Genomic DNA, 57671 nt, shown 5'->3' with positions numbered 1-57671 from the left:
GGCCACCCCAGGCTTTGACCGGGATGCGCAGCGTGGTGCGCTGGCCCTGCTTGAGCTCGACGGATTGCGCGCCGCTGTTGACCAGCTCCAATTGCCCTTCGGCAGTCAGTTGTACATCCAGCTTCTGCGCTTTGCCCGACAGGTTGGACAGGTCCAGCGCCAGCGTGGTCTGGTCACCTCCGGCGAGAAAGCGCGGAGCCGACAGTTCGGCAATCAGCGGTGCGGCAATCACCGTCTTGCCCTCGGCCATGCCGTAGCGGTCATCGCTCCAGGCCTGGGCCATCAGGCGCAACTCGCCGTTGAAGTCGGGGATATTGACGCTGACTTCGCCCTCGCCTTGCTCATTCAGGGTCACCGGTGCGCTTTGCAGCGCAACGATAGTGACGCTGGTATCCGGACGCTTGCCGCCCTTGGCCAGCGCCGCGTCACCACCGAAGGCCAGGCTGGCCAGGCGGCCCTGTCCGGCTTCGATCAACTGGCCGTAGATGTCGAACTGGTCGACACCATAGGCCTTGCGACCGAACAGGCTGGAGTACGGGTCCGGTGTCGGGTATTCGGTGATATTGAGGATGCCCACGTCCACCGCGGCCACCAGCACGTGCACCTGCTTGGGCACGCTGCCGTCCGCATTCTTCGCGGCAATCTTTACCGTCAGCGGTTGTTTGGGACGCATTTTTTCCGGCGCGCTCAGGGTCACGCCGAGTTTGCGCTGGGTGCGGTCCAGCGGCAGGTGCAGCAGGCCCACCGCGCGTTTAGGGGTGATATTGGCTTTGCGCTCGCCGGGGCGAATCACCAGCGCGCTCACATACAGATCATGGCGTGACCATTTCGGGTCGAGCTTCACTGCGAAGCTTTTGCCTTCGGCCGGCACGTCGATTTCCTGCCACCACAGCGGCCCTTCGGCGGACTCCACCAGCAGGTAGCCTTTGCCGGCAGCCGGCGGCGTGACCGTGACGTTGGCGGTATCGCCGTCGCCATACGCAGGTTTGTCCAACGCCAGCTTGACCTGGTCGGGCCGTACGGCGCCGCCCTCGGTATTGTCCTGGGCCTGGTAACCGGCCCAGAAACGCAGGCTGCTGACCAGGCCGGTCTGCGGGTCTTCGACCTCCACGCGATATGGGCCCCACTCCACCTGGAAGCTGACCTTGGCGGTGTCGCCGGCCTTGATATTCAGGGTCTGTTCGTCGAGGTTGAGGAATTTTTCGTTGTAGTGATAGCTCCAGCCATCGCTGTCGGAGTAGTTCCAGTAGTAGTCACGACGCTCGCGCACCAGGCGCACCTTGAGGTTTTGCGCGGCGAGTTTCTGCCCGTCCTGATTGGCCACCAGCACTTCGAATTCCGCCGGGCCGTCGCCGTTGGTTTCCTTGCCGTCAAACAACCCGCGCAGGCCCGGCAGCTGTTCGGCCGGCCAGATCGGCTGCACCAGGCGCCGAGTGATCGGGCGCCCGCCCGACTCTTGCAGGCTGGCTTGCACGATCAATTGCAGCGGCGACTTGGCGTCGGCCCATTTGCTCTCAAGGGTGAGGTCTTCCTGGCCTTTGGCGTCGAGGACGCTTTCGTCCAACTCGAAATCCTGGCTCAGCTCCTCTTCGGTGACTGAACCGAACTGGTAGCCCGGCAGTGCCTTGACCGCTTCACGCAGCGGGCGCACATAGACCTGGCCGCTGACCCGGTTGCCCGAGGCCGGCGCGCCGTAGAGGTAGCGACCATTGACGTGAATGACCGGGTTATCCGCCGGGCTCAGGGCCGTGTCGCTGCCCTTGAGTTCCAGGGCCAGGCGCTCGGGCAGGAAGTCTTCGACAAGGAACTCATACAACTGCGGCTTGCCGTCACCCAGGTCGAATACCAATTGCCAGCGCCCGGTCGGCGCTTCGCCCGCCAGTTGCAGTTGATATTGATACAGGCCGGACGCATCGGCATCCCACACGAACTTGCGGCTCACCTGCTCATCCGGGCGACGCACTTCGACGCTCACCGGCTGCGGCTTGACCGCGTTGCCATCCTTGTCGCGCAGCAGGGCGTTGAGCAGCACGGTTTCGCCAGGGCGATACAAATCGCGCGGGCCGAACACAAAGAACTGCAACGGGTGGGACGGCTGGCCGCCGATGTCGAACTCGGCCAGATCCAGCGCGGCGCTGTCGAGGCGCAGCAGGCTGGTCTGTTCGCCTTGCTTGGCGAGCAGCACCTGGGCTTTTTTCGGCAGTGGCAACTCGGCGTGACCCCCCTTCTCGGTCTTGCCCTGGCCCAGCACCCGGCCATTGGCATCCAGCACTTCGAGGTCGACGCCGTCCAGGGCCTTGCCGCCTTCGAGCGCCTGGGTGAACACATCCAGGCGGTTGGCATAGCGGTGCACCGACAGGCCGATATCACTCAAGGTGAACAACGTGGCCGGCTGCGAATAGTTGTAGGTGCCCGAGGCGCGCATCACCGCCAGGTAAACGCCCGGCTGCTGCAATGGCTTGAGGCCGGCGATCGGCAACAACAGGGTTTCGCGGGTATTGCGCGCAGGGTTCAGGTCGAAACGCCCGCCGTAGACCAGGTCGGCCATAGGTAGCAGTTCGCGCGATTCATACCCTTGCAGGCTGGAGTTGCGGCCCCACTGCGCGAGAAACGACGGCAGCGATTCAGGCTTGATCCGGAAGAATTCGACGTCGATCTTGTCGACGTTCAGCGCGATCACCGGCAAGCCTTCGGCCAGGCGCGTCGGCAGCAAGGTGCCACGGCTGGCGAAGCCGACGGTGGCTTGCAGATCACGGGTTTCCAGGCGCGCGCTGTATTCGGCGGCAAGTGTGTTGTCGTTGACCGCCTTCACCCCGGCATCGACCGTGAGCACCAGTTTGCGTTGCGGCTCCAGGTGGCGCAGGCGCAGCTCCATCAGGTTATCGGAGAGTTCCCAGGCACCATCGACCTTGCCGGACTTGGCATCGACCAGATGCAGTTTGTCGGCGAATTTCTGTTCGGGATCCAGTGGAATCGAAAAGCTCACCGACAGGGTGCTGGCGCCATCCAGCTGCACCTCGGAGACGTCCACCACACTCAACTCACGCCCGGCATAGCGCTGCTTCAATGCCGCCACATCCACCGCCGCCTTGGCCGGCTTCGGTGCGGTAGTCGTCGCCGCTGCTGGAGCGGCCGGGGCTGCCGGTTTATCGGAAGAGTCGCAAGCGCTCAGCAGGGCCAGCGCACAGGCCAGGAACAGTCCTTTGTTAAGCATGGGGCACTCGTAGTGAGAGGGATCCGAGGGGTGAACTATATATCAGCGCCAGCCAAGCCGATGTGGCGCTGGTCACATTGACCGACGGAGGGCAGTTTGGTTCTTGAACGGCTCAAGCCCAGCCAAATCCCACAACCAACACCAACCCCCTGTAGGAGCCGGCTTGCCGGCGCCGACATTCGTTCTGCGGACAGTTACAATGCCGCTCCCCCGTAGGAGCCTCCATGAATTCCCTGCTCACCGACTGGCGCCACCGCCCCACTCACCGCCGCGTCTGGGCCCTGGCCGCGCCGATGATCCTGTCGAACATTTCGGTGCCGCTGGTGGCACTGGTCGACAGCATGGTGATCGGCCACCTGCCGCACGCCCACCAACTCGGCGCGGTGGCTGTCGGTGCCAGCCTCTACACCTTTCTGGCCTGGGCCATGGGTTTCCTGCGCATGGGTTCCACCGGATTCGCCGCCCAGGCCGCCGGGCGTAATGATGGAGCGGCGCTGCGGCAAATCCTGCTGCAGGGTTTGCTGCTGGCACTGGGGTTGGCGATGCTGCTGGGAACCGTCGGCATCCCCCTGAGCCATCTGGCGCTGGAGTGGATGCAACCGTCGCCCGAACTCAACCAACTGACTCGCGATTTCTTCCACACCCGCCTGTTTGGCCTGCCCGCCGCGCTGGCCAGTTACGCGCTGGTCGGCTGGTTCCTCGGCACGCAAAACGCCCGCGCGCCGCTGGCGATCCTGCTGACCACCAACCTGGTGAATATCGCCTTGAACCTGTGGTTCGTACTTGGCCTGGATTGGGGCGTGGTCGGCTCCGCGCGCGCCTCGGTCATTGCAGAATGGACCGGCGCCCTGCTCGGCCTGGTCCTGACGCAAAAAGCCCTGCGCGCCTACCCAGGGCACATCGCCTGGGCTGCGCTAAAGGTGTGGCAAAGCTGGCGGCCGCTGCTGGCGGTCAACCGCGATATTTTTATCCGCAGCCTGGCGCTGCAATCGGTGTTTTTCATGATCACTGTGCAAGGTGCACGCCTGGGTGACGCCACCGTGGCCGCCAACGCACTGCTGCTCAACGGCCTGCTGCTGACCGCGCATGCCCTCGACGGCCTGGCCCACGCAGTCGAAGCGCTGTGCGGCCACGCCATCGGCGCGCATGATCGCCAGGCCCTGCGCCGTTCATTGGTGGTCGCCTGCGGTTGGTCGCTGATCGCCAGCGTCGGCTTCGCCCTGCTGTTCACGTTCGCCGGGCACCTGTTTATCGCGATGCAGACCGACATCCCCAGCGTGCGCGAAACGGCTGACATCTACCTGCCATACCTGGCGGTGCTGCCATTGATTGCGGTGTGGAGTTACCTGCTGGACGGCCTTTTCATCGGCGCCACGCGTGCGCGCGAAATGCGCAATGGGATGCTGCTGACCGTGCTGATCCTGCTGCCGTTCGCGTGGCTGTTGCAGGGCTACGGCAACCACGGCCTGTGGATAAGTTTCCTGCTGTTCATGGCATTGCGCAGCCTCACTTTGTGGGCGATTGCCTGGCGCCTGAATCGGCAGAATCAGTGGCTTGGATGAAATCCACGACCCGGTCCAGCAACGGTGCCAGCCAGCGCAACGGTTTGGAGATGGCCGCCACCAGCGTCTGGTGGTTGGTCTTGCCGAAGTAGAACTCCTCCACCGGCACACCGGCCGCCCGTAACGCGTTGGCCAGCCCGCCGGTGTTGCGCGTGGGGTTGACCAGTGTGTCGGACGAAGAGGCGATCAACAGGCTCGGCGGCGCGCCGGCACTGACATGGTTGATCGGCTGGGAGTCCGGGGGTGAGCGGGGGAAGAAAAACACCGGCTTCACGTCAGGGTTTTCAATCGGCAAAAAGTCATACGGCCCGGCCAGACCGATCCAGCCCTTGAGCATCGACGGCGACAGGTTCACTTCGTTGAGCCAGCGCGCATCCAGCGCCAGCATCGCGGCGTTGTAGGCGCCGGAACTGTGGCCCATCACATACAGCTTGTGGGGATCGCCGCCGTATTCGGCACTGTGCTGATACGTCCAGGCGACCGCTTGGGCACCGTCCTGAAGAAACAGTGGGTAACGCACTTGTGGGTAAAGCCGATAATCGGCGATCACCACCACAATGCCGCGCGAGGCCAGGGCTTCGCCGACAAAACCGTAATCATCCTTGGAGCCACTGTTCCAGCTGCCGCCATAGAAAAACACCACCACGGGGGCGTTCGGCGAAGCATTGGCCGGGCGGTAGATATCGAGTTTCTGGCGGGGATCATCGCCGTAGGCGACGGAGGAAGTTTTGCTGAAGGTGCTGGAGGGCGTAAGTGCGTTGAGCACCTTGATGGGCGAGCAGGCTGCGAGGAAGGCAGCGAATGCCAGGGTGAAGGCTTGCAGCCATTTGCTCGACATCTTCCAGACCTCACATAGAAGGTACTACCTGATGAAGATCCAAATGTGGGAGCTGGCTTGCCTGCGATAGCGGAGTGTCAGACCCCACATTGCACATTGACACACCGCCATCGCGGGCAAGCCCGGCTCCTACATTTGAGCCGGGTCACTTCAGTTACGAAGACAGGTACGAAGACCGCGTCAGGCCCAGGCGCAGCGCGTCCAGGAACTGCGTACGCTCATTGGCGCTGATCTTCGCGCTGGCGCACTTGTCACGGTAGTGAGTCATCAACTCCTCCGGCGACAAGTGCACGTAGCGCAGCATGTCTTCGATGGTGTCATGGGTCTCGATACCGGCGCTGTACACCGAACCATCCTCGCGCTGGTAGATGTTCACCGAGTCGGTGTCACCGAACAGGTTGTGCATGTCGCCGAGGATTTCCTGGTAGGCCCCCACCAGGAAGATACCCAGCAGGTAGTCCTCGCCTTCGTTCAAGGCGTGCACCGGCAGGCTGGTCTCGATGCTCTGCTCGTCGACGTACTGCTTGATCTTGCCGTCGGAGTCGCAGGTCAAATCCTGCAGGACCGCGCGGCGCAGCGGCTCTTCGTCGAGACGGTGCAGCGGCAGGATCGGCAGTACCTGGCCGATGGCCCAAGTGTCCGGCAGGCTCTGGAACACCGAGAAGTTGCAGATGTACTTGTCGGCCAGCTTGTCGTTGAGTTCGTCCAGCACCTGGCGGTGCGAGCGCTGGCGGGCTTTCAACGAGTTGTGCAGGCGGCGGCAGACGGCGAAGTAGCACTGCTCGGCCAGGGCTTTTTCCGCCAGGGTCAGCTTGCCATCGGCGTACTGGGTGGCCACGTCGCTCATGTAGTGGGTGGCACGCCAGTAGGTCTCGGTGACCATCTCGATGTCGGTCGGGCCCAGCAGGTCCACCAGCCACTGCACGGTTTCCGGCAGGCTTTCCTTGTTTTCGATCTCCGGCACGTCGTCGTTGTGCTTCTCGACGTCAGTGACCTGCACCACCAGCATGGCGTGGTGGGCGGTCAGGGAGCGGCCGCTTTCGGAGAAGATGTGCGGGTGCGGCAGGCTCTGCGCATCGCAGAATTCCTTGAGCATGCCCACGACCACGCCGGCGTAGTCGTCCATGTCGTAGTTGATCGAGCTGGCGTTACGCGAGTGGGTACCGTCGTAGTCCACGCCCAGGCCGCCGCCGACGTCGATGTGGTCCACCGGCAGGCCGAGGTTGCGCAGCTCGCCGTAGTAACGAATGGCTTCCTTGAACCCGTGCTGGTAATCGGCCAGGTTGGCGATCTGCGAACCCATGTGGAAGTGCAGCAGGCGGATGCCCTGGTCCAGGCCGGCAGCGCGGAAGCGCTCGACCACGGACAGCAGCTGCGCCGCCGACAGGCCGAATTTGGATTTCTCGCCACCGGTGTCCGCCCACTTGCTCGACGCCAGGGACGACAAGCGCACGCGCAGGCCGACCTGCGGCTTGACCTTGAGGCTGGCAGCCTCTTCGATCACCAGCTCAACTTCGGATTCTTTCTCGATCACGATAAACACGTTGTGGCCGAGCTTCTGGCCCATCAGCGCCAGGCGGATGAACTCACGGTCCTTGTAACCGTTGCAGACGATGGTGCCGCCCTTCGGCGCCAGGGCCAGCACGGCCAGCAGCTCGGGCTTGGAGCCGGCTTCGAGGCCAATGGACACGTTCTGGGTTGCGATGATGTTCTCGATCACCGCCTCCTGCTGGTTCACCTTGATCGGGTACAACGCGGTGTATTGGCTCTGGTATTCCAGGCGCTCGATGTTGGCATCGAAGGCACCGGTCAGCTGGCGCACGCGGTCTTGCAGGATGTCGGGGAAACGCACCAGCAACGGCAAGGACAGGCCGCTTTTGCGCAGCTCGTCTACTTGCTCGTACAGGTCGACGGGCGTGCTGTTCGGGCCGTTCGGACGAACTTCGACGCGACCGGCATCATTGATCGCGAAATACCCGGCCCCCCAATGGCGGATCCCGTAAACACTGCGGCTGTCCGCAACTGTCCATTGGCTGCCATCGTCTTTGCGTGTGCGTCGTACGGACATCGAAGTCCCCTATAAATGAAGTCGAAGGCGCCGCCTCTCTCTGAGGCTGGCGCAGTCTAAAGAATGAAAATGACGATTTGCCTGTAAGGAAGGTAGACCCCACTCGCAGGACAGAGTTTAGACACCGGTCAGGAACAGGCTCTGTGAAACCCATGGAGACGACAGTTCGCGTTCAGCGAACCGGCGGTCGGGGTGGGTTTCACAGAGGCTGCTAGCCGCCGGATTTCTTCGCCTTGTAACCCAGCTTGATCAGCTCGGCCAACAGCAACTCGACGTGGTCGCCCTGGATCTCGATGACGCCGTCTTTGAGCGCGCCACCGGTGCCACAGCGCTTTTTCAGCGTCGTGGCCAGCTCCTTCAGGGCATCTTCGGCCAGGGGCACGCCGGTGATGGTCGTCACCGTCTTGCCGCCACGGCCCTTGCTCTCGCGTCGCACGCGGGCAATGCCATCGCCTTCAGGGATCAGGGTCTGTTTGCAGGTACACGAATCCACGGGCTGACGACAGTCCGGGCAGTGTCGACCTGCGTCGGTGGAAAATACCAGGCCACCAAGGGCGGCGAAGGATGCGGCTTTTTTGGCCACCGGCAATCCTCTTGGGAGGACAAAGACTGATCGATCAGACTGACCGACCGCGAAGCCCCACTCAGGCAGGGGCAGCGCTACCGTACCGCCCTGTTTCAACCCCACCTGTAGCAACCGGCTTGCCAGCGATGGCGTCCTAAAGATAGCCATCGCCGGCAAGCCGGCGCCTACAGTGATACCCGGGTGAAACAATCGTAGTACGGGTGAAAAGTCGCGCAGTGTAACGGCAAAAACGCGACTTGCTAAGGGCCAAATGGCGCCAATTTATGCAACTTTAGCGACGCGAGGCCAGATAGCGGCGCAAGCCCTCCTGGGCGTCCGGACAGTAGGGCTTTTGCTCGGCCTCCTGCAGGACCGTTTGAATCGGTAAAAAGCGTGCTTCCATGACTTCTTCGGGCTGCAGGCTGAGCGGCCCGTCCCACGTCGCCGAGTAGGATTTGCACCAGAGCCGGCTGTCGCCATCTTCGAAATAGAAGTGGTCATGTTCGACCAACTCTACCCCGCCGACGCCCAGCTCTTCTTCCAACTCACGGGCGGCCGACACCGCATACGACTCGCCTGCCGCGACCATGCCGCCGGCTGCCGTGTCCCAGAAGCCGGGATACAGGGCTTTGCTCAGGGTGCGCCGATGCACGCACAGCTCGCCCTTGGAATTGAACAGGAAGATAAATGTGCACCGGCCAATCAGGCCGCGCTGGCGCAGGTCGGACCGCACCAGGTGGCCGAGCAGGTTGTCCTGCTCGTCGACCCAGCAGATCAGTTCGGCATCGGAGGCCGCACGGTGCGCGGCCTCGTTTTGAGCAGCGTCCATCATCAACCCTGGTTGAGCAGTTGACGCAAGTCGATCACCGCCGCGTTGGCCCGGGAAATGTAGTTGGCCATGACCAGCGAGTGGTTGGCCAGCACGCCGAAGCCGCTGCCGTTGAGGATCATCGGGCTCCAGACAGGCTCTTGCGAGGCCTCCAGTTCACGAATGATCTGGCGCACGCTGACGGTGGCGTTTTTCTTGGCCAGTACGTCGGCAAAATCGACTTCGATAGCACGCAACAGGTGGGACAGGGCCCACGCCTGGCCACGCGCCTCGTAGAACACGTTGTCGATCTGCATCCACGGGGTTTCGACCACTTCTTCGTCGACCTGTGGCACTTCACCCGGCGCCAGCGCTTCGGTTTTCAGTGCAGTGTTCAACTTGACCCGGCCGACGCTGGCCGACAGGCGTTGCGACAGCGAGCCCAGGCGGGTAGCGACATCGCCCAGCCAGTTGTTCAGGTTGTCGGCTCGCGCATAGAACAGCGCGCCTTTCTGGTTAGGGTCCGACAGGCGCGCCTCGTAGCGGCTCAGGGAATTGATGCCTTCCTGGTATTCCGACTCACTGGATGGCAGCACCCAGCTCTTGTTGTCGAAGTTGAAGCGCGGCTCGGCCTTGGCCAAGTCAGCGTCTTCCGCCGATTGCGACTGGGAACGGGCGAAGTCTTTACGCAGGGCTCGGGTCAGGTCGCGTACCTGCACCAGCACGCCGTATTCCCAGCTGGGCATGTTGTCCATCCACAGGCCCGGCGGGAAGCGGTCGTTGGAAATGTAGCCACCCGGCTTGTTCAGCAGGGTGCCGACCACGGTCTTGAGGGTTTCGACGGTGGTGAAGCCCACCACCATCTGCTTGCCGTCTTTTTCAGCGGCAATCTGCGCATTTTGCTGGACCGGAAACAGCGCCGGCTCTTCGCTCCAGTACCAACCCAGGGCACCGGTGACCAACAGGTACAGGCCGAGCACGCTCAGCACGGCGCGGCTCATCAGCACCGTGCGAAAATAGCTGCGGTTGGCCGACTTGGGCTCAGGGGCGGGGCCTTTGGCACTGCCTGCACGGTTTTTCCAGTCCAGCATGGCGATATCCTTTCAATCACTTGAGTTCATGCACTTCAATGGTCCGGGTGCGTTCAAACACTCCGACCACAACCCTACCCCATCGTGCCCGCCGGTGCGGCGCTTTTAATCAAACGGGGGACGAGGAAGGTTCGACTATAAAGGATGCAGGTTTTTTACGCTGCGCGACCATCGGGTCAATAACTGAATACCCGGGACACGCAGTTAATTGACATATGACACTCATCCCATGGAAAAGAGGTGCTAGCATAGAGCCATCAGTCGACCTCAGCATGCACCCTAACTAGTAGTCAGGATATGACCGAGCCAGAAGACCCCAGCCGTGAGCGTCTCAAGCAGCATTTTGCCCAGCGGGTAATTCATCAGGCACGTCAAATTCTTGAGATCTGGCAGCGCCTGCAACGCAGCGAATGGTCGGGCGCCGACCTGTCCGAACTCAGCGAAGCCAACCTGCGCCTGCTGCGCTTTGCCGAGCGTTTCGAACAGCCGGAACACAGCCAGCTCGCCGTGCACATCGGCGAATCCCTCAAGGCGGTGGACGAAAACCGTGGCCGCCTGAGCAGCCACCTGATCACCGAACTCAACCGCCTGATGCAGCGCCTGTCACGCACCGGACTGCGCCAGGGCGACCAGCTCGAGCAAACGTTCCTGCCGCCGATGCGCAAGCCGATCTACGTGATGCTCGCCGATCACGACCGCGCCGAACGCCTGGCCAAGCAGCTGGAATTCTTCGGCATGAGCGCGCAGTCGCTGGACAGCGTGGCAGCCTTTCGCGCCGCCATGGCCGAGCGCCTGCCCTCGGCGATCGTGATGGACGTGGACTTCTGCGGCGCCGGCCTGGGCCTCAAGCTCGCCGCCGAAGCCCAGGAAGGCCTGGAGCAAAAGCTGCCGCTGCTGTTTTTCAGCCTGCATGAAACCGACACCCCGACCCGCCTGGCCGCCGTGCGCGCCGGGGGCCAGGAGTTCCTCACTGGAACACTGGAGGCGTCCAGCCTGCTGGAAAAAATCGAAGTGCTCACCTGCGTCGCCCAGTACGAACCGTATAAAGTGCTGATCATCGATGACTCGCGGGCCCAGGCACTGCACACCGAGCGGCTGCTCAACAGTGCCGGCATCGTCACGCGCACCCTGATCGAGCCGATCCAGGCCATGGCCGAGCTGGCGGACTTCCAGCCCGACCTGATCATCCTCGACATGTACATGCCCGCCTGCACCGGCACCGAACTGGCCAAGGTGATTCGCCATAACGACCGCTACGTCAGCGTGCCGATCATCTACCTGTCAGCCGAAGACGACCTCGACAAACAACTGGACGCCATGAGCGAAGGCGGCGACGACTTCCTCACCAAGCCGATCAAACCGCGCCACCTGATCACCACCGTGCGCAACCGCGCCGCCCGTGCGCGCAACCTCAAGGCGCGGATGGTGCGCGACAGCCTGACCGGCCTGTACAACCACACTCACATCCTGCAATTGCTCGAAGACTGCAGCTTCCGTGCGCGCCGCGAGAACAAGCCGCTGAGCTTTGCCATGCTGGACATCGACCACTTCAAGCGGGTCAATGACAGCCACGGGCATCCCATGGGCGACCGCGTGATCAAGAGCCTGGCGCTGTTTCTCAAACAGCGCCTGCGCAAGACCGACTATATCGGGCGCTATGGCGGTGAAGAGTTCGCCATCGTGATGCCCGACACCGACCTGGAGTCGGCCTGCAGGGTGCTGGATGAAATTCGCGGGCGCTTTGCCGAAATCCACTACCCGGCCCAGCCGCAGGATTTGTGGTGCACCTTCAGTGCCGGGCTGGTGGAGCTGTGCGACGGTTCCGACAGCCTGATGATGGCCGCCCAGGCCGACGAGGCGCTGTACCGCGCCAAGGACGCCGGGCGCAACCGCGTACAAGCGGCGCGAACGTCAAAGCAAAGTGCCATCTTTTCACCGGAATCGACTGATTCCGTCATAACTCTGTAACGCAAACGCAATAACTTCAGGCACTTACCTTTTGCTGTCGGTTGAAACCCCGCATGCGCCTGAAGCTGCTGACCAATCTCAATACCCTCCTCTTGGTGGCTGTGTGCCTGGCCCTCGGGGCCACGCTCTGGTGGTCGCAACGCGCGCTGGAGCGTCCCTATCTGTTGATGGAGCGCTACCTGGGCCTGTCGCAGACCTTTCAGAATCAGGCCGCGCGCAATATCGATGACTACCTGGCCAGCGGCGATGCCCTGCGCCTGAGCAGCGCCAGCCAGAGCCTGGAAAACCTCCTGCAGCACCTGGATGAACTGCCCGCCGACCTCGCGCAGAACCTGCGCCCCAGCCTGGTAGACCTGGATACCTTCAGCAAGACTGACCTGCTGGCTGCCGGCAAGCTGGCCGGCGACCCGCAAGCGCTGTTACTGCAAGCCGAACGCGAACTGGGCGCGAACCTGGAGCAACTGGGTCAATACGCCCTGAGCGTCAATTCGCCGCAAGCCGCGCGTTACCTGCCGCCGTTGCTGGCCGCGTCCCAGCACTTGGGCAAACTGTCCCTGGCCCGCGACAAGCTGGTGAGCAGCGGGCGCGCGGAACTGGCCGATGATGTGGAGCGTGAAGTCGGTAATATCCGCAGCCAGGCCGACCTGCTGGAGCCGTTGCCATTGCTCGGCGTCAAGGCCAGCGCCGATTCCAGCGCCGATGATTTTTCTGCCTTGATGGGCCTGGAGAACACCGAGAAGACCGAGACCCAGGACACCGGCGTCGACCTCAAGCGCGAACTCAACAGCCTGCTCACCCGCTACCCCGGCGAACTCAAGCGCACCCGCGAACAGATCCAGCAACGCACCGACCTGGCCGCAAGCACCCACCTGAAAATCGCCGCCGTACAGCAGGCCATTGCCGGCCTGGAGCCGGTGGTGCGCGCGCAACATGCCCAGATCCAGGGCGAAGTGCGCCTGATGCAAGGCGTGATGATCGGCCTGATCCTGCTGATTGCCCTGCTGATCGATACCCTGCAACGGCGCCTGGCACGGGTGCTGACCAACCTGGCGCCGGCCCTGTCGACCTGGGCCGAAGGTGACTTCAGCCAGCCGATTGCCTTGGGCAAGACCAACCGCGAGCTGCACGATATCGAAGCCTCCCTCAACCGCTTGCGCGCCTATCTGGTCGACCTGGTGGGCACCATTCGCGGGAATGCCGAAGAGGTCGCCGGCAGCAGCCGTGCCCTCGCCGAGTTGAGCAGCGGCCTGCACGACGGCGCTGAACGCCAGGCCGGGGACACCGCGCAGATCCGCGATTCGCTCGGCGAGCTGGAGGCAACCATCCAGCAAGTCGCCGGGGATGCCAGCCAGGCGGCCGGGGCCAGCCGCAGTGCGGGCCAGGCGGTGGAGCAAGGCCAGCGCGTGATCGGCCTGAGCCTGACCGGGCTGCATGCGCTGGTGGGTGAAGTGCAGCAGAACGCGCAGATGATCGAAAAACTCGCCGAAGAATCCGCCACCATCGGCGGCGTACTCACGGTGATCCGCTCGATTGCCGACCAGACCAACCTGCTGGCGCTCAACGCCGCCATCGAGGCCGCCCGTGCCGGCGAGGCCGGGCGCGGGTTTGCGGTGGTCGCCGACGAAGTGCGCTCCCTGGCCCAGCGCACCGCCGGCGCCACCGCTGAAATCCAGGGCCTGATCGCCGGCCTGCAAAGCGCCGCCCACCAATCGGTGCAAGGCATGCGCGCCCAGGTCGAACACGCCGAAGCCACCGCCCAGCAGGCCCAGGCGGCAGATGGTGCGCTGGATGAAATCGTCGGCGCAATCCAGACCATTGCCGACACCGCCGTGCGCATCGCCGATGTGACCGCGCAGCAGAGTGGCGCCGTCAGTGAGATTCGCGACAACAGCGAGCGGATCCACCAGTTGGGCGAGGACAATCTGCTGCGCATCGGCCAGGGCCGCAGCCAGGGCGAACACCTGCTGGTGCTGGGCGGGCAGCTCAACACGGCGGTCCAGGCGTTTCGCGTCTGACCGGACTCAACGTGGGTTGCGACCCAATGTGGGAGCTGGCTTGCCTGCGATGGCGGTGAACCAGGCGACATCTCCCTGTGCTGACACACCGCTATTGCAGGCAAGCCAGCTCCCACACTGACCGAACTCGCCCTCACAGTCACAAATTTCGCGCTATCCTCGGTAATCGTGCTGGCTACTGCATAGAACTGGACAGTCACAAAGGCTTTGCGGCATAGTCGCCGGGTTCTGCCGTACCCACATCAATAACAAGGAACAGCCGATGGCGACCTTACTGGTTCTTCACGGACCCAACCTGAACCTGCTCGGCACCCGCGAACCGGGCGTCTACGGGGCAGTCACCCTGGACCAGATCAACCTTGACCTGGAACGACGGGCGCGTGAAGCCGGCCACCATTTGCTCTACCTGCAAAGCAATGCCGAGTACGAATTGATTGATCGTATCCATGCCGCGCGCGGCGAAGGCGTGGACTTTATTCTGATCAATCCCGCCGCTTTTACGCATACAAGCGTTGCATTACGTGACGCGCTGCTGGCGGTGAGCATCCCATTCATCGAAGTGCACTTGTCGAACGTGCACAAACGCGAACCTTTCCGCCATCACTCCTACTTCTCCGACGTAGCGGTAGGAGTGATCTGCGGCCTTGGCGCCAGCGGTTACCGATTGGCCCTGGAGGCCGCCCTGGAACAGCTTGAACAACCGGCCAAGCGCCCCTGACCGACCCTTGGGAGTTGATGATTCATGGATATCCGTAAAGTTAAGAAACTGATCGAACTGCTGGAAGAATCCGGTATCGACGAGCTGGAAATCAAGGAAGGCGAAGAGTCCGTACGGATCAGCCGTCACAGCAAGACCCCGGCCCAGCAGTTCTACGCACCACAAATGCAAGCGCCGGCTCCGGCCGCTGCTGCTCCGGCCGCCGCACCTGCCGCCGCCGCTGCGCCAGCAGCACCTGCTGCGCCAGTGCTGAACGGCTTCGTGGTCAAGTCGCCAATGGTCGGTACCTTCTACCGCACCCCGGCACCGACCTCGCCAGCCTTCGTTGAAGTCGGCGCAACCGTGAAAGTGGGCGACACCATCTGCATCGTCGAAGCGATGAAAATGATGAACCACATCACCGCTGAAAAAGCCGGCGTCATCGAATCCATCCTGGTAGAAAACGGTCAGCCGGTTGAGTACGACCAGCCGCTGTTCACCATCGTTTGAACCGCGGAGCGCCTTCGATGTTGAAACCTGCGAAGAAACTGCAAAAAGTCCTGATCGCCAACCGCGGCGAGATCGCGCTGCGTATCCTGCGCGCCTGTAAGGAAGAGGGCATCAAGACCGTCGCTGTTTACTCGACGGCCGATACCGAATTGATGCACGTGAAACTGGCGGACGAAAGCATCTGCATCGGCCCGCCACTGGCCACGAACTCGTACCTGAAAGTCTCGAACATCATCGCCGCGGCAGAAGTGACCGGCGCTGACGGCATCCACCCGGGCTACGGCTTCCTCGCGGAAAACGCCGATTTCGCCGAACAGGTGGAAAAATCCGGGTTTGCCTTCATCGGCCCGAAAGCCGAAACCATTCGCCTGATGGGCGACAAGGTCTCGGCCAAGGACGCGATGATCGCTGCTGGCGTGCCAACCGTTCCAGGTTCCGACGGCCCACTGCCTGAAGACGAGGCCACCGCCCTGCGCATTGGTCGCGAAGTCGGTTACCCGGTGATCATCAAGGCCGCCGGTGGCGGTGGTGGTCGCGGCATGCGCGTGGTGCACAAGGAAGAAGACCTGATCGAAGCCGCCAAGCAGACCCGCTCCGAAGCGGGCGCCTGGTTCGGCAACCCGATGGTCTACCTGGAGAAGTACCTGACCAACCCACGTCACGTGGAAGTGCAGGTATTGTCCGACGGCCAGGGGCACGCCATCCACCTGGGCGACCGCGATTGCTCGCTGCAGCGCCGTCACCAGAAGGTACTGGAAGAAGCTCCGGCACCGGGCCTGGATGAAAAAGCTCGCCAGGAAGTACTGGCTCGCTGCGTCAAGGCGTGCATCGACATCAACTACCGTGGCGCCGGTACCTTCGAGTTCCTCTACGAGAACGGTCGTTTCTACTTCATCGAGATGAACACTCGCGTGCAGGTAGAGCACCCGGTTTCGGAGATGGTCACCGGTATCGACATCGTCAAGGAGATGCTCAGCATCGCCGCCGGCAACCCGCTGTCCTTTACCCAGGACGACGTGAAGATGCATGGCCACTCCCTGGAGTGCCGTATCAACGCCGAAGACCCGAAGACCTTTATCCCAAGCCCTGGCCTGGTCAAGCATTTCCACGCGCCCGGCGGCAACGGCGTCCGTGTGGATTCGCACCTGTACAGCGGCTACAAGGTTCCGTCCAACTACGACTCGCTGATCGGCAAGCTGATCACCTGGGGCGCGACCCGCGACGAGGCCATGGCCCGTATGCGTAACGCCCTGGACGAAATCGTGGTCGACGGCATCAAGACCAACATCCCGCTGCACCGGGAACTGGTCCGTGATGAAGGCTTCTGCGAAGGTGGTGTGAACATTCACTACCTGGAACACAAGCTGGCCAACCAGTAAGTGCTCCACCCAACAAAGCCGCCTTCGGGCGGCTTTGTTGTTTGTGAGCCCTGTGAAATTGGCTCTTGTGGCGAGGGGGCTTGTCCCCCGTTGGGCTGCGCAGCAGCCCCGAAACCTGATCTTGAGATTGACTTGGAGAAATCCGGCGACCTCATGGGGCTGCTACGCAGCCCAACGGGGGACAAGCCCCCTCGCCACAACAAGCTCCCTCGCCACAGGTCATGCTCTCGCGTAAACTTGCGCGCTTTCGCGACCCAGCAGTCGCACATTCATTTTATTCAAAGGTGCCCGCCATGCCTTGGCTGCAAGTCCGTCTCGCCATCAGCCCAGAACAAGCCGAAACCTACGAAGACGCTTTCCTCGAAGTCGGCGCCGTCTCGGTGACCTTCATGGACGCCGAAGACCAGCCGATCTTCGAACCCGAACTCAATACCACCCCGCTGTGGTCCCACACCCATCTGCTGGCCCTGTTCGAGGACGGCACCGATGCCGCCGCCGTGCTGGCCCATATGGAACTGCTCACCGGCGGCCCGCTGCCCGAGCACCACAGCGAAGTCATCGAAGACCAGGACTGGGAACGCAGCTGGATGGATAACTTCCAGCCGATGCGGTTCGGCCAGCGCCTGTGGATCGTGCCGAGCTGGCACGCCGCGCCGGAGCCGGACGCAGTCAACCTGCTGCTTGATCCGGGCCTGGCCTTCGGCACCGGCACCCACCCCACCACCGCGCTGTGCCTGGAATGGCTGGACGGCCAGGACCTGACCGACAGCCACGTGCTGGACTTCGGCTGCGGCTCGGGGATCCTGGCGATTGCCGCCCTGCTGCTGGGCGCCAAGGAAGCCGTCGGCACCGACATCGACGTGCAGGCCCTGGAAGCTTCGCGCGACAACGCCGGGCGCAACCACATTCCCGAAGATAAATTCCCACTCTATCTGCCCGAGCAATTGCCCCAGGTGCAGGCCGATGTGCTGGTGGCGAACATCCTCGCCGGCCCGTTGGTTTCCCTGGCGCCGCAGCTGTCGAGCCTGGTCAAGCCGGGCGGCCGCCTGGCGCTGTCGGGCATCCTTGCCGAGCAGGGTGAGGACGTGGCCGCTGCCTACACCAAGGATTTCGAGCTGGATCCGATCGCCAACCGTGATGGCTGGGTACGCATCAGCGGTCGTCGGCGCTAGAATGAGCGCTTGCCTGAATCGGATGGCCGCATGACCGACAGTTTCGTCACCCAGTGCCCGCATTGCCAAGCACGCTTTCGCGTTAACCACGCTCAATTGAGCGTGGCCCGCGGCGTGGTGCGCTGCGGCTCGTGCCTGCAGGTGTTCAATGCGGCACGCCAGCTGCTGGAGCAGCGCGCCCAGCAGGCGCCGGCACCGGAACCTGTCGAGCCAGCCGCAGAGGCCCCGCGGGCGATCAGCCAGAAACAGTGGACCGCCGAAGAATTGGACCTGGACAACCTCGACCTCGACGTGGAGCTGGCCAAGCTGGAGCGCCGCGAGATTCAGCACACGCAGCCCTCGGGCGCGGAGCGTCGCCAGGGCGGTTCCGACCGTCGGCAAAAGGAAGAGGCCCTCAGCGCCAGCCGCGATACGGTCAAGGCCGAGGAAGAAAAGTGGGCGGCCAGCCTGTTCAGCGAACCACCGGAAGAACGCGTCCAGGTCGTCGAAGCCCCTGAACCGACCAAGACACCTGCGACCCGCCAGCGCACCGAACCGTCGATGTCGTTCCACACCGACGATATCGACGACGAACCGCCGCTGCGCTCGACGCTCGAGGACGACGAACTCGATCCCCCCGTCACGCCCGTCATCGAGGCGGTCGAGGAACCGGAACCCGAAGAACGCCCGCAACCCCGACGCAAGCGCCCTCGCCCGTCCACCGGCGTTCACGACGATGTCCTGCAGGACCTCGAAGACGACCCGCTGCACCTCTACGCGCAAAAACGTGCGTCGGGCTGGGGCCGCCGCCTGCTCTGGCTGTTGCTGGTGCTGATCGCCGCCGCCGGCCTCGCCGGCCAATACATCGCCTACCAATTCGACGACCTGGCCCGCCAGGACGCCTACCGCCCATGGTTCCAGCAACTGTGCCCCACCCTGGGCTGCACGGTGCCGTCACGGGTCGATATCGCCCACATCAAGAGCAGCAACCTGGTGGTACGCAGCCACCCGGAGTTCGCCGGGGCGCTGGTGGTGGATGCAATCATCTATAACCGCGCGACCTTCTCCCAGCCCTTCCCGCTGCTGGAGCTGCGTTTTGCCGATTTGAACGGCAGCCTGATCGCCAGTCGTCGGTTCAAGCCCGCCGAATACCTCAGCGGTGAGTTGGCCGGCGTGAGCGAAATGCCATCACAGACGCCGATCCATATCTCCCTGGATATCCTCGATCCAGGCAACAAAGCCGTGAATTACAGCCTGAGCTTTCATTCGCCCGAGTGAATCGGTTCATGCACAGAGGCTTGACGGCAGATTCTTGACTAGGCGCCGGGCAACCAAACCGGCGGCGATAAAGAAATTGCTGTTCAGATTTTATCCAATTCAGCCTTTATCCAGTCATCGAGAGCGGGTATCATGCCAACCCTTTTTCGAACTCTAATGATCCGGCCCCACAACAGGGAAGTCCTATGTCGGCGGTACGCATCGGCCCATACACATTGCAGAACGGCTTGATCCTCGCTCCTATGGCGGGCGTCACCGACCAGCCCTTTCGTCAGCTGTGCAAGCGTTTGGGCGCGGGTCTAGTAGTCTCGGAAATGGTCACCAGCGACATGAGCTTGTGGAACACCCGCAAATCGCGGATGCGCATGATCCACGAAGGTGATCCCGAGCCCCGCTCGGTACAGATCGCCGGCGGTGATGCGCAGATGCTGGCGGATGCGGCCCGGGCCAACGTGGAGTTGGGCGCACAGATCATTGATATCAACATGGGCTGCCCGGCCAAGAAGGTCTGCAACAAGGCCGCAGGGTCCGCCTTGTTGAAGGATGAGCAGTTGGTCGCCGAGATCCTGCAGGCCGTTGTCGCCGCAGTGGATGTGCCGGTCACCCTGAAGATCCGTACCGGCTGGGACCGGGACAACAAGAATGGCCTGACGGTGGCGAAGATCGCCGAACAGGCGGGCATTACAGCGCTGGCGGTGCATGGGCGCACCCGCGCCGATCTGTACACCGGTGAAGCCGAGTACGACACCATTGCCGCGATCAAGCAGGCGGTGTCGATGCCGGTCTTTGCCAATGGCGATATCGACTCAGCCGAGAAAGCCCGGCGCGTGCTGCACGCTACCGGTGCCGATGGCCTGTTGATTGGCCGGGCCGCCCAGGGGCGGCCGTGGATTTTTCGTGAGATCGAGCATTTTCTGCGTACCGGCGAAGTCTTGCCGGCACCGGAGTTGATCGAGGTGGAACGTATTCTGCTAGAGCATCTGGCCGCCCTGCACGCCTTCTATGGAGACGTGATGGGAGTACGCATTGCTCGCAAGCATGTCGGCTGGTATCTCGCAACCTTGCCGGGCGCCAGGGAGTTTCGCGCCCACTTCAATCGTTTGGATGATACGGAAGCACAGTGCGCCAACGTTCGTGAGTTCTTCAGCGAGCGTTACAAGAGCCTGGGGACAGGGGACGGAGAGGGGGTGGCCGCATGACGATGATGACCGAGACTTTAGTGAGTGGAACAACACCCGTGAGCGACAACGTCAATTTGAAACAGCACCTCAACACGCCGAGCGAAGAAGGCCAGACCCTTCGCGGGAGTGTCGAGAAGGCGCTGCACAATTATTTCGCCCACCTTGAGGGCGCTTCCGTCACGGACGTGTACAACCTGGTGCTCTCCGAAGTCGAGGCGCCCTTGCTCGAAAGCGTGATGAACTACGTCAAGGGCAACCAGACCAAAGCCAGTGAGCTGCTGGGCCTCAACCGTGGCACCTTGCGCAAAAAGCTCAAACAATACGATTTGCTGTAAGCATTCAATCAAACCAGAAAGGCGCCCGCGTAAAAACGGTCGCCTTTTTTGCTGACTTCCTTTGCTTTTGATGGAAATTGAAATGACCGACCAGACTACCCGCCTGCCGATCCGCCGCGCCTTGATCAGTGTCTCCGACAAGACCGGGATCCTCGAATTTGCCCGGGAGCTGGAAGCCCTTGGCGTGGAAATCCTCTCCACGGGCGGGACCTTCAAACTGCTGCAGGACAACGGCGTGGCCGCAGTAGAAGTGGCGGACTACACCGGTTTCGCAGAAATGATGGACGGTCGGGTCAAGACCCTGCACCCGAAAATCCACGGCGGTATCCTCGGCCGTCGCGGTACCGACGACGCCATCATGAGCGAGCACGGCATCAAGCCGATCGATCTGGTAGCCGTCAACCTGTACCCGTTCGAAGCCACCATCAACAAGCCAGGCTGCGACCTGCCGACCGCCATCGAAAACATCGATATCGGCGGCCCGACCATGGTTCGCTCGGCAGCCAAGAACCACAAAGACGTGGCCATCGTGGTCAACGCCAGCGACTACGCCCAGGTGCTCGAAAGCCTGAAAGCCGGCGGCCTGACCTACGCCCAGCGCTTCGACCTGATGCTCAAGGCGTTCGAACACACCGCCGCCTACGACGGCATGATCGCCAACTACATGGGCACCGTGAACCAGGCGGCTGAAACCCTCAGCACCGAAGGCCGTAGCCAGTTCCCGCGCACCTTCAACAGCCAGTTCATCAAGGCCCAGGAAATGCGCTACGGCGAGAACCCGCACCAGAGCGCGGCGTTCTACGTGGAGGCCAAGCCGGCCGAAGTGGGCATCGCCACCGCGACCCAGCTGCAAGGCAAAGAGCTGTCCTACAACAACGTGGCCGACACCGACGCCGCGCTTGAGTGCGTGAAGAGCTTCGTCAAGCCAGCCTGCGTAATCGTCAAGCACGCCAACCCGTGCGGCGTGGCCGTGAGCCCGGACGCTGAAGGCGGCATCCGCCAGGCGTACGAACTGGCCTACGCGACCGACACCGAATCCGCATTCGGCGGCATCATCGCGTTCAACCGCGAACTGGACGCCGAGACCGCTAAAGCAATCGTCGAGCGTCAGTTCGTCGAAGTGATCATCGCCCCTTCCGTCAGCGAAGAAGCCCGCGCCATCGTGGCAGCCAAGGCCAACGTGCGCCTGCTGGCCTGCGGCGAGTGGTCGGCTGAACGTGCCGCTGCCTGGGACTACAAGCGCGTCAACGGCGGCTTGCTGGTACAGAGCCGCGACATCGGCATGATCGGCAGCCAGGACCTGAAAGTGGTGACCAAGCGCGCACCGACCGAGCAAGAGATCAACGACCTGATCTTCGCCTGGAAAGTGGCCAAGTACGTTAAATCCAACGCCATCGTCTATGCCAAGAACCGCCAGACCATCGGTGTCGGCGCTGGCCAGATGAGCCGCGTCAACTCGGCGCGTATCGCCGCGATCAAGGCCGAACACGCCGGTTTGCAGGTGGTCGGTTCGGTGATGGCATCCGACGCGTTCTTCCCGTTCCGCGATGGCCTGGACAACGCTGCGAAAGCCGGTGTGACCGCCGTGATCCAACCGGGCGGTTCGATGCGTGACGCCGAAGTCATCGCGGCGGCAGACGAAGCCGGCATCGCCATGGTCTTCACTGGCATGCGCCACTTCCGTCACTGATCCACTGCCGTGAAGCGGCAAGGTTCAAGCTGCAAGCAGCACGTAAAAGCACAGCTGCCTCGCTTTTGCTGCTGGTTGTAGCCTCTAAAATTCATAGCTGCAGGCTGCCTTCAGAGCGATACAGATTGCTCTCAACGTGCAGCTTGCAGCTTGTAACTTCCTTCGAAGGAGTCTGACTTGAACGTCCTCATCATTGGCAGCGGTGGCCGTGAACACGCCCTGGCCTGGAAAGTTGCCCAGGACCCTCGCGTCCAGAAAGTATTCGTCGCCCCCGGCAACGCCGGCACCGCCATCGAAGCCAAGTGCGAGAACGTCGCTATCGACGTGCTGGCGCTCGAGCAACTGGCGGATTTCGCTGAAAAGAACGTCTCCCTGACCATCGTCGGTCCGGAAGTGCCGTTGGTGGCTGGCGTCGTCGACCTGTTCCGCAGCCGTGGCCTGGATTGCTTCGGCCCTACCGCCGGCGCGGCCCAACTGGAAGGTTCCAAGGCGTTCACCAAGGATTTCCTGGCACGCCACAAGATCCCGACCGCCGACTACCAGAACTTCACCGAGATCGAGCCGGCCCTGGCTTACTTGCGTGAAAAAGGTGCGCCGATCGTGATCAAGGCCGACGGCCTGGCCGCTGGCAAAGGCGTGATCGTCGCCATGACTCTGCAGGAAGCCGAAGACGCCGTGCGCGACATGCTCGCCGGCAACGCCTTTGGTGACGCGGGTTCGCGCGTGGTCATCGAGGAATTCCTCGACGGCGAAGAAGCCAGCTTTATCGTGATGGTCGACGGCAAGAACGTGCTGCCGATGGCCACCAGCCAGGACCACAAACGCGTCGGCAACGGCGACAGCGGCCCGAACACGGGCGGCATGGGTGCCTACTCCCCTGCCCCGGTGGTTACCGCCGACGTGCACAAGCGCGTCATGGACCTGGTGATCTGGCCCACCGTGCGCGGCATGGCCGATGAAGGCAATGTGTACACCGGTTTCCTCTACGCCGGCCTGATGATCGACAAAGCCGGCAACCCGAAAGTCATCGAGTTCAACTGCCGCTTCGGTGATCCGGAAACCCAACCGGTGATGCTGCGCCTGCAATCGAGCCTGGTGCTGCTGGTCGAAGCCGCATTGGCCCAGGCCCTGGACAAGGTCGAAGCGCAATGGGATCCACGCCCGAGCGTCGGCATTGTGCTGGCAGCCGGTGGCTACCCTGCCGACTACGCCAAGGGTGATGTGATTGAAGGCCTGGACGCTGCTGCTACGCTGGAAGGCAAAGTGTTCCACGCGGGCACCGCGCTCAAGGATGGCAAGGTTGTCACTGCGGGTGGCCGCGTGTTGTGCGCCACCGCGATGGGTGCCAGTGTCGACGCCGCGCAGCAACAGGCGTACAAGCTGGCCGCAAAAATCGACTGGAAAGGCTGCTTCTACCGCACTGATATCGGCTATCGCGCCATCGCGCGGGAACGCGGCGAGCACTCGTAAGTCGCTATCCGTTCGGTTAGGTAAGGGCCTCTGGCCCTTGCCGTACTCATGCCACCCCGCGCATAGTTAACCCGTGCATCAACCTACGAAGGGATTTCGCCGTGCGCTGGCTCAGGATCGCCATAGGTTTCACTGTCAGCCTGCTGACACTGCTCTGCTTGTTCCCGGCCCAGGCCGCCGCGCAAGGCAGTGGCTGGGCAGTATTGCTTGATGAACAGGCCGATCTGCAGCTGAGCGACATCCGCTCTTCACGCTACACCAATCAATTCAGCCCCATTGAACTGGACCGCATTACCGCCGCGGAACCGGACGGTGCACTGTGGGTACGTTTCAAGCTGCAACCCGGCAAGCACGAGCAAGTGCTGCGGGTATTCGCGCCCGACCTGTCGCACCTGAGCCTCTACGTGCTGGACGGCGACACACTGGTCGAACAACAAAGCACCGGCACGCGCCAGCCCCAGGCGGAACGCCCGCTGCCCAGCAGTGACTTCATGCTGCCGATGCCCCAGAGCCAGAAGCCTCTGGATGTCTATCTGCGCCTGGTCTCCGAACACGAACTGCGCCCCTATATCACCCTGGAACCGGCCGTGCTCGCCGCCGCCGACCAGACCCAGACGCTGATCTACGGCCTGCTGTTCGGCTGCCTGCTGATGCTGATCCTGCACAACCTCACGCGCTTCGCCTACCACCGCTCGCGCAGCAGCCTGTGGCTGGCGGCGTGCGAAGTGCTGTTGATGCTCAGCCTGGCGCTGCTGCTCAACCTGGTAGGCCCGTGGCTGCCGAACTGGCATGCGATCCAGACCCCGGGCGCCTACCTCGCGCTGCTGCTGACCGCGCCGTGCGGGCTGATGTTTGCCTACCGTTTCTTCATGCCGCTCGGCCCGCATCCGCTGAACAAACTGTTGATGGCCGACATTCTTTTTATCGTGCTGTGCGGCCTGCTGCTGTTGTTCGTCAACACCCTGCCGCTGAACATCATCACCTACGCCCTGGTGGCCCTGGCCGGCTTGAGCATGCTGTTTGTCTCGGCCTGCCATTGGCAGAAAGGCTACCGCCCCGCACGTTTGTTCGTGGCGGCGATGGTGGTGTTCAACATCGGTACGCTGATCATCCTCCCGGCCTTGCTGGGCCTGACCATGGTCTCGCCGCAAGGCCTGATCGTCACACTGCTGGCATTTATCTGCGTCAGTGGCCTGTTGATGAGCCTGGCCCTGGGCGAACGCCAGCGTGCGATTGTCGAGGCGCGTTTCAGCCTCAGCCGTGACCTGGCCGCCAGCAACGCAGAGATCGCGGCCAAGGCCGAGTTCCTGGCGAAAATCAGCCACGAAATCCGCACCCCCATGAACGGCGTGCTGGGCATGACCGAGCTGCTGCTGGGTACGCCGCTGTCGGTGAAACAGCGCGACTACGTGCAAACCATCCACAGCGCCGGCAATGAACTGCTCACGTTGATCAACGAGATCCTCGATATCTCCAAGCTCGAATCCGGACAGATCGAACTGGATGATGTGCAATTCGACCTCAACGCGCTGATCGAAGATTGCCTGAGTATCTTCCGCGCCAAGGCCGAGCAGCAAAACGTCGAGTTGATCAGTTTCATCCAGCCCCAGGTACCGCGCGTGATCAGCGGCGACCCGACGCGCCTGCGCCAGGCGATGCTGAGCCTGCTGGAAAACGCCCTGCAGAAAACCGATGAAGGCGAAGTGCTGATCGTGGTCGCCCTGGATGACCGCAGCACCAAGCCGCGCCTGCGCATTGCCGTCCAGGACAGCGGCCTGCCAATGGAAGCCGCCGAGCGCGACGCCCTGCTGCACAGCGAACTGCACAGCAAGAACTTCCTCTCGGCCACGCGCCTGAGCGGCCACCTGGGCCTGGTGATTGCGCGCCAGCTGATCCTGTTGATGAACGGCGAGTTCGGCATCAAGAGCGGCGCCCAGCAAGGCAGCACCCTGTGGCTGACCTTGCCGCTGGACCCGGAACGCCTCGAACACCCGACCTCCGACCTCGATGGCCCGCTCAAGGGCGCGCGCGTGCTGGTGGTGGACGACAACGACACCTGCCGCAAAGTGCTGGTGCAGCAATGCACCGCCTGGGGCCTGAATGTCAGCGCCGTGCCGTCGGGCAAGGAAGCCCTGGCGCTGCTGCGTACCAAGGCACACCTGCGTGATTACTTCGACGTGGTGCTGCTCGACCAGAACATGCCCGGCATGACCGGCATGCAACTGGCGGCGAAGATCAAGGAAGACCCGAGTCTGAACCACGACATTCTGTTGATCATGCTCACCGGCATCAGCAATGCGCCGAGCAAGATCATCGCGCGCAACTGCGGGATCAAGCGCATTCTCGCCAAGCCCGTGGCGGGCTATACGCTCAAGACCACCCTGGCCGACGAATTGACTCAACGCAGCAAGGGCAACGTCCCGGCGCGCGCGCTGCCCATCGCGCCAGCGCCCGTCACCGTGCCCAGCGACTTCCGCATCCTGGTGGCCGAAGACAACAGCATTTCCACCAAAGTGATCCGTGGCATGCTCGGCAAGCTCAACCTCAACCCGGACACCGCCAGCAACGGCGAGGAAGCACTGGAGGCGATGAAGGCCCAGCGTTACGACCTGGTATTGATGGACTGCGAGATGCCGATCCTCGATGGTTTCTCCGCGACCCAGCAACTGCGCGCGTGGGAAGTCAGCCACCAACGCATTCGCACACCGGTGGTGGCGCTCACCGCGCATATCCTCTCGGAGCACAAAGAACGTGCACGCCAGGCCGGAATGGACGGCCACATGGCCAAGCCGGTGGAACTCTCGCAATTACGCGAGCTGGTGGAGTTCTGGGTCGCGCAGCGTCAACAGCGGCCAGAGCATGCGCCTACCTGACCCCTGCATGGCGCAGATCAAAATGTGTGCGGGCTTGCTCGCGAACGCGCTGTATCAGTCAAACATGTATTGGCTGACACTCCGCTTTCGCGAGCAAGCCCGCTCCCACATTGAAAGTGTTGTCGCATCACAGATAGCGCTCAGCCACAGGCCTGATAAACTCCCGCTCGCCCTCCTCCGTTGCGAGCTCCCACCATGCTCCACGTGTTGTTCAGCGTTTACCTGAAGATGCTGGTGCTCTACAGCCCGTTCTTCGTGCTGTCCTGCTTTATCAGCCTGACCCGTGGCTACTCCAGCAAGGAGCGCCGGCGCCTGGCCTGGAAAGTGGCTCTCGCCACCCTGGTATCGAGCGTGTTGCTGTACTTGTTCGGCCGGGTGATTTTCAGCGTGTTCGGCATCACTGTGGATGCGTTTCGCATCGGCGCCGGCAGTGTGCTGTTCATTTCCGCCTTGGGCATGGCCCAGGGCAAGTCCGCAGTGCAGACCGACAACGTGCAGCAGGATGTGACGATCGTACCGCTGACCATCCCCCTCACCGTCGGCCCCGGCACCATCGGCGCGCTGTTGGTGATGGGCGTCAGCCAGCCACACTGGGATGACAAGATCACCGCCATCCTCAGCATTGCCCTGGCCAGCCTCACGGTGGGCGTGGTGCTGTACCTGTCCAACCGGATCGAACGCATTCTCGGTGACCAGGGCTTGCAGATTGTCAGTCGGTTGATGGGGTTGTTCGTGTGCGCCTTGGCCGCGCAAATCATCTTCACCGGCGTACGCGGTTACCTGGTGCCCTAGATCCGGTATTGGGCAATTGCCAGCTGCACCTTGTCGCCGGCGCTTTCGCGCATCAACTGGATGGTTTTTTCGTTGACCACCGAGGTATTCAGCACCAGGCAGGTTTGCCCGCTGAAAGCCTCGGACGACGTACTGTCCCACTCCAGAAACGGCAGGCCCACCTGCTTGCTTACGCCACGGCTGCTGTAGGTCACCAGCACCATCATCACCTCGCCGTCGTTTTCGGCGCAGGACGCCACGCCGAAATCACCGCCCTGATGCAGCGTAGTGTTGCGCTTGAACAGCTCGAACGAAGCGGGGTGTTGCTTCATGGCCTCCAATGCATCGGCCGCCAACTTGGGCAGCGACGCCAGCAGTGGCCCGGCCAATGAGGTCGAGGCGAGCATGGCGGCGATCAGGTTCAGCACTGCCAATTGCACGGTCAGGCCCTTGCCGGAACTTGAGACCCGCTCGAAGCTGCTGCGCACCGGCAACCAGCCCAGGCTGATCATGACCTTGATGAATTCGTCGTACCAGGCCTCGGTACCCCGGTGCATTTTTAATACATCGCTGACGTAGCTGCTGGCCAGCAGATAGCTTTTACGGATGTACTCCCGGTTGATCCCGGACAGGCCCTCGGCAAACGAAATCACACTATTGTTGACCACCGCCGCATTGCATGGATTATTCGGGTCGAGGGGCACGGCAGGCGGCTTGCCAGGTGCCCCCGGCAACTTGTAGGCGGCAATCAACTTGCGCCTTTTGCTGCTGTTGATCCTTGCGTGATGTCGCTCCATTTTCAGTTCTCCACAAGCCCCCACATGGGGCATGTGTTCACACTAATCCAGCGGCTGCGCGGCTTGCCAGACGACAAACATCGCTTGCAAGGGCACCGCGCAAAACGCAGCCCAGCAATTACTGGGCATGCGTGCCAGCCTTCGGGTTTTCATCGATAAAAAAAGAAAAAGCCCCGAGTCACCGCAGGTAATTCCCTGGGTCACTCGGAGCTTTCTGGCGGCCGTCGAGGCGTTTTCAGCCGATGGGTTTTTCGCCGTACCAGCGCGGCGTGTACACCCAATCACCGCCACCGGCACGGGGGAAGGTGCAGGTAGTGGACGAGCCGATCAGCACCATGGTGCGCATGTCCACCTGCTCCGGCGTGAGCTGGCCCAGGGTCGTGGTGCGCAGGGTCTGGCCGGGGCGACCGATGTCACGGCCCAGCACCACCGGCGTTTCGGGGGTGCGGTGCAGCGCAACGATTTCCAGGGCGCGCCCCAACTGCCACGGCCGCGAACGCGAGATCGGGTTGTAGAACGCCAGGGCCAGGTCGGCCTGGGACGCGAGGTCCAGGCGCTTTTCGATGATCGACCAGGGCTTGAGGTTGTCCGACAGCGACATCACGCAGAAGTCATGCCCCAACGGCGCACCGGCCTGGGCGGCGGTCGCCAGCGAGGCCGAAACGCCGGGCAGGATCTGCAGGTCGACCTGGTGCCACGCGGGGTCGCTGGACTCGTGCAACGCCTCGATCACCGCCGCCGCCATGGCGAACACACCCGGGTCGCCGGACGATACAACCACCACCGAACGGCCAAGGGCAGCCAGTTCGAAGGCGTGGCGGGCGCGCTGCATTTCTTCACGGTTGTCGGTGCAATGCTGCACCTGATCGTCACGGAACGGCCCGGCCATGCGCACATAGGTTTCATAGCCGAGCACATCGGTGCAGCGCGCGAGTTCGGCCTTCACCGCCGGCACCATCAACTCGGCGGCGCCAGGGCCGAGGCCGATGACAGCAAGGCGGCCACGCACACGACCGACCTGCGACACGTCCAGCGGCTGTTCGGCGACGCTGATAGCGATATCCGCGTCTTGCTCCACGACGGCAAAGCGCAGCGGCACGGCCAATTGCGCCGCCGCTTCGTGCAACGACACGTCGGCCATCTGCGTCTCGCTGGCCAACAGGCAGGCCAGCGATTGCACGGCGATACCCGCTTCGTGCAGCGCGCTGCGCACACGTGTCGCCAACTGCGGACCCGGTTTGCAGGTGACGCACACGGTCTTCGGATAGATCAGCAATTCATGGGCAGCCGGCACGCGCTCGGCACTGCCGACGTGAATCGCCAGGCGCGCCTGCTGATCCTGTGGCAGGTTGGCCTCATCCAGCCAGGGCGCCGCCCCTTCAATGCGCACGCTTGCGCCGGCCAGCAGGTCGGACACAAAGCGCTTGCCGAGGTCCAGGTCAGCCAACTCATAACCCGCAGGCGGGTTGAGCAGGCAGGTGCCGAAACGCAGCTCGCCACTGGTGGTGATGGCCGCGGACACCTCCAGCGCACTGGCAATTTCACGGGCCATGACATTCACGCCGCCCAGGCCTCCGAGCAGCGGCACCACGGCGCTGCCGTCTTCGGCCACCGCCAGCACGGCGGGCTCTTCACCTTTTTCCAGCAGCAGTGACGCCAGGGTCCGGATCACGATACCGGCCGCGCACAGCACGATCAGCGGCGTGCCTTGCTGGTACAACTGGCGCAGGGTCGCGCCGAATTCGCTGTAGGCCTGGTCCGCGCCTTCAACCCGTCCGGCCAGGCCGTGGATCAATGCGCCCGGGTAAACCTGCTGGATCCTGCGCGCGGTGGCCAGGCTGCCCTGGCCCAAAATGACAATCGCCGGATTCATCAACCTTGCCACCGTTCACCGGGCACGATGATCAGCGAGAAGTACGGCGAAGACATCGGCTCTACCTGATCCAGTGGCACGATTTTCTGGTTGGCCATGGTCGCGCGCTCCACATACAGCGCGCGCTCGGCCAGGCCGAGTTCTTCGAGCACCTGGCGCACCTTGGGGAAGTTGCGACCCAGCTTCATGATCACCGCCGCGTCGGCATCTGCCAGGCGGCGCTTGAGGTCATCATGGGGCAACACGCCCGAGAGCACCGACAGGCTCTGGTTGCGATACACCAGCGGCGCGCCGAGTACCGAGGCACCGCCGAGCATCGAGCACACGCCGGGAATGACCTGGGCCTCATACCGCTCGGCCAGGCGGTCGTGCAGGTACATGTAGGAGCCGTAGAAGAACGGGTCGCCTTCGCAGATCACCGCCACGTCGCGGCCGGCATCCAGGTGCGCGGCCACGTCGAGGCTGGCAGCGTCGTAGAAGTTGCTGATGACTTGCTCGTACGACAGCGGCGCCGGGAGTATCTCGGTGGTTACCGGGTACACCAGCGGCATCAGGGTCTGCTGCGCGACCAGGTGGTCTTCGATAATGCCGAAGGCGTTGCCCTTCTTGCCCTTGGCCACGAAGTACGCCACCACCGGTGATTCACGCAGCAGGCGCAGGGCCTTGAGGGTGATCAACTCGGGGTCACCGGGGCCCACGCCCAAGCCAATCAAACGTCCGCGTACCGGCATTATTCGACCTCCGTGGCCAAGGCGTTCACCGCAGCGGCGGCCATCGCACTGCCGCCCAGGCGGCCTTGCATGATCACGAACGGCACGCCACGGCTGTCGGCGGCCAGCATCGCCTTGGACTCGGCAGCGCCGACAAAACCAACCGGGAAACCAAGGATCAACGCCGGCTTCGGTGCGCCGGCGTCGAGCATTTCCAGCAGGTAGAACAAGGCGGTCGGCGCGTTGCCGATCACCACTACACTGCCTTCCAGGTGCGGACGCCACAGTTCCAGCGCAGCCGCAGAGCGCGTGTTGCCCAGCTCGCGCGCCAACTCCGGCACGCTGTCGTCGCGCAGGGTGCAGATCACGGCATTGTTGGCCGGCAGCCGCGCGCGGGTCACGCCTTCGGAAACCATCCGCGCATCACACAGAATCGGTGCACCGGCGGCCAGTGCATCGCGGCCGGCCTTGCCCGCGCCTTCAGAGAACTGCAGGCCATCGATAGCCTCAACCATGCCGCATGCATGAATCACGCGCACCGCGAGTTTCTCCAGATCAGCCGGGATACGGTCCAATTTGGCTTCCGCGCGAATAATGGCGAAGGAGTTGCGATAGATCTCCTGACCGTCGCGGATGTAATCAATCATCGGTGTTGCTCCGTGGGCGAGCGCGCAGCAGGGCGCCCGCCGCTTCAATAGAAAGAGTGCGCGCGTGCAGCCGGCCGAAACCGGCGTGGGCTGCATCGCGAAAATACAGGTCGTAGTGGCCGGGGCTCACCGCCAGCAAGGTGACCGGCGCCGTGTGCGCGGCGGCGCAGGACCGTGGGCAACCGGACAGGTGCACGTCATGGCCGGGTTGCAAGGCGGCGAGTTGCACGGCGTCGGCCTTGGTGTCGGCCAAGGCCTTGCCGCAGCCGCTGGAGCCGGTGCAGGCAGTCATGTGCGCCAGCGGTTGGTCGACCGAGCAGAGGAAGCCCAACTGCGCCAGGCGCTCGGTCACCGCGTAGGGCTTTTCGATGTTGGGCAACAGCACGCCCTGCCAAGGAGTGAAACGCAGGGTGGCGTCGCCGTACTCGCTGGCGAGTTGTGCGGCGCCCTTGAGCATCGTCGCATTCAGGCGCCCCAAGGGGGCGATGGCAGCGACGTAGAACTGGTTTTTCTGCATCTGTGGATAAGTGCCGAGATGCAGCAAGGCACCACTGGGCGGGCGCTTGAAGCCGTCGATTGGCAGCAGCGGCAGCTCCAGACGGCTCATTAAGTTATCCACAGGCAGATGGCGCATGCGCGTCTGTTCTGGCGTGGCGAGGTCCAGAAACGCATCCAGCACGGCCACCACCAGTGCATGGCCTTGCGCCAGAGGCACGGCCGCCAGCGGCGCATCCAGCCCCGGACAGCCTGCCAGGCCGAACGCCAGGAGCGTCTCGCCCTTGCGTACGAACGCCGACAGCCACAGGTCATGATGATGCTCGAGCATCGCCAGGGCCTCCCCGCCATCCAGCTGCACGGCGAACTTGGCCGACAACTCATGAAAACGCGGATGGCTTTGCAGGGTGGCCAGGATCTGGTCTGCCAATGGGCGCGTGTCGAACAGCATCTGCGGGTCGATACCCGCGCTGGGGCTGAGCATCAGGTTGCGCACATCGTCGCCGGCGGCATTGCTGGGCCCCAGGCCCGCGGCGAGCAGCAGGGCGATCAAGGCTTCCTGCTCGGCGCCGATCCCACGAATCTGCAGGTTGGCGCGGTTGGTGGCCTCGATCACCCCGCCGGCATAGGCGTGGGCGGCGTCTGCCACAGCGTTGGCCTGGGCCGCCGTGATCGAACCGCCGGCCAGTTTGATCCGGCAAATGCCGCCGTCCAGCGCCTGGACGATACGCAGCAACCCCGGACAAGCCGAGGGGCGCAAGGTATTCAGAGCGGGCGTTGGGTTCACAGGGCTACCGGTTAACGGGTCAAGGCGCGGTATTATGCCTGCTTTGTCCGGCGGCATGAAAAGCCTGCCCGTCGGATGTCGTTCAAGGAATTCATATGTCGCCCTGGCTGACGGTTGTAGGCATCGGTGAAGACGGCTTCAAGGGGCTGGGCAGGAATGCCCGGCACGCCCTGTTGCGCGCCACCCGGATTATAGGCGGCCAACGCCAGCTGGACCTGTTGCCGGTGTGTATTCGCGGCGAGCGACAGTTGTGGCCGAGCCCGTTCTCCCTGGAGCCGGTGCTGGCGCGACGTGGCGAACCGGTGTGCGTACTGGCCAGCGGCGACCCGATGTTCTACGGCGTGGGCGCCAGTTTGGCGCGGCAGGTGGCGGCTGCCGAGTTGCTGGTTTTGCCGGCGCCTTCATCGGTGTCCCTGGCGGCGGCGCGGTTGGGCTGGCCGCTGCAGGAGGTGGTGACGCTGTCCGTGGTCGCCCGGCCCTTGGCGGCGCTGAATGCACATCTGGCGACCGGCGTGAGGTTGCTGGTGTTGAGCAATGACGGCAGCAGTCCTGCATTGATTGCCGCGTCGTTGGCTGAATCCGGGTTCGGGCCCAGCCGGTTGAGTGTGTTTGAACATCTGGGCGGCGTGGATGAAAGGCGCATTGACGGGCTGGCTGGGGATTGGCAACACGCTCGCGTCGCCGATTTGAACCTGGTCGCCATCGATTGCCTGGCTTCCAGCGAAACACCACGCCTGTCACGCCTGGCGGGCCTGCCCGACTCAGCCTTCCAACACGATGGCCAACTGACCAAGCGCGATGTGCGCGCCATGACCCTCGCCCGCCTCGCGCCGATGCCCGGTGAGCTGCTCTGGGATGTGGGCGCGGGCAGCGGCTCAATCGGCATCGAATGGATGCGCGCGCACCCGAGCTGCCGTGCGCTGGCGATTGAAGCCGATGCAGGCCGCCAGGACCTGATCGAACACAACCGCGATGCCCTCGGCGTGCCCGGCCTGCAACTGATCCGCGGCACCGCGCCGCAAGCGCTCAACGGCCTCGAAGCACCGGACGCGATCTTTATCGGCGGCGGCGTCACCCGCGACGGCGTGCTCGACACCTGCTGGCAACACCTGCGTCCTGGCGGTCGGCTGGTGGCCAACGCCGTGACCCTGCAGAGCGAAATGACCCTGATGAACTGGCGCGCAGAGCACGGCGGCGAACTGACCCGCATCCACGTGGCCCAGGCGCAGCCGTTGGGGGCGTTTGATACGTGGCGCCAGGCGCTGCCGATTACCTTGCTGGAAGTGGTCAAGCCGCGATGAAACGCATCTTGCTGTTGGGCGGCGTGACCGAAGCGCTGGCTATCGCACGGACTTTGGGGCCGGAGCATGTCTACAGTTTGGCCGGGGTTGGGCGCGTGCCCACTGATCTGACCTGCCACGTGCGTGTTGGCGGTTACGGCGGCGCTGGGGGCTTGGCCCAGTTTGTCCGGGATGAAGGCATCAGCCTGATCCTCGATGCAACCCACCCCTATGCGGCGCAAATCAGCCGCAATGCCGCCGAGGCCGCGCAGATCAGCGGCATCCCCTGCTGGGCACTGCGACGCCCGGCGTGGCAGCCGCAGCCGGGAGATGACTGGCGCGAGGTCGCTGACTGGGCCGAACTGATCGACGCTTTGAAACCCTTCAAGCGGCCGCTGTTCACGCTGGGTCGCGAGCCGCTGCAGCACCTCGATGAAATCCCTGCCGACCAATTCTGGACGCTACGCGCGCTAGACATGTATCCGGGGAATGAACGTTGCGAAGTGATCGGCGCACGTGGGCCGTTTCTGCTCGAAGACGAACGCGCGTTGTTTGCACGGCGCGGGATTGATGTGTTGATCAGCAAGAACAGCGGTAGCACCGCCACCGAGCCGAAACTGGAAGTGGCGCGCGAGCGTGGCGTGCCGGTCTTGGTGTTGAAACGGCCGGTGTTGGTTGCGGTGGACCGGGAGTTTTTGTCGCCCGCAGAAACAATCGATTCATTGGCAGCGTTCATGTGATAGATCAGGATCATCCGCCAACCTCTATCCGATCTATTTTTACCTTCAAGAGACGGCGATGAACCTACAACACGAAGTGCTAAACTCCAGAAGCAGTTCAAGCCCGGCCCACCGATATTCAGGAGCTGACATGATAGAAGTTAAAGAGGCTGTTAAAGTTGCAAAAGCAGCAGCCAACGATTTTCTCGGGCAAGAAATGGCGCTGAACGATTTAATGCTTGAGGAAGTAGAACTCGATCCAAACAAAAAAGCCTGGGCAATCACGCTGGGCTTTAACGTCCCAAACCCTAATAAACTCCAGAGAATGGGCGCAGCTCTTTCCGGAGAAATATTTGAACGAAAATACAAGACCTTCATCATTGACGCGGAGACTGGCGAGTTCCGCTCCATGAAGATCCGCGAGATATGATAGATACTTACATCAAGAAGTATCGAAGAAAAGGAATCATCGTTGACACTAATTTGCTACTTCTGGCACTGATAGGAGGAACGCCCAGCATCGGGGAATTCAAGAGAACACGCGGCTACAGCAATGAAGACTATCAACTTCTGCTTAAAGTAATCGATCAATTTGAAAAGCTCGTTTCAACACCCCACATTCTCGCTGAAGTCAGCAACCTGACAAATGGACTTTATGGGAGCAAGCTGCACGACTTCTATGAAACGCTAACGCACTCACTTTCCACAATAATCGAGACGCACATTCCAGCCTTGGCTATAAGTCGCGATTATGAGTTGTCACCCTATGGCCTTACCGATGTCGGTATTGTCGCCGCAGCAAAAGATAATTATCTGGTTTTGACTGACGATCTTAGAGTCGCGGGATTTGCTCATCAGCACTGCGTAGATGTCGTCAACTTCAATCACATACGCGAAGCCAGCTGGGAAGTCTAAGGTCGGCCACACGATCACGCTTGTGTACGAGTACCGCAACTCCCGACTGCTGAGTTTGCAGCGGTGTACGGATATAAGAGGTTTAGCTTCCTACCCCCCTAATGAGCTGTCGGAAATTTCTGATTGCGTACCTCACCTTTCAGACGCTGCATTCACTGTAGGCGCTGGCTTGCCAGCGATGACGCCGGAAAACCCGCCGCCGACCTCGATGGCCTCATCGCCGGCAAGCCGGCTCCTACAGATTGCAGCGGGCCTTCAGTTGATCGTGGCTGTCGCCTGTCCGACACCATCGTGCACACGGTCAGCGAGCAATTGCGCCAGCTCGATCAACTGCGCAACGCCTAGCAACTCTTCGCGCGGTGCGCCTTCCAGGTTGAAGGCAATGTCGCAACTCAGTGCATTGGCTGAAGCGAGTGTTTCGCTGAGGTTGACCAAAAGGTCTTCAGTGCTGACTCCATCGGCCACGGTGAATAGCCGGATGGGAGGATTGGGGGTGGGTTTGATCATTGTGCCGTTCCTTAATCTAAGTGGAGCTGCCAATTGATCGCCGCGACGCGATAAAGGTGGCAGCTGTGCGCAGGTTCGCGGACCGGAGATTAAGGAAACCGGCATACCCGAAGGTATCCCGCGCACAGCCACCATAGCGCCGCACAGTAGACGATAAAAAAGCGTCAACTGAAAGGAGGCAATGCTTAATCAATCCGGGCCGCGACGCCCGTCCGCTGAGTTTTCAGCGGTGTCCGGAGACTAGAGATTGAGTGTCCTAGGGACAACCTCAAAAAGCTGTCGGACGTTTCTGCTGAAGACCCCCACAGCCGAGTCGGGCATAGTCCAACCTGTGGGAGCTGGCTTGCCTGCGATAGCATCACCTCGCCCCAGCTGCTGGACCGAGTCGTCTGCATCGCAGGCAAGCCAGCTCCCACAGGGTTCAGCGTGATGCAGGATTTCGCGCCTGGTCTGAAAAATTGGCAATCTGTGGTTCCGGTCTATCCTCAAGCTAGTCACTGCGACACCAAACCACACCGCCCCTTTTTACTTATCCCCCCCGATCAGGCTAAATACCCCCCTGATCGTTTAACCCTACGGATTGTCCGCCATGGCCCGTCAACGCTTTGCAATTGCCTGGATCGCCTGCCTTGCAGTGCTGTTCAATGCCTTTGCCATGCCGATGGCCAGTGCCATGCAACAATCCCAGGACCCGGTGCAGCAGTTGCTGTGGGGCAGTTTCTGTTCGTCCAACGGCGCCAGCCTGAAGACGATTGCCCTGGGCAAGCTGGAGATTCCAGCGCCGCAGCAGGACGATCACTCCACCATGCAGCATTGCTGGTGTTGCTCGGGCTCGGCGCCGTGGGTGGCGTTGCCGGGGCATGTGCCGCAGTTGTATGTCACGCGGTTCGAGGCGGTGCAGAGCCTGCCGCCGCCGGTATTGCGTAACCCTACCCCGCGCCAGCAATGGCCAAGCCTCAACCCCCGCGCCTCTCCGACGGTCTGATTTTCTTCGCAAGTGAACTGCGTTTAGAACCGTTCTGGAGAACTGCCATGCTCAAATCTTCCCTGCTTCTGGCTGCTTTGTTGCTGCCGGTGTGCGTTGCTGCCAATGCCGATGACTACAAGGCCGGCGACCTGTTGGTCAGCGATCCCTGGTCCCAGGAGTTGCCGCCGAATGCGCCGACCGTCGCGGCGTATTTCGTGATTCATAACACCGGCGAGACACCGGACCGCCTGCTCAGCGTCGACACGCCCGTGGCGGAAAAAGCCGAGTTGCACGAGCACGTGATGCAGGGCGACTTGATGAAGATGCAGCAAGTGACCAGCGTCGCGGTGCCGGCCAAGGGCGACCTGACCTTCGCGCCGATGGCGTATCACGTGATGCTGCTGGGCCTCAAGGACCGCAGCCTGCTGGCCGATGGCAAACAGTTCCCGCTGACCCTGACCTTCGAAAAAGCCGGCAAGGTCGAAGTCGAAGTGTCGGTGCAAAAAGTGCCGCCGACGGCCCCCAACGAGCATAAGCACGCCCAGTAGGCAGACACTCGATGGGCGCCCCTCGCGCCAGGTTGTCCCCCCGCCACCGCGTGATGCGGGGCAGTTGGATCAGCCTGTTCGCCATGCTGATGATCTTTATCGGTCCGCTGATTTCCCAGGCGATGCCGATGGACCATCACGTCGGCATGTCCATGGAAATGTCCATGGACATGCCGAGCTGCCATGGCGAGCCGCAACCGAAAAAAACCGCCGACGAACACCACGTCCTCTGGGAAAAATGCGGCTATTGCAGCCTGCTGTTCAGTTGCCCCGCGCTGCCGGGCAGCGTGTCCTACCTCAGCCTCGGTAACCCACCGCCGGCCAACGCCCTCACCCCCACCCCACGCCTGGGTCATGCCCGGCAGAGCATCTTCCCCGGCGCCCGCAGCCGCGCGCCGCCCATCGTCTCGTAGGCACCGAGCACCGTTACTTCACCCCGGCCGACTTTAGACAGACAGCCGCAGGCTGCTGGCCGTGTTGTTTACGATTGATTGATGGAATTTGTCATGTCCAGGTTTTCTGCTGACACCCGTATGGGATGTACCCCTGTGCTCGCCGTTTTATGCGGCGCACTCCTGGCGCCACAGGCCCAGGCCGACGAGCATGAACTGAGCCCCACCGTGATTACCGCGATTGCCCCCAGCTCGCCGCTGACCGTGGTCACCAACCCCAAGGACCCGCGCCAGCCAGTGCCCGCCAGCGACGGCGGCGACTACCTCAAGACCATCCCCGGCTTCGCCCTGGTGCGCAACGGCGGCACCAATGGCGACCCGGTGCTGCGCGGCATGTTCGGCTCGCGCCTGAATATCCTCACCAACGGCAGCATGATGCTCGGCGCCTGCCCGGGTCGGATGGATGCGCCGACCTCCTACATTTCGCCGGAAACCTACGACAAGCTCACCGTGATCAAGGGCCCGCAAACCGTGCTGTGGGGCCCCGGCGCATCGGCCGGCACCGTGTTGTTCGAGCGCGAGCCGGAGCAGTTCGGCGCACTCGGTACACGCCTCAACGCGAGTGTGCTGGCCGGCTCCAACGGGCGCTTCGACAAAGTCATTGATGCGGCGGCCGGCGGGCCCCTCGGCTATGTGCGGGTGATCGGCAACCAGGCGCATGCCGACGACTACAAGGACGGCAATCACGACACCGTCGCCTCGCGCTACGACAAATGGAATGGCGACGTCGCGGTCGGCTTCACCCCAGACGCCGACACCCTGCTGGAACTCACCGCCGGCCGCGGCGATGGCGAAGCGCGCTACGCCGGACGCGGCATGGACGGTTCGCAATTCCTGCGCGAAAGCCTGGGGCTGCGCTTCGAGAAGTCCAACATCGGCGCCGTGCTGGATAAGGTCGAGGCCCAGGTCTACTACAACTACGCCGACCATGTGATGGACAACTACAGCCTGCGCGTGCCCTCGGGCACCGGGATGATGGCCGGGCCCATGGCCGCCAACGTCGACCGCCGCACCCTCGGTGCGCGGGTCAAGGCCACCTGGCGCTGGGCCGATGTGCAACTGATCGGCGGCCTGGATGCGCAGACCAACGAGCATCGCCAGCGCAGCAGCATGGGTATCGATACCTACAAGGATTTGCCCAAGGTCAAGGACGCCAACTTCCACAACTACGGCGCATTCGGCGAACTGACCTGGTACGCCGCCGACCGCGACCGCCTGATCACCGGGGCGCGCCTGGACCGCGCCTCAGCCAAGGATTTCCGGCAAACCCTCGATGCGGGCATGATGCCCAGCCCCAACCCGACCGCCGACAAATCCCGCGCCGACACTTTGCCGTCAGGTTTCGTGCGCTTTGAACACGACCTGGCAGACAGCCCGACCACCGTCTACGCAGGCCTGGGCCATGCCGAGCGCTTTGCCGATTACTGGGAACTGTTTTCCCCGGACAACGGCCCGGCCGGTTCAGTCAACGCCTTCGACAGCATAAAGCCGGAGAAGACCACCCAACTCGACGTCGGCGCCCAATACAAAACCGCCGACCTCGAAGCCTGGGCCTCGGGATACATCGGCCAGGTCCGCGATTTCATCTTGTTCGACTACCAGCCAGGAATGATGGGCACCACCTCCCAGGCACGCAATGTGGACGCGCGGATCATGGGCGGTGAACTCGGCGCGGCCTACAAGCTGACTCGCCAGTGGAAGGCCGACGCGACCCTGGCCTACGCCTGGGGCAAGAACAGCAGCGACGGCAAGGCCCTGCCGCAAATGCCGCCCCTGGATGCGCGCCTGGGCCTCACTTACAGCGAGGATGACTGGAGCGCCGGTGCCCTGTGGCGCGTGGTTGCGGCGCAGAACCGCATCGACCGGAACAAGGGCAATGTGGTCGGCAAGGACTTCGACAAGAGCGCAGGTTTCGGCGTGTTCTCGCTGAACGCCGCGTACCGCATCAATAAAAACTTCAAGGTCAGTACCGGCGTCGACAACCTGTTTGGCAAGGCCTACGCCGAGCATCTGAACTTGGCGGGCAACGCCGGCTTCGGCTACCCCGCCAACGACCCGCAAGCCATCAAGGAACCGGGGCGCACGCTCTGGACCAAGGTGGACATGAGCTTCTGACGCACACCCTGCAGGAGCCGGCTTGCCGGCGCCTGCAGGTCCTGCGTTTACACCCAATAAATAACGAGCCTGTGCGGAGCACCTGATGACCATTCAAAAGATATCCTTCTACAACCTGGCCTGGCGCTGGCATTTCTACGCCGGCCTGTTTGTCGCCCCATTCATGGTGTTGCTGGCGCTGACCGGCATTATTTACCTGTTCAAACCCCAGCTCGACCCGCTGATGTACGGCGACCTGCTCAAGGTCCAGAGCGCCGAGCACGCGTTGAGCGCAGACGAGCAACTGCAACGCGCCCAGGCCGCTTTCCCCCAGGGCAAGATCAGCAAGTACCTGCCCCCGGCCGACGCCACCAGCAGCGCACAATTCGTGATGCACGACGGTGGGCGTGAAGTCACGGTGTTCGTCGATCCCTATCGCGGCACCGTGCTCGGCGAACAAGATGCAAAAAACAACCTGCAAGCCATCGCCCGCGCGCTGCATGGCGAGTTGATGATCGGCACCGTCGGTGATCGCCTGGTGGAACTCGCTGCCGGCTGGGGCGTGATGCTGGTGGTGTCGGGCCTGTACCTGTGGTGGCCGCGTGGCAAGTCATCGGCCGGGGTGCTGTGGCCGCGTTTCAATAGCCGTGGCCGCGTGTTCTGGCGTGACCTGCATGCAGTCGCGGGCTTCTGGGGCGCGGCGTTTTTGCTGGTGATGCTGCTCAGCGGCATGACCTGGACCGGCTTCTGGGGCAAGCAATACGCCGACCTGTGGAACACGTTCCCGGCAGCCATGTGGAACAACGTGCCGCAGTCCGACCAGCAGGCGCGGGTGCTCAACACCGCCAGCCAGCAGACCGTGCCCTGGGCCATGGAAAACACGCCGATGCCGATGTCCGGCGACCATGCCGAACACATGAATCACGCCGGCCAGCACTCAGGCCCTGCCGCGCCGACCCTGCGCCTGCAACAGGTGGTCGACCTCGCCAATGCGCGCCAGGTCGAGCCCGGCTACAGCATTACTTTTCCTACTACCGCCGAGGGTGTGTTCACCGTCGCGGTATTCGCCAACGACCCGCGCAACGACGCCACCCTGCATGTGGACCAGTACACCGGCAAGGTCCTGGCCGATGTGCGCTGGGACCACTACAACGGCGTGGCGAGGGCCACCGAAACCGGGGTGATGCTGCACGAAGGCAAGATGTTCGGCTGGGTCAACCAGGTGGTGGTCCTGCTGATCTGCCTGATGATCCTGCTCAGCGCCGTGAGCGGCGTGGTGATCTGGTGGAAGCGCAGGCCTGCGGGCGGCCTGGGGGTTCCGCCGTTACGCCATGACCTGCCGAAGTGGAAAACCGCGATGGTCATCATGCTCGGGCTGGCAATTGTTTTCCCGTTGGTGGGCGCGTCGCTGATCGCCGTGTGGGTGCTGGATCGCCTGGTGCTGTCGCGGCTGTTCGCCCCACATGAATCCGCCTCAGGTTCGGCATGAATTAGGCGAGATGCCCCACTTAGAGGCGTTATGTAGTCTTACGCGGGCTTTCGCCCACGACGCAGAAAGTGTTAACTTATAACACTTGCTGCATACCCCAGCTCGCCGTCCCCTACGGCGAGCACCGCCTCGAAGAAGCGATTTTCCGTCTGATGAACAAGTACCTTGCGTCCGGCCTGTGCCTGCTCGCCCTGCACACCAGCGCCCAGGCCCTGACCCTGCCCGCCAGCCCCGTCACCGCGCCTGCGGTGGATGACGAACGCGTCGACCTGAACACACCGACCACCGCCGGCTCACGCCTGAACCTCACGGCCCTGCAAACCCCGGGCAGCGTCGAGAGCCAGACCGGCACGCAGATCCGCGAACGCGGCGACGCCAGCGTGCAGGACGCGATTTCCCGCGCCACCGGCATCAGCCGCACCGGCTCGCCGGGCGACGGCGGCACGTCGCTCTCGGCCCGTGGCTTTACCGGCCAGGGTTCGGTGATGCAGCTGTATGACGGCAACCGCATGTACATGGGCATGGGGACCTCGACCTTCCCGGTGGACACCTGGTCGGTGGAGCGCGTGGACGTTTTGCGCGGCCCGGCTTCGGTGCTGTACGGCGAAGGTGCCACCGGTGCGGTGGTCAACACCGTGCCGAAAAAACCCTTCAGCGGCGAGATCGAAAACCATATCCGCCTCGGCTACGGCTCCTACGATCGCCAGCAGGAAGCCCTGGACAGCGGCGGCTCGCTGACCGACACCCTGAGCTATCGCTTGAACCTCAATCGCCTGCGCAGCAACGGTTTCATCGACCGTGGCGACTCCAGCAGCGACTTCATCAGCGGTGCGCTGCGCTGGCAGGCGGCAGACAACCTGAGCTTTACCCTGGCCAGCGACTACGGCGACCAGCGCCCGCAAAACTACTTCGGCACCCCGCTGATCAACGGCCAATTGCACAAGGGCCTGCGCGACAAGAACTACAACGTCAGCAACGACATCCAGCACTACAACGACCAGTGGACGCGCCTGACCAGCGAGTGGCAGATCAACGACCATGTCAGCGCCACCAACGAGCTGTACTACCTGAAGAACCAGCGTCGCTGGCAGAACGCCGAGAACTACAATTTCACCGACGGCCAACTCACCCGCAGCGGCAACTTCGGCATCAAGCACAACCAGGAACAGGTCGGTGATCGCCAGACCTTCACCTTCAAGCACACCCTGTTCGGCCTCGACAGCCAGACCGTGACCGGCGTGGAGTACAACCGCATCCGCTTCCGCCTGGCCAGCAACACCCCGTTTGAAGACACCTTCAACGGTGGCCAACCTATCGACGTGAACCACCCGGCGCCTGGACAGTTCGCCAGTAACTCCCCGTTCAAACCGGTGTTCGCCACGACCACCAAGACCGTCGCCGGCTTCGCTGAAAACCGCCTGCAACTCACCGATCAACTGTCGCTGATCACCGGCATCCGCCGTGACTACGCGCACATTGATCGCGATGATTTGCGCGACGGCAGCCAGAACGACAAGACTCTCACCGGCAACAATTGGAAGGCCGGCCTGGTGTATGCGATCACCCCGGACACGTCGGTCTACGGCCAGTACGCCACCAGCACCGACGGCGTCGGCGGCTTGATTTCCCTGAGCAAGAGCCAGCAGCAGTTCGACCTGTCGACGGCCAAGCAAAGCGAGATCGGCATCAAGCAAACCTTCTGGGACCAACGCGGTGAATGGACGCTGGCCGCCTACCATATCGTCAAGAAAAAACTGCTCACCGACGTGCCGGGCGACCCGGACCAAAAGCAGCAAGTCGGCCAGCAATCGTCCAATGGCCTGGAAGCCAGCCTCGACCTGCAACTGCCGAACGCTTGGCAACTGCAAGCCAATGCCGCCTTCGTGCGGGCGCAGTACGACGACTTCAAACAGGACGTCGACGGCGTACAGGTATCGCGCGACGGCAACCGCCCGGTGGACGTACCGCGCCGCACCGCCAACCTGTGGCTGAGCAAGGCCGTGACCGACGATATCCGCGCCGGCGCCGGTGTGCGTTATGTCGATGCGCGGTATGCCGACATGGCCAACCAGAACGAGTTGCCGAGCTACACCGTGGTCGACGCCAGCGTCTCGTGGAAAGCACTGCGCAACACCACCCTGGGCCTGCAGTTGAACAACCTGTTCGACCGTACCTACGCCGTCAGCCAGTACAACGACGGCCAACAGTGGATCCTCGGTGAACCGCGCTCGTTCTTCGTCACGGCGGACTACACCTTTTAGCGGAACCCCATGTGGGAGCTGGCTTGCCTGCGATGGCGGCGGTTCAGGCAGTGCATCTGGACCAGGCAACCTGCTATAGCAGGCAAGCCAGCCCCCACCGTTCAATTGTGTTGATCCAGAGAGTAACGATGACTTCACTCACCCTCGCCCAGCTTGGCTGGACCCCACCGGGTCACGACCGCTGCCATCACCGGTTCCAACTGCGTGACGCCAGCCTGCAGGTCGGTGCGGGGGAATTTGTCGGGCTGATCGGGCCCAACGGCAGCGGCAAGACCAGCCTGTTGCGCTGCGCCTACCGGTTCACCCAACCGGAACACGGTGAAGTGCGGCTCGACCATCGGAACGTGTGGAAGCAAAGCGCCAAGTGGTGCGCGCAACGTATTGCCGTGGTGTTGCAGGAGTTTCCGGATGCCTTCGGCCTGCGCGTGGATGAAGTGGTCGCCATGGGCCGCACACCCCATAAGGGTTTGTTTGACAGCGACACGCCACAGGACCAGCAACTGGTGCAACAGGCGCTGGCGTCGGTGGGCATGCAGGGCTTTGACGACCACGCGTTCGGCACGCTGTCGGGCGGTGAAAAACAGCGCGTCATCCTGGCCCGTGCACTGGCCCAGCAACCGCAACTGTTGATCCTCGACGAGCCGACCAACCACCTCGACCCGCGCTACCAGCTTGAGCTTTTAAGGCTGGTCAAACGCCTGAACATCGGCACCCTGGCCAGCATCCACGACCTGAACCTGGCCGCCGCCTTTTGCGACCGCCTCTATGTGATCGACCACGGGCGCATTGTCGCCAGTGGCACGCCCCACCAAGTACTCACCGCCGAGTTGCTGCGCGACGTGTTCGGCGTCGAGGCGCTGATCGACACCCATCCCTTGTCCGGCTACCCCCGAATCACCTGGATAACTCAACCATGATCCTGCGCTCCCTGCTGTCTCTCGCCCTGCTGTTCGGCACGGCTCAAGCGTTCGCCGAAGCGACCCATTACCCGGTGACCATCAAGAGTTGCAACCGCGACGTGACCTTCCAGGAAGCGCCGCAGCATGCGGTGAGCCACGACATCAACATGACCCAGATGATGCTCGCCCTGGGCCTCAAGCCACGCATGGCCGGCTACAGCGGTGTGACAGGATGGAAGTCAGTCAGCGCGCAAATGGCCCAGACCCTCGATGGCCTGCCGGAGCTGGCTAGCAAGTATCCTTCGGTGGAAACCCTGCTCAACGCCAATGTGGATTTCTTCTTCGCCGGCTGGGACTACGGCATGCGCGTGGGCGGCGACCTCACGCCGCAAACCCTGCAGCCCTTGGGCATCAACGTGTATGAGCTGACCGAGTCGTGCGCTTTTGTCATGAAGCGCCCGGCCGCGACCCTGGACGACACTTACAATGACCTGCGCAACCTGGGCAAGATCTTCGACGTGCAGGACCGCGCCAACGCCCTGATCGCCCAGATGCAGGCGCAGGTCGCCGAGGTGCGCAAGGACCTGCCCGCCGACACACCCCGCGTGTTCCTCTATGACAGCGGTGAAGACCGCGCCATGACCTCCGGCCGCCTGGGCATGCCCCAGGCACTGATCGAGGCCGCCGGCGGGCGCAATATCCTCGACGACGTCGACGCCAGCTGGACGCGCATCAACTGGGAGACCGTGGTCGAGCGCAACCCGCAGGTCATCGTGATCGTCGACTACAGCGAAGTCAGCGCCGACCAGAAGCAGGCCTTCCTGCTCAATAACCCGGCACTGCAGGCGGTGGATGCGATCAAGAACCAGCGTTTTATCGTGATCCCTTACGTGCAGGCCACGCCCGGCATCGATAACGTGCTGGCCGTCGAAACCCTGGCCAAGGGGTTCCACGGCGAATGATCACCCGTCGCTACGCCTTGCTGCTCGCCACCCTCGGGGCGGTGTTGCTGGTGTCCTGCGTGCTCTCCCTGGGTTTCGGCCCGGCGCGGGTGCCGGTGGACGTGGTGTGGCGCGTCTTGTTGTACAAGGCCTTCGGACTCGGCGAGGTCAACTGGCCGGTCGGGCAGGAGCACATCGTCTGGCTGATCCGGGTGCCGCGCATGTTGCTCGGGGCGCTGGTGGGCGCCGGCCTGGCGTTGATCGGCGCGGTATTGCAGGCCGTCACCCGCAACCCGCTGGCGGATCCGCACCTGCTGGGCGTCACCTCCGGCGCTACGCTCGGCGCGGTGATCGTGGTGCTGCATGTCGGCGAAATCATCGGCCTGCTGACCCTGCCCATCGCCGCATTTATCGGTGCGTTGGTGAGCATGCTGGTGGTGCTGGCCGTGGCGAGTCGCAATGGCCGGCTGGAGAGTGATCGCCTGTTGCTGTGCGGTGTGGCGGTGTCGTTCGTGATGATGGCGACGGCCAACCTGCTGCTGTTCATGGGCGACCATCGCGCCGCGTCGGCGGTGATGTTCTGGATGCTCGGCGGCCTCGGCCTGGCGCGCTGGGAACTGCTGATGGTGCCTGCCGCCGTGGTGGTGCTGGGGCTGATGCTGCTGGTGGGCATGGCGCGGCCGCTGAATGCGCTGATGGCCGGCGAACAGACCGCCGTGACCCTTGGCCTGAACGCCCGCAACGTGCGCCTGCGGGTGTTCCTGATCGCCTCATTGATGACCGGCGTGCTGGTGTCGGTGAGCGGCTCCATCGGTTTTGTCGGGCTGATGGTGCCGCACATCGCCCGGCGCCTGGTAGGCGCCGAGCACCGCCGGTTGCTGCCGGTCTGCGCGTTGCTGGGCAGCTTGTTCCTGGTGTGGGTGGATGTGACCGCGCGCACCCTGATCGCCCCGCAAGACCTGCCGATCGGCATTGCCACGGCGGCGATCGGCGGGCTGTTCTTTATAGGCCTGATGCGCAAGCGCTAGGGCTCAAGACGCAGCCCTGTCGCGACAGCGGCCTGCAACTCACCGCGAGGGGCGCCGCTTGGTTATCAAGGCGCCTTTGCCTCCCGGCACTCTTTAGGCGCATCACCTGCACCGCCACCGCCTGGTCGCTCGTTTTTGGTGCGCACAACCCTCCAGCTGCAGGTATGCCCCCGCAAAACCGGGCGGTGCGTCATCGGGCACAGCCTTTGCTAGTACCGTTTTAACGTTCATATCTGGCCCTCAGAAAAAATCCAACGTTTACGGAGATCGCACCATGAAGCGTCGCAGCTTGATCAAGGCTTTCACCCTGTCGGCATCCATTGCCGCCATGGGCCTGACCTGGACCGTGCAGGCCGCCGAGACCATCAAGGTCGGCATCCTGCATTCGCTGTCCGGGACCATGGCCATCTCCGAAACGTCGCTCAAGGACATGGCGCTGATGACCATCGACGAGATCAACGCCAAGGGCGGGGTGAATGGCAAGATGCTCGAGCCGGTGGTCGTCGACCCCGCCTCCAACTGGCCGCTGTTCGCCGAGAAAGGCCGCCAGTTGCTGACCCAGGACAAGGTCGCCGTGGTGTTCGGCTGCTGGACCTCGGTGTCGCGTAAATCGGTGTTGCCGGTGTTCGAAGAGCTCAATGGCCTGCTGTTCTACCCGGTGCAATACGAGGGTGAGGAGATGTCGCCCAACGTGTTCTACACCGGTGCAGCGCCGAACCAGCAAGCGATCCCGGCGGTGGAATACCTGATGAGCGAAGAAGGCGGCAGCGCCAAGCGTTTCTTCCTGCTCGGCACCGACTACGTGTACCCACGCACCACCAACAAGATCCTGCGCTCATTCCTGCATTCCAAAGGTGTAGCGGACAAAGACATCGAAGAGGTCTACACCCCGTTCGGCCACGCCGACTACCAGACCATCGTCGCCAACATCAAGAAGTTCTCCGCCGGCGGCAAGACGGCGGTGATCTCCACCGTGAATGGCGACTCCAACGTGCCGTTCTACAAAGAGCTGGCCAACCAGGGCCTGAAGGCCACCGACGTACCGGTGGTGGCGTTCTCGGTGGGTGAAGAAGAGCTGCGCGGCATCGACACCAAGCCGCTGGTGGGCAACCTCGCGGCCTGGAACTACTTCCAGTCGGTGGAGAACCCGGTGAACACCAAATTCGTCGCCGACTGGAAGGCCTACGCCAAGAAACACAACCTGCCGGGCGCGGACAAAGCCGTGACCAACGACCCGATGGAAGCCACCTACGTGGGCATCCATATGTGGGCGCAGGCTGTCGAGAAAGCCAAGTCCACCGATGTCGACAAAGTGCGTGAAGCGCTGGCCGGCCAGACCTTCGCCGCGCCGTCGGGCTTCACCCTGACCATGGACAAGACCAATCACCACCTGCACAAGCCGGTGATGATCGGCGAGATCCAGGCGGACGGGCAGTTCTCGGTGGTCTGGCAGACCCAGGAGCCGATCCGCGCGCAACCGTGGAGCCCGTACATTCCTGGCAATGACAAAAAGCCGGATTACGCCGTCAAGAGCAACTAAGCCCGACTCGGTCTAAATGTGGGAGCGGGCTTGCTCGCGAAAGCGCTGGATCAGCTCCGGATGCGTCGACTGACACTGCGCATTCGCGAGCAAGCCCGTTCCCACACTGTCCGCGCATGATCAGGACATTTTGGTATGCCCACTGCCCTTTACCGCTTCATCCTCGCCGCCCTGCTGTTGCTGCCGCTGGCCGCACACGCAGGCGATGCCGAAGACTTCCTGGCCGCCAACCCGACGCAGCAAGCCAAGCTGCTGCAGGACTGGGCTGCCCAGCCAAATCCAGCCCGCATCGAACTGGTCGACGCGCTGCAACAAGGCCAACTCACGGTCAACGGTGAAACCAGGACCGTACGCCTGAACAACCGCCTGCGCGGTTTGATCGACAACGTGCAAGCCAGCCAGCAACTGCTCGCCGCCGACCCCAAGGTGCGCCTGGCCGCAGCACAAACCCTGCAAAAAACCGCTGTGCCTGCACAGCTCAAATTCCTCGACCAGCAGGTCGCCGCCGAGACCAACGAGGACGTGCACACCGCCCTCAGCCTGGCGCTGGCCAACCTGCAACTGGTCGACACCGACCCGCTGGTGCGCCTCGCTGCGGTGCGTCTGCTCGGCAGCACCGGCGATCCGCTGGCGCGCACCCGCCTCGAAGCACTGCTGGCGCCGGGCGTGGAAACCGACGCCGCCGTGCACACCGCTGCCAAAACCAGCCTGGCCCAGGTCAAACGCAAACTGATGCTCGGCGAGATCCTCGGCCAGGCCTTCAGCGGCATGTCCCTGGGGTCGATCCTGCTCCTCGCGGCCCTGGGCCTGGCGATCACGTTCGGCCTGCTCGGTGTGATCAACATGGCCCACGGCGAGATGCTGATGCTCGGCGCCTACTCGACCTATGTGGTGCAGTTACTGATGCAGCGCTACGTGCCCGCGGCCATCGAGTTCTACCCGTTGATCGCCTTGCCGGTGGCGTTCTTCGTCACCGCCGCGATCGGCATGGCGCTGGAGCGTACGGTGATTCGCCATCTGTACGGCCGGCCGCTGGAAACCCTGCTCGCCACTTGGGGCATCAGCCTGATGCTGATCCAGTTGGTGCGCCTGGTGTTTGGCGCGCAGAACGTCGAAGTCTCCAATCCCGCGTGGCTGTCCGGCGGGATCCAGGTGCTGCCCAACCTGGTGCTGCCGTACAACCGCATCGTGATCATCGCCTTCGCGCTGTTTGTGGTGGTGCTGACCTGGCTGCTGCTGAACAAGACGCGCCTGGGCCTCAACGTGCGCGCCGTCACCCAGAACCGCAACATGGCTGCCTGCTGTGGCGTGCCCACCGGGCGCGTTGACATGCTCGCGTTTGGCCTCGGCTCCGGCATCGCCGGCCTGGGCGGCGTGGCGCTGAGCCAGATCGGCAACGTCGGCCCCGACTTGGGCCAGAGCTACATCATCGATTCGTTCCTGGTGGTGGTGCTCGGCGGTGTCGGCCAGTTGGCCGGTAGCGTGATGGCGGCCTTCGGCCTGGGGATCGCCAACAAGATTCTCGAACCGCAGATCGGTGCCGTGCTCGGCAAGATCCTGATCCTCGCGCTGATCATTCTGTTTATCCAGAAACGCCCGCAGGGACTCTTCGCACTGAAAGGACGGGTGATCGACTGATGAACCAGCCATTGATGCTCACGGCCACGCAAAAGGCCGGCCCCACCGTCACGATTGCAGTGGGCGCGTTGATCCTTGTGGTACTGCTCGCGCTGCCGCTGCTGTCGTTGTTGCCGCCGGACAGTGCGCTGCATGTGTCCGCCTACACCCTGACACTGGTCGGCAAGATCCTCTGCTATGCCATCGTCGCGCTCGCGCTGGACCTGGTGTGGGGCTACGCGGGAATGCTCTCGCTCGGCCACGGCCTGTTCTTCGCCCTCGGCGGTTATGCGATGGGCATGTACCTGATGCGCCAGGCCAGCGGCGATGAGTTGCCGGCGTTCATGACCTTCCTGTCATGGACCGAACTGCCCTGGTATTGGGTTGGCACCGAGCACTTCCTGTGGGCCCTGTGCCTGGTGGTGCTGGCGCCGGGCGTGCTGGCGCTGGTGTTCGGTTTCTTCGCCTTCCGCTCGCGGATCAAGGGCGTGTATTTCTCGATCATGACCCAGGCCCTGACCTTCGCCGGGATGCTGTTGTTCTTTCGCAACGAGACGGGCTTTGGCGGCAACAATGGCTTCACCAATTTTCGCAGCATTCTCGGTTTCGGCATCACCGAACCGGGCACGCGCGCGGTGTTGTTCGTGGCCACGGTCCTGCTGCTGGTGGCGAGCCTGTTCATCGGCTGGCGGCTGGCACGCAGCAAGTTCGGCCGGGTACTGACCGCCCTGCGTGACGCCGAGAACCGCCTGATGTTCTGCGGCTACGACCCGCGCGGCTTCAAGCTGTTCGTGTGGGTGCTGAGCGCGGTGTTGTGCGGTTTGGCCGGGGCGTTGTATGTGCCGCAAGTGGGCATCATCAACCCCAGCGAAATGTCGCCGACCAACTCCATCGAAGCCGCCGTGTGGGTGGCCCTGGGCGGGCGCGGCACGCTGATCGGGCCGTTGCTCGGCGCCGGCGTGGTCAATGGCATGAAGAGCTGGTTCACCGTGGCCTTCCCGGAATACTGGCTGTTCTTCCTCGGCGCGCTGTTCATCATCGTCACCCTGTACCTGCCCAAGGGCGTGATCGGGCTGCTGAAAAAATGAGGAACGTCATGCTCGAACCTATTCTCGATGCGGGCAGCGGCCGCGATGCCATCGGCCTCGGCCAGGCCGCCGGCACCGGCCTGAACACCCGCCACGGCACGATCCTGACCCTGGAAGACATCAGCGTCAGCTTCGACGGTTTCAAGGCCCTCAACGCCTTGAACCTGTACATCGGTGTCGGTGAATTGCGCTGCATCATCGGCCCCAACGGCGCCGGCAAGACCACGTTGATGGACGTGATCACCGGCAAGACCCGCCCCAGCCATGGCAAGGCCTGGTTCGGCGAGACCCTGGACCTGACCAGCATGAGCGAAGTTCAGATCGCCCAGGCCGGCATTGGCCGCAAGTTCCAGAAACCCACGGTGTTCGAAGCCCTCAGCGTGTTTGAAAATCTCGAGCTGGCGCAGAAGACCGACAAGTCGGTATGGGCCAGCCTGCGCGCGCGCCTGAGTGGCGAGCAGAAAGACCGTATCGATGAAGTGCTCGACACTATTCGCCTGACCGCGTCACTGGATCGCCCGGCGGGTTTGCTGTCCCACGGGCAAAAGCAGTTCCTGGAAATCGGCATGCTGCTGATGCAGGACCCGCAGCTGTTGCTGCTCGACGAACCGGTGGCGGGTATGACCGACGCCGAAACTGAATTCACCGCCGAACTGTTCAAACGCCTGGCGGGCAAGCACTCGTTGATGGTGGTGGAGCACGACATGGGCTTCGTCGGTTCGATTGCCGACCACGTGACCGTGTTGCACCAGGGCAGCGTGCTGGCGGAAGGATCGCTGGAACAAGTGCAGGAAAATGAACGGGTGATCGAGGTGTACCTGGGCCGCTGAAAAATCGGCGGCAGACACACTGTTGTGGTGAGCAGGCTTGCCCTGCGTTGGGTTGCGAAGCGGCCCCAATAAGAGCGCCGCGTTTCGCCAGGCACACCGCGTTGTCTGGTTTTAGGGCTGCTGCGCAGCCCAACGCAGGGCAAGCCTGCTCACCACAGAAGCCAGGCACCTGAGCGCCAGGTAACTGCACGTCAGGTACCTGCGCACCAGGTACATGCCCGCCAGGCATTTGCACGATTTGAGGAGTTTTGAACATGCTGCACGTCGACAAGCTGCACCCGTACTACGGCGGTATGCACACCAACACCTTTGTGGTGAGCAGGCTTGCCCTGCGTTGGGCTGCGAAGCAGCCCCAATAAGAGCGCCGCGTTACGCCAGGCACACCGCGTTGTCTGGGTTTAGGGCTGCTGCGCAGCCCAACGCAGGGCAAGCCTGCTCACCACAGAAGCCAGGCTCCTGCATGCCAGGCACCTGCACGATTTGAGGAGATTTTGAACATGCTGCAAGTCGACAAGCTGCATCAGTATTACGGCGGTAGCCACATCCTGCGCGGTCTCTCCTTTGATGTGAAGATCGGCGAGGTCACCTGCCTGCTCGGCCGTAACGGCGTGGGCAAGACCACCTTGCTCAAGTGCCTGATGGGCCTGCTGCCGGCCAAGGAGGGCGCGGTGAATTGGGAAGGCAAACCCATCACCGGGTTCAAGCCGCACCAGCGTGTGCACGCCGGGATCGCCTACGTGCCGCAGGGTCGGGAGATTTTCGGGCGGCTGACGGTGGAAGAAAACCTGCTGATGGGCTTGTCGCGGTTTCCCGGTGCAGAGGCCAAGGAAGTGCCGGCCTTTATCTACGAACTGTTCCCGGTGTTGCTGCAAATGAAGCACCGGCGCGGCGGTGACCTGTCCGGCGGCCAGCAGCAACAGTTGGCGATTGGCCGCGCCCTGGCCAGCCGTCCGCGCCTGCTGATCCTCGATGAACCCACCGAAGGCATCCAGCCGTCGGTGATCAAGGAGATCGGTGCAGTGATCAAGAAACTTGCCGCACGCGGCGACATGGCCATCCTGCTGGTAGAGCAGTTCTACGACTTTGCCGCCGAGCTGGCCGACCAGTACCTGGTGATGTCGCGGGGTGAAATCGTCCAGCAGGGCCGTGGCGAAAATATGGAGCGTGAAGGTGTACGCGGCCTGGTTACCATCTAATCTGTAGCGTCCTGATGATAAGCACTCAACCATGAACCTGCCCGTCTCCCCCGCCCTGTTCACCCCCAGCTGGCACGCCGAGCTGGAACTCGGCTACGCACGTTTCGGCGATACCACGCGCCCGGTAATGCGCCGCCACCTCGGCCCGCTGCGGGTGCAGAAGCACCTGTATGCCGAAGGTCCCGAGGTGTGCCAGCACATCATCGTGCACCCGCCCGGCGGAATTGCCGGTGGTGATCGCCTGGACATCAGCGCGCATGTCGGCACAGGCGCCTGGGCCCAATTGACCAGCCCCGGCGCGGCCAAGTGGTACCGCGCCAGCGGCCCGGCGTTTCAGCAACTGGACTTGACCGTGGAAGCCGGCGCGACCCTGGAGTGGCTGCCCCAGGAAACCATCGTGTTCAGCGCCGCCCAGGCCGAGCTCACCACGCGCATCCAGCTGCACGGCGATGCGCGGCTGTTCTACTGGGACGTCATTGCCCTCGGTCGCCCGGCCAGCGGTGAGCGTTTCGACCTCGGCCACTTCCAATCGCACCTGGATATCCGCCGCGACGGCCAGTTGCTCTGGCATGAGCGCCAGCGCATTGTGGGCGCCGACGGTTTGCTCGACTCGCCCATCGGCCTCGACGGCCAACCGGTGTTCGCCACGCTGTTGCTGACCGCCGAGATCGAACCGCAATTACTCGAACAGTGCCGCGCCCTGCCCCACGCCGTGCGCGGCGACCTGACCCAACTGCCCGGTTTGCTGGTCGCTCGCTGCCTGGCCAGTGAAGCGCTGTTGGCGCGGGGCTGGTTGATTGATTTATGGAAACTCTTACGCCCGGCGGTGCTGGGCCGTGAAGCCGTTTCACCGAGAATCTGGAGCACATGAAGATTCGCACTGCAGGAGCCGGCTTGCCGGCGATCGCGGTGACTCAGTCACGAAGGTTTCGCCGGATAGTCCGCCATCGCTGGCAAGCCAGCGTCCACAGGGATCTACGGTGTTTTTATGAATGACGTTTTGAAGGACCTTGAACCATGGATCTGACCCCACGGGAAAAAGACAAGCTGCTGATCTTTACCGCCGGCCTGGTGGCCGAGCGCCGCCTGGCGCGCGGGGTGAAGCTCAATTACCCGGAAACCATCGCCTATATTTCCGCCGCCCTGATGGAAGGCGCCCGCGATGGCCGCACCGTGGCCGACCTGATGCACTACGGCACCACCCTGCTGAGCCGTGAGCAAGTGATGGAAGGCATCCCGGAAATGATCCCGGATATCCAGGTGGAAGCCACGTTCCCGGACGGCACCAAGCTGGTCACCGTCCACCAACCGATTGCTTGAGGGACCGAGCATGTCCATCTCCCTGCGTGACGCCGTGCACGCCGATCTGCCGGCGATTCGCGATATCTACAACGACGCGGTGCTCAACACCACGGCGATCTGGAACGAACAACCGGTGGACCTCGGCAACCGCCAGGCCTGGTTCAGTTCGCGCCAGGCCCAGGCCTATCCGATCCTGGTCGCGGTGGAAAATGATGAAGTGATCGGCTACGCCTCGTTCGGTGACTGGCGTCCCTTCGAAGGCTTTCGCTACAGCGTCGAACACTCGGTGTATGTGCGCAACGACCAGCGTGGCAAAGGCCTTGGCCCCCTGCTGATGCAAGCACTGATCGAACGCGCGCGTACCTGTGGCAAACACGTGATGGTCGCCGCCATCGAAAGCGGCAACCAGGCCTCGATCCGCCTGCATGAACGCCTGGGCTTCATCACCACCGGGCAGATGCCCCAGGTGGGCATCAAGTTCGGCCGCTGGCTGGACCTGACCTTTATGCAACTGACATTGAATCCGGGCGCGCAACCGCCCAAGGAGTGAGATCGATGAGCGCGACCCAACTGCGTCGAGTCAATGCTGAAAGTTTTGCCCACTACCGCCAGGGCTTGGTCGAGCTGTTGCTCGACGCGGTCAAGCACGGCGCGTCGGTGGGTTTCATGGCCGACTTCGATGAAGCCCAGGCCCGCGACTATTTGCAAGGCGTGCGCGCCAGCATCGAAGACACCAGCCTGCTGCTGTGGGTGGTGGTGCGCGACGAACAGGTGATCGCCAGCGTGCAATTGGCGCTGTGCCTGAAAGCCAACGGCCTGAACCGCGCCGAGGTGCAAAAACTGCTGGTGCACAGCAGCGCGCGACGCCATGGCCTGGGCCAACAGTTGATGAACACACTGGAACTCGCCGCGCGCCAGCACAAGCGCGGCCTGTTGTACCTGGACACCGAAGCCGGCTCGGGCGCCGAGGCCTTCTACCAGTCGCTGCGCTACACCAAGATCGGCGAACTGCCCGACTACTGCCAAAGCCCGGACGGGCGCTACACCCCGACCGCCATCTACTTCAAGACCTTGGGGCAACCTGCATGATTCCTGGCGAATATCAGATCCAGCCTGGCGAGATCGAACTCAATGTCGGCCGCCGCACCATCACCCTGAGCGTGGCCAACAGCGGCGACCGCCCGATCCAGGTGGGTTCGCATTACCACTTTTTCGAGACCAACGACGCACTGACCTTCGACCGCGCATTGAGTCGCGGCATGCGCTTGAATATTCCAGCGGGCACGGCGGTGCGGTTCGAGCCTGGGCAAAGCCGTGAAATCGAACTGGTCGATTTGAGCGGCGGACGCCGGGTATTTGGTTTTGCCGGGCGGATCATGGGCGACCTCTAGGCCCCATCGCCGGGAAGCCGGCGAAAGCGAGCGCGCGATCCCACATTCACTTAATTCCCAAGGCAATCACATGAAGATTTCCAGACAAGCCTACGCCGACATGTACGGCCCCACCGTCGGCGACAAGGTCCGCCTGGCCGACACCGAGCTGTTCGTCGAAGTGGAGCAGGACTTCACCGTCTACGGCGAAGAAGTGAAATTCGGCGGCGGCAAGGTGATCCGCGATGGCCAGGGCCAGAGCCAACTGCTCGCCCACGAGGTCGTCGATACCCTGATCACCAACGCGCTGATCATCGACCACTGGGGCATCGTCAAGGCCGATGTGGGCCTCAAGAATGGCCGCATCCATGCCATCGGCAAGGCCGGCAACCCGGATATCCAACCCGGTGTGACCATGGCCATCGGCGCCAGCACCGAAGTGATCGCTGGCGAAGGCATGATCCTCACTGCCGGCGGCATCGACTCCCATGTGCATTTCATCTGCCCGCAGCAGATCGAAGAAGCGCTGACCAGCGGCGTCACCACCATGATCGGTGGCGGCACCGGCCCGGCCACCGGCACCAACGCCACCACCTGCACTTCGGGCCCGTGGCACCTGGCGCGCATGCTGCAGGCCAGCGACTCGTTCCCGATGAACATCGGCTTGACCGGCAAGGGCAACGCCAGCCTGCCGGAGCCGCTGATCGAACAGGTCAAGGCCGGCGCCATCGGCTTGAAGCTGCATGAAGACTGGGGCACCACGCCCGCCAGCATCGACAACTGCCTGAGCGTCGCCGACCAGTACGACGTGCAAGTGGCGATCCACAGCGACACCCTCAACGAGTCGGGCTTCGTCGAAACCACCCTGGCCGCGCTGAAGGGCCGCACCATCCACACCTATCACACCGAAGGTGCCGGTGGCGGCCATGCGCCGGACATCATCAAGGCCTGCGGCTTTGCCAACGTGCTGCCCAGTTCCACCAACCCGACGCGGCCGTTCACGCGCAATACCATCGACGAACACCTGGACATGTTGATGGTCTGCCATCACCTGGACCCGAGCATTGCCGAAGACGTGGCCTTCGCCGAAAGCCGCATCCGCCGCGAAACCATCGCCGCCGAAGACATCCTGCACGACCTCGGCGCCTTCTCGATGATCAGCTCCGACAGCCAGGCCATGGGCCGTGTCGGCGAAGTGATCACGCGCACCTGGCAGACCGCCGACAAGATGAAAAAACAGCGCGGCGCCCTGCCCGGCGACGGTCCGGGCAACGATAACTTCCGCGCCAAGCGCTACATCGCCAAATACACCATCAACCCGGCGATCACCCATGGCATCAGCCATATCGTCGGCTCCATCGAAGTCGGCAAATGGGCTGACCTGGTGCTGTGGCGCCCGGCGTTCTTCGGCATCAAGCCGACCCTGATCCTCAAGGGTGGTGCGATTGCCTCCAGCCTGATGGGCGACGCCAACGCCTCGATCCCGACCCCGCAACCGGTGCACTACCGCCCGATGTTCGCCAGTTTTGGCAGCTCGTTGCACGCCACCAGCCTGACCTTTATCAGCCAGGCAGCGATGGACGCAGGCCTGCCGGAAGCGCTGGGCCTGAAGAAACAGATTGGGGTTGTGAAGGGCTGTCGCGACGTGCAGAAAACCGACCTGATCCACAACGATTACCTGCCGGATATCGAGGTGGACCCGCAGACCTACCAGGTCAAGGCCGATGGGGTGTTGCTGTGGTGCGAGCCGGCGGACGTGTTGCCGATGGCGCAGCGGTATTTCCTGTTCTGACCCCCGAATCGTGCAGGAGCCCGGCTTGCCGGCGATAGCAGTCTCTAGAACGCTATCGTCGGC

Annotated in this window: 50 protein-coding genes (1 of these 50 running past the window's edge); 38 read left to right on the top strand and 12 right to left on the bottom strand. The window is 62.9% G+C overall.

Going from position 1 to position 57671, the window contains the following annotated elements; translation table 11 throughout:
• Window positions 1-3214, bottom strand: partial view of an alpha-2-macroglobulin gene (locus tag QMX97_RS13350; protein WP_282397057.1) — the 5' portion only. The gene continues 1688 nt to the left of window position 1, outside the view; only the first 3214 of its 4902 coding nucleotides appear in the window; it begins with the start codon at window positions 3212-3214; the stop codon falls past the left edge of the window.
• Window positions 3215-3438: 224 nt separating this feature from the next.
• Here QMX97_RS13350 and QMX97_RS13345 point away from each other — a divergent pair, with 224 nt between their 5' ends.
• On the top strand, window positions 3439-4776 hold the full coding sequence (locus QMX97_RS13345; protein WP_065900295.1) for an MATE family efflux transporter: 1338 nt from the start codon (window positions 3439-3441) through the stop codon (window positions 4774-4776).
• Here the strand turns inward: QMX97_RS13345 and QMX97_RS13340 are convergent.
• From QMX97_RS13340 to QMX97_RS13320, 5 genes are all read right to left on the bottom strand, one after another.
• Complete coding sequence (locus tag QMX97_RS13340; RefSeq protein WP_282397056.1) at window positions 4721-5614, bottom strand: alpha/beta hydrolase; 894 nt, start codon at window positions 5612-5614, stop codon at window positions 4721-4723. The genes QMX97_RS13345 and QMX97_RS13340 overlap by 56 nt on opposite strands.
• Window positions 5615-5768: 154 nt before the next feature.
• Window positions 5769-7682 carry an arginine decarboxylase gene (speA, locus tag QMX97_RS13335; RefSeq protein ID WP_065900291.1) on the bottom strand — a complete coding sequence of 638 codons (1914 nt, stop codon included), beginning with the start codon at window positions 7680-7682 and terminating at the stop codon, window positions 5769-5771.
• A 211-nt stretch (window positions 7683-7893) separates the two neighbouring features.
• The gene (locus QMX97_RS13330; protein ID WP_005784408.1) at window positions 7894-8265 is read right to left on the bottom strand and encodes a translation initiation factor Sui1; all 372 of its coding nucleotides are present in this window, start codon (window positions 8263-8265) and stop codon (window positions 7894-7896) included.
• Window positions 8266-8539: 274 nt separating this feature from the next.
• Window positions 8540-9076, bottom strand: coding sequence for an NUDIX hydrolase (locus QMX97_RS13325; RefSeq protein ID WP_282397055.1), 537 nt, complete (start codon window positions 9074-9076; stop codon window positions 8540-8542).
• 2 nt (window positions 9077-9078) lie between these two features.
• A complete protein-coding gene (locus QMX97_RS13320) occupies window positions 9079-10146 on the bottom strand; it encodes a DUF2333 family protein (protein ID WP_058423584.1) in 1068 nt (355 codons plus the stop codon).
• A gap of 297 nt (window positions 10147-10443) precedes the next feature.
• Here QMX97_RS13320 and QMX97_RS13315 point away from each other — a divergent pair, with 297 nt between their 5' ends.
• The 13 genes from QMX97_RS13315 to QMX97_RS13255 all read left to right on the top strand — a co-directional run bounded on the left by QMX97_RS13315 (window position 10444) and on the right by QMX97_RS13255 (window position 27485).
• Entirely contained in the window at window positions 10444-12114 is a 1671-nt protein-coding gene (locus tag QMX97_RS13315) for a PleD family two-component system response regulator (protein WP_065900285.1), read from the top strand.
• A 53-nt stretch (window positions 12115-12167) separates the two neighbouring features.
• Window positions 12168-14129, top strand: coding sequence for a methyl-accepting chemotaxis protein (locus QMX97_RS13310; RefSeq protein WP_106805277.1), 1962 nt, complete (start codon window positions 12168-12170; stop codon window positions 14127-14129).
• Window positions 14130-14391: 262 nt separating this feature from the next.
• On the top strand, window positions 14392-14847 hold the full coding sequence (gene aroQ, locus QMX97_RS13305) for a type II 3-dehydroquinate dehydratase (protein ID WP_012721999.1): 456 nt from the start codon (window positions 14392-14394) through the stop codon (window positions 14845-14847).
• A 24-nt stretch (window positions 14848-14871) separates the two neighbouring features.
• A complete protein-coding gene (accB, locus tag QMX97_RS13300; RefSeq protein WP_065900279.1) occupies window positions 14872-15336 on the top strand; it encodes an acetyl-CoA carboxylase biotin carboxyl carrier protein in 465 nt (154 codons plus the stop codon).
• Window positions 15337-15353: 17 nt separating this feature from the next.
• Window positions 15354-16715, top strand: coding sequence for an acetyl-CoA carboxylase biotin carboxylase subunit (gene accC, locus QMX97_RS13295; RefSeq protein WP_065900276.1), 1362 nt, complete (start codon window positions 15354-15356; stop codon window positions 16713-16715).
• Between the two features lie 293 nt (window positions 16716-17008).
• Complete coding sequence (gene prmA / locus QMX97_RS13290) at window positions 17009-17887, top strand: 50S ribosomal protein L11 methyltransferase (protein ID WP_282397054.1); 879 nt, start codon at window positions 17009-17011, stop codon at window positions 17885-17887.
• Window positions 17888-17917: 30 nt separating this feature from the next.
• Entirely contained in the window at window positions 17918-19144 is a 1227-nt protein-coding gene (locus tag QMX97_RS13285) for a DUF3426 domain-containing protein (RefSeq protein ID WP_282397053.1), read from the top strand.
• Window positions 19145-19329: 185 nt separating this feature from the next.
• A complete protein-coding gene (gene dusB, locus QMX97_RS13280; RefSeq protein WP_016976994.1) occupies window positions 19330-20343 on the top strand; it encodes a tRNA dihydrouridine synthase DusB in 1014 nt (337 codons plus the stop codon).
• On the top strand, window positions 20340-20660 hold the full coding sequence (fis, locus tag QMX97_RS13275; RefSeq protein WP_002555375.1) for a DNA-binding transcriptional regulator Fis: 321 nt from the start codon (window positions 20340-20342) through the stop codon (window positions 20658-20660). The genes dusB and fis overlap by 4 nt, the downstream gene beginning before the upstream one ends.
• An 82-nt stretch (window positions 20661-20742) precedes the next feature.
• Window positions 20743-22350, top strand: a complete 1608-nt coding sequence (gene purH / locus QMX97_RS13270) for a bifunctional phosphoribosylaminoimidazolecarboxamide formyltransferase/IMP cyclohydrolase (RefSeq protein WP_065900272.1) — start codon at window positions 20743-20745, stop codon at window positions 22348-22350.
• A 177-nt stretch (window positions 22351-22527) separates the two neighbouring features.
• Window positions 22528-23820 (top strand): phosphoribosylamine--glycine ligase, encoded by a 1293-nt coding sequence (gene purD / locus QMX97_RS13265; RefSeq protein ID WP_065900269.1) that lies wholly within the window; start codon window positions 22528-22530, stop codon window positions 23818-23820.
• 101 nt (window positions 23821-23921) lie between these two features.
• Window positions 23922-26693 carry a hybrid sensor histidine kinase/response regulator gene (locus QMX97_RS13260; RefSeq protein WP_120447534.1) on the top strand — a complete coding sequence of 924 codons (2772 nt, stop codon included), beginning with the start codon at window positions 23922-23924 and terminating at the stop codon, window positions 26691-26693.
• Between the two features lie 195 nt (window positions 26694-26888).
• Window positions 26889-27485 (top strand): MarC family protein, encoded by a 597-nt coding sequence (locus tag QMX97_RS13255; RefSeq protein ID WP_003217330.1) that lies wholly within the window; start codon window positions 26889-26891, stop codon window positions 27483-27485.
• Here the strand turns inward: QMX97_RS13255 and QMX97_RS13250 are convergent.
• From QMX97_RS13250 to cobG, 5 genes are all read right to left on the bottom strand, one after another.
• Window positions 27482-28261, bottom strand: a complete 780-nt coding sequence (locus QMX97_RS13250) for a hypothetical protein (RefSeq protein WP_065900265.1) — start codon at window positions 28259-28261, stop codon at window positions 27482-27484. The two genes, QMX97_RS13255 and QMX97_RS13250, sit on opposite strands and share 4 nt — an antisense overlap.
• A 235-nt stretch (window positions 28262-28496) precedes the next feature.
• Entirely contained in the window at window positions 28497-30134 is a 1638-nt protein-coding gene (gene cobJ, locus QMX97_RS13245) for a precorrin-3B C(17)-methyltransferase (protein WP_282397052.1), read from the bottom strand.
• The gene (locus QMX97_RS13240) at window positions 30134-30865 is read right to left on the bottom strand and encodes a precorrin-2 C(20)-methyltransferase (RefSeq protein ID WP_282397051.1); all 732 of its coding nucleotides are present in this window, start codon (window positions 30863-30865) and stop codon (window positions 30134-30136) included. Before QMX97_RS13240 ends, cobJ begins: the two co-directional genes overlap by 1 nt.
• Window positions 30865-31491, bottom strand: a complete 627-nt coding sequence (locus tag QMX97_RS13235; protein WP_016972527.1) for a precorrin-8X methylmutase — start codon at window positions 31489-31491, stop codon at window positions 30865-30867. Before QMX97_RS13235 ends, QMX97_RS13240 begins: the two co-directional genes overlap by 1 nt.
• Window positions 31484-32830 (bottom strand): precorrin-3B synthase, encoded by a 1347-nt coding sequence (gene cobG, locus QMX97_RS13230; protein WP_282397050.1) that lies wholly within the window; start codon window positions 32828-32830, stop codon window positions 31484-31486. Before cobG ends, QMX97_RS13235 begins: the two co-directional genes overlap by 8 nt.
• A 38-nt stretch (window positions 32831-32868) precedes the next feature.
• Here cobG and cbiE point away from each other — a divergent pair, with 38 nt between their 5' ends.
• The 4 genes from cbiE to QMX97_RS13210 all read left to right on the top strand — a co-directional run bounded on the left by cbiE (window position 32869) and on the right by QMX97_RS13210 (window position 35687).
• Entirely contained in the window at window positions 32869-34074 is a 1206-nt protein-coding gene (gene cbiE, locus QMX97_RS13225) for a precorrin-6y C5,15-methyltransferase (decarboxylating) subunit CbiE (protein ID WP_282397049.1), read from the top strand.
• Window positions 34071-34793 carry a cobalt-precorrin-6A reductase gene (locus QMX97_RS13220; RefSeq protein WP_282397048.1) on the top strand — a complete coding sequence of 241 codons (723 nt, stop codon included), beginning with the start codon at window positions 34071-34073 and terminating at the stop codon, window positions 34791-34793. Before cbiE ends, QMX97_RS13220 begins: the two co-directional genes overlap by 4 nt.
• Before the next feature lie 130 nt (window positions 34794-34923).
• Entirely contained in the window at window positions 34924-35202 is a 279-nt protein-coding gene (locus tag QMX97_RS13215) for a hypothetical protein (protein ID WP_120447528.1), read from the top strand.
• Window positions 35199-35687, top strand: coding sequence for a PIN domain-containing protein (locus tag QMX97_RS13210; RefSeq protein WP_120447527.1), 489 nt, complete (start codon window positions 35199-35201; stop codon window positions 35685-35687). The genes QMX97_RS13215 and QMX97_RS13210 overlap by 4 nt, the downstream gene beginning before the upstream one ends.
• 255 nt (window positions 35688-35942) lie before the next feature.
• Here QMX97_RS13210 and QMX97_RS13205 read toward each other — a convergent pair whose 3' ends face one another.
• A complete protein-coding gene (locus QMX97_RS13205; RefSeq protein ID WP_282397047.1) occupies window positions 35943-36194 on the bottom strand; it encodes a DUF6124 family protein in 252 nt (83 codons plus the stop codon).
• Between the two features lie 589 nt (window positions 36195-36783).
• Between QMX97_RS13205 and QMX97_RS13200 the strand changes: the two genes are divergently transcribed.
• The 20 genes from QMX97_RS13200 (at window position 36784) to ureC (ending at window position 57608) form a co-directional block, all read left to right on the top strand.
• Window positions 36784-37179, top strand: coding sequence for a DUF2946 domain-containing protein (locus QMX97_RS13200; RefSeq protein WP_065900253.1), 396 nt, complete (start codon window positions 36784-36786; stop codon window positions 37177-37179).
• 47 nt (window positions 37180-37226) lie between these two features.
• Entirely contained in the window at window positions 37227-37709 is a 483-nt protein-coding gene (locus QMX97_RS13195) for a copper chaperone PCu(A)C (RefSeq protein ID WP_106805286.1), read from the top strand.
• Window positions 37710-37720: 11 nt separating this feature from the next.
• Window positions 37721-38122, top strand: coding sequence for a DUF2946 domain-containing protein (locus QMX97_RS13190; protein WP_162946059.1), 402 nt, complete (start codon window positions 37721-37723; stop codon window positions 38120-38122).
• Window positions 38123-38215: 93 nt separating this feature from the next.
• Window positions 38216-40276, top strand: a complete 2061-nt coding sequence (locus QMX97_RS13185) for a TonB-dependent copper receptor (protein ID WP_065900248.1) — start codon at window positions 38216-38218, stop codon at window positions 40274-40276.
• Window positions 40277-40361: 85 nt separating this feature from the next.
• The gene (locus QMX97_RS13180; RefSeq protein ID WP_282397046.1) at window positions 40362-41744 is read left to right on the top strand and encodes a PepSY domain-containing protein; all 1383 of its coding nucleotides are present in this window, start codon (window positions 40362-40364) and stop codon (window positions 41742-41744) included.
• A 152-nt stretch (window positions 41745-41896) separates the two neighbouring features.
• Window positions 41897-44005 carry a TonB-dependent receptor gene (locus QMX97_RS13175; protein ID WP_282397045.1) on the top strand — a complete coding sequence of 703 codons (2109 nt, stop codon included), beginning with the start codon at window positions 41897-41899 and terminating at the stop codon, window positions 44003-44005.
• A 128-nt stretch (window positions 44006-44133) separates the two neighbouring features.
• The gene (locus QMX97_RS13170; RefSeq protein WP_065900242.1) at window positions 44134-44922 is read left to right on the top strand and encodes an ABC transporter ATP-binding protein; all 789 of its coding nucleotides are present in this window, start codon (window positions 44134-44136) and stop codon (window positions 44920-44922) included.
• Entirely contained in the window at window positions 44919-45866 is a 948-nt protein-coding gene (locus QMX97_RS13165; RefSeq protein WP_201143440.1) for an ABC transporter substrate-binding protein, read from the top strand. The genes QMX97_RS13170 and QMX97_RS13165 overlap by 4 nt, the downstream gene beginning before the upstream one ends.
• Window positions 45863-46873, top strand: a complete 1011-nt coding sequence (locus QMX97_RS13160) for an iron ABC transporter permease (protein WP_282397044.1) — start codon at window positions 45863-45865, stop codon at window positions 46871-46873. Before QMX97_RS13165 ends, QMX97_RS13160 begins: the two co-directional genes overlap by 4 nt.
• 274 nt (window positions 46874-47147) lie before the next feature.
• Window positions 47148-48413, top strand: coding sequence for an urea ABC transporter substrate-binding protein (gene urtA, locus QMX97_RS13155; protein WP_065900237.1), 1266 nt, complete (start codon window positions 47148-47150; stop codon window positions 48411-48413).
• A 135-nt stretch (window positions 48414-48548) separates the two neighbouring features.
• On the top strand, window positions 48549-50051 hold the full coding sequence (urtB, locus tag QMX97_RS13150; protein WP_282397043.1) for an urea ABC transporter permease subunit UrtB: 1503 nt from the start codon (window positions 48549-48551) through the stop codon (window positions 50049-50051).
• Window positions 50051-51118, top strand: coding sequence for an urea ABC transporter permease subunit UrtC (gene urtC / locus QMX97_RS13145; RefSeq protein ID WP_065900235.1), 1068 nt, complete (start codon window positions 50051-50053; stop codon window positions 51116-51118). Before urtB ends, urtC begins: the two co-directional genes overlap by 1 nt.
• Window positions 51115-51948 (top strand): urea ABC transporter ATP-binding protein UrtD, encoded by an 834-nt coding sequence (urtD, locus tag QMX97_RS13140; RefSeq protein WP_162946058.1) that lies wholly within the window; start codon window positions 51115-51117, stop codon window positions 51946-51948. Before urtC ends, urtD begins: the two co-directional genes overlap by 4 nt.
• Window positions 51949-52445: 497 nt before the next feature.
• On the top strand, window positions 52446-53144 hold the full coding sequence (urtE, locus tag QMX97_RS13135) for an urea ABC transporter ATP-binding subunit UrtE (protein ID WP_065900233.1): 699 nt from the start codon (window positions 52446-52448) through the stop codon (window positions 53142-53144).
• Between the two features lie 31 nt (window positions 53145-53175).
• Window positions 53176-54015 carry an urease accessory protein UreD gene (locus tag QMX97_RS13130; RefSeq protein WP_106805296.1) on the top strand — a complete coding sequence of 280 codons (840 nt, stop codon included), beginning with the start codon at window positions 53176-53178 and terminating at the stop codon, window positions 54013-54015.
• 146 nt (window positions 54016-54161) lie between these two features.
• Window positions 54162-54464, top strand: a complete 303-nt coding sequence (gene ureA, locus QMX97_RS13125; protein ID WP_003171437.1) for an urease subunit gamma — start codon at window positions 54162-54164, stop codon at window positions 54462-54464.
• Window positions 54465-54474: 10 nt separating this feature from the next.
• Entirely contained in the window at window positions 54475-54996 is a 522-nt protein-coding gene (locus QMX97_RS13120) for a GNAT family N-acetyltransferase (RefSeq protein ID WP_201143438.1), read from the top strand.
• A 5-nt stretch (window positions 54997-55001) separates the two neighbouring features.
• Entirely contained in the window at window positions 55002-55535 is a 534-nt protein-coding gene (locus QMX97_RS13115; protein ID WP_106805297.1) for a GNAT family N-acetyltransferase, read from the top strand.
• Window positions 55532-55837, top strand: coding sequence for an urease subunit beta (locus tag QMX97_RS13110; protein WP_213550418.1), 306 nt, complete (start codon window positions 55532-55534; stop codon window positions 55835-55837). Before QMX97_RS13115 ends, QMX97_RS13110 begins: the two co-directional genes overlap by 4 nt.
• 70 nt (window positions 55838-55907) lie before the next feature.
• Window positions 55908-57608 carry an urease subunit alpha gene (gene ureC, locus QMX97_RS13105; protein ID WP_106805298.1) on the top strand — a complete coding sequence of 567 codons (1701 nt, stop codon included), beginning with the start codon at window positions 55908-55910 and terminating at the stop codon, window positions 57606-57608.
• Window positions 57609-57671: the final 63 nt, after the last annotated feature.

Origin of the sequence: Pseudomonas sp. PS01298, from assembly GCF_029959745.1 — a bacterium.
Lineage (GTDB): Bacteria > Pseudomonadota > Gammaproteobacteria > Pseudomonadales > Pseudomonadaceae > Aquipseudomonas > Aquipseudomonas aylmerensis.
This window is presented reverse-complemented; position numbering and strand designations above follow the sequence as displayed.

Coding starts and splice junctions, on each gene's coding strand:
- urtD (WP_162946058.1), top strand. CDS start 51,115: ATGAGGAACGTCATGCTCGAACCTATTCTCGATGCGGGCAGCGGCCGC.
- QMX97_RS13220 (WP_282397048.1), top strand. CDS start 34,071: ATGAAACGCATCTTGCTGTTGGGCGGCGTGACCGAAGCGCTGGCTATC.
- QMX97_RS13250 (WP_065900265.1), bottom strand. CDS start 28,261: ATGGAGCGACATCACGCAAGGATCAACAGCAGCAAAAGGCGCAAGTTG.
- accC (WP_065900276.1), top strand. CDS start 15,354: ATGTTGAAACCTGCGAAGAAACTGCAAAAAGTCCTGATCGCCAACCGC.
- ureA (WP_003171437.1), top strand. CDS start 54,162: ATGGATCTGACCCCACGGGAAAAAGACAAGCTGCTGATCTTTACCGCC.
- QMX97_RS13200 (WP_065900253.1), top strand. CDS start 36,784: ATGGCCCGTCAACGCTTTGCAATTGCCTGGATCGCCTGCCTTGCAGTG.
- dusB (WP_016976994.1), top strand. CDS start 19,330: ATGTCGGCGGTACGCATCGGCCCATACACATTGCAGAACGGCTTGATC.
- QMX97_RS13310 (WP_106805277.1), top strand. CDS start 12,168: ATGCGCCTGAAGCTGCTGACCAATCTCAATACCCTCCTCTTGGTGGCT.
- QMX97_RS13235 (WP_016972527.1), bottom strand. CDS start 31,491: ATGATTGATTACATCCGCGACGGTCAGGAGATCTATCGCAACTCCTTC.
- prmA (WP_282397054.1), top strand. CDS start 17,009: ATGCCTTGGCTGCAAGTCCGTCTCGCCATCAGCCCAGAACAAGCCGAA.
- QMX97_RS13340 (WP_282397056.1), bottom strand. CDS start 5,614: ATGTCGAGCAAATGGCTGCAAGCCTTCACCCTGGCATTCGCTGCCTTC.
- QMX97_RS13185 (WP_065900248.1), top strand. CDS start 38,216: ATGTCCAGGTTTTCTGCTGACACCCGTATGGGATGTACCCCTGTGCTC.
- QMX97_RS13315 (WP_065900285.1), top strand. CDS start 10,444: ATGACCGAGCCAGAAGACCCCAGCCGTGAGCGTCTCAAGCAGCATTTT.
- urtB (WP_282397043.1), top strand. CDS start 48,549: ATGCCCACTGCCCTTTACCGCTTCATCCTCGCCGCCCTGCTGTTGCTG.
- QMX97_RS13175 (WP_282397045.1), top strand. CDS start 41,897: ATGAACAAGTACCTTGCGTCCGGCCTGTGCCTGCTCGCCCTGCACACC.
- aroQ (WP_012721999.1), top strand. CDS start 14,392: ATGGCGACCTTACTGGTTCTTCACGGACCCAACCTGAACCTGCTCGGC.
- QMX97_RS13165 (WP_201143440.1), top strand. CDS start 44,919: ATGATCCTGCGCTCCCTGCTGTCTCTCGCCCTGCTGTTCGGCACGGCT.
- QMX97_RS13240 (WP_282397051.1), bottom strand. CDS start 30,865: ATGCCGGTACGCGGACGTTTGATTGGCTTGGGCGTGGGCCCCGGTGAC.
- accB (WP_065900279.1), top strand. CDS start 14,872: ATGGATATCCGTAAAGTTAAGAAACTGATCGAACTGCTGGAAGAATCC.
- cobJ (WP_282397052.1), bottom strand. CDS start 30,134: ATGAATCCGGCGATTGTCATTTTGGGCCAGGGCAGCCTGGCCACCGCG.
- purH (WP_065900272.1), top strand. CDS start 20,743: ATGACCGACCAGACTACCCGCCTGCCGATCCGCCGCGCCTTGATCAGT.
- QMX97_RS13130 (WP_106805296.1), top strand. CDS start 53,176: ATGAACCTGCCCGTCTCCCCCGCCCTGTTCACCCCCAGCTGGCACGCC.
- QMX97_RS13205 (WP_282397047.1), bottom strand. CDS start 36,194: ATGATCAAACCCACCCCCAATCCTCCCATCCGGCTATTCACCGTGGCC.
- QMX97_RS13160 (WP_282397044.1), top strand. CDS start 45,863: ATGATCACCCGTCGCTACGCCTTGCTGCTCGCCACCCTCGGGGCGGTG.
- cbiE (WP_282397049.1), top strand. CDS start 32,869: ATGTCGCCCTGGCTGACGGTTGTAGGCATCGGTGAAGACGGCTTCAAG.
- urtE (WP_065900233.1), top strand. CDS start 52,446: ATGCTGCAAGTCGACAAGCTGCATCAGTATTACGGCGGTAGCCACATC.
- QMX97_RS13115 (WP_106805297.1), top strand. CDS start 55,002: ATGAGCGCGACCCAACTGCGTCGAGTCAATGCTGAAAGTTTTGCCCAC.
- QMX97_RS13285 (WP_282397053.1), top strand. CDS start 17,918: ATGACCGACAGTTTCGTCACCCAGTGCCCGCATTGCCAAGCACGCTTT.
- QMX97_RS13170 (WP_065900242.1), top strand. CDS start 44,134: ATGACTTCACTCACCCTCGCCCAGCTTGGCTGGACCCCACCGGGTCAC.
- QMX97_RS13215 (WP_120447528.1), top strand. CDS start 34,924: ATGATAGAAGTTAAAGAGGCTGTTAAAGTTGCAAAAGCAGCAGCCAAC.
- cobG (WP_282397050.1), bottom strand. CDS start 32,830: ATGCCGCCGGACAAAGCAGGCATAATACCGCGCCTTGACCCGTTAACC.
- ureC (WP_106805298.1), top strand. CDS start 55,908: ATGAAGATTTCCAGACAAGCCTACGCCGACATGTACGGCCCCACCGTC.
- QMX97_RS13320 (WP_058423584.1), bottom strand. CDS start 10,146: ATGCTGGACTGGAAAAACCGTGCAGGCAGTGCCAAAGGCCCCGCCCCT.
- QMX97_RS13110 (WP_213550418.1), top strand. CDS start 55,532: ATGATTCCTGGCGAATATCAGATCCAGCCTGGCGAGATCGAACTCAAT.
- speA (WP_065900291.1), bottom strand. CDS start 7,682: ATGTCCGTACGACGCACACGCAAAGACGATGGCAGCCAATGGACAGTT.
- fis (WP_002555375.1), top strand. CDS start 20,340: ATGACGATGATGACCGAGACTTTAGTGAGTGGAACAACACCCGTGAGC.
- QMX97_RS13210 (WP_120447527.1), top strand. CDS start 35,199: ATGATAGATACTTACATCAAGAAGTATCGAAGAAAAGGAATCATCGTT.
- QMX97_RS13120 (WP_201143438.1), top strand. CDS start 54,475: ATGTCCATCTCCCTGCGTGACGCCGTGCACGCCGATCTGCCGGCGATT.
- QMX97_RS13255 (WP_003217330.1), top strand. CDS start 26,889: ATGCTCCACGTGTTGTTCAGCGTTTACCTGAAGATGCTGGTGCTCTAC.
- urtA (WP_065900237.1), top strand. CDS start 47,148: ATGAAGCGTCGCAGCTTGATCAAGGCTTTCACCCTGTCGGCATCCATT.
- QMX97_RS13180 (WP_282397046.1), top strand. CDS start 40,362: ATGACCATTCAAAAGATATCCTTCTACAACCTGGCCTGGCGCTGGCAT.
- QMX97_RS13345 (WP_065900295.1), top strand. CDS start 3,439: ATGAATTCCCTGCTCACCGACTGGCGCCACCGCCCCACTCACCGCCGC.
- urtC (WP_065900235.1), top strand. CDS start 50,051: ATGAACCAGCCATTGATGCTCACGGCCACGCAAAAGGCCGGCCCCACC.
- QMX97_RS13190 (WP_162946059.1), top strand. CDS start 37,721: ATGGGCGCCCCTCGCGCCAGGTTGTCCCCCCGCCACCGCGTGATGCGG.
- QMX97_RS13195 (WP_106805286.1), top strand. CDS start 37,227: ATGCTCAAATCTTCCCTGCTTCTGGCTGCTTTGTTGCTGCCGGTGTGC.
- QMX97_RS13325 (WP_282397055.1), bottom strand. CDS start 9,076: ATGGACGCTGCTCAAAACGAGGCCGCGCACCGTGCGGCCTCCGATGCC.